Genomic DNA, 42,940 nt, shown 5'->3' on the forward strand with positions numbered 1-42,940 from the left:
CCCGGAAGCTAAGGCCACCTGCGCCGATGGTACTGCACTCGACAGGGTGTGGGAGAGTAGGACACCGCCGGAACATCTTTTGCGGAAGGCCCCCAACTTCGGTTGGGGGCCTTCTTGCGTTCGCGCACAAGTCGTTTCGAGATCTCCTGTCCGGGTATCGCCGGAAACAGTTCGACAGGAGTGAGGATCTCGATGAGCACCACAGCCGGCAGAGGCTCCCAGGCGGAGCGAATCGCCCAGCACCCCACGTTCGAGCGCTTTGCGCGCGCCGGATTCGTCATGAGTGGAATCGTCCACCTGATCATCGGCTATCTGGCGCTACGCCTGGCCCTCGGTGGCGGGGGCACGGCCGATCAATCGGGCGCTATGGCGGAACTCGCCGAAAAACCAGGCGGCCCTTTCATTCTCTGGGTGGCCGTAATCGCTTTCACGCTGCTCGCGCTGTGGCATGTGGTGCAGGTCTTCCTGGGTAAGGCGTCGCAGCCGGATCACCAGGACAAGAAGCACGAGGCGCTACAGCGAGTCAAGGCCGGCGCCAAGGCCGTCATCTACTTCGCCTTCGCGCTCACCGCACTCAGCTTCGCCCGAGGCAGCGGCAAGTCCAGCAGTGGGCAGAGCCAGAGCTGGAGTGCGCGGCTGATGGAGAACACCGGCGGCAAGTTCCTGCTGGTCGTGATCGCCCTGGTGATCATCGGTGTCGGCGGCTACCACATGTACAAGGGCGCGACCAAGAAGTTCGAGGAGGACCTGGAAGGCGGAGTCAGTGAGGTGGTGCGCCGCATGGGCATGACCGCCTACCTGGTGAAGGGGTTCGCCATCGGTGTGGTCGGCGTTCTGCTGATCATCGCGACGTTCCAGTCCAAGCCGGATCAGGTGGCGGGCCTCGACGGCGCGCTCAAGACGCTCGGTGCGCAGCCCTTCGGTGTGGTGCTGCTGATCATCGTCGGTCTCGGCATCATCATCTACGGCTTCTACAACTTCGTGCAGGCGCGTTTCGCCAAGATGTAGCGTGAGCGCCCATGGCGACCACCATGATCGGTAAGCACGTCAACGCGCCGAGGCCGGATGTCTATCGGCTGCTGGTGAATGCGGAAGCGGTCCAGACCTGGCAGGTCCCGACCGGAATATCCAGCGAGGTCCACGAATTCGACCCTCGCGAGGGCGGCCGCTTCCGCATCACCCTCACCTACGACGACCCGACCGGCACCGGCAAGACCACCGCCCACAGCGACACTCACCACGGACGTTTCGTCACCCTCGTCCCCGATGAGCAGGTGGTGCAGATCGTCGAATTCGAATCCGACGACCCCGCCCTCAGCGGCGAGATGATCATCGCGGTAACCCTTACCGACGCCCCGGACGGCGGCACCGACATCACCGCCCTCCACGAAAACCTCCCCGCCGGCGTCGACCCCGAACAGAACGAAATCGGCTGGCGACTCTCCCTCGCCAAACTCGCCGCCCTGGCCGAGACCGGGCGAATCCCCTAGCGACCCAGGGCAGATTCAGCCTCCGACAACGTGTTCGGGCTGAATGTGCAGGATCACCCGCTCGACGCCGCGCCGTTCCGCATAGGGGTAGGTGTCGTGTTCCAGGTATTTGCGCGCCAGCTGGTCGAGGAACTTCTTGTGCGGGTCCGCCTCGATCTCGACCACTCGGCCGCGTACCTCCAGATAGCGGTAAGGGTCGTCCGGATCGAGGATGGAGACCGAGACCCGCGGGTCGCGGCGGATGTTGCGATACTTCTGCCGGTCGGTCCCGGTGGAGATGAGCAGTTGCCCGGCGGCGGCGTCGAACCACACCGGGTGCGTCTGCGGCTCGCCGTGGGGGCCGAGCGAGGCCAGCTGCGCGAAGCTCTTCTTCGCCAGCAGATCGAGGTGGCTGTCGGGGATCTCGGTGCGCGGGGCCCCGGCAGCGGTGAGCCTGTTGATGCTGTCGATATCGGTGGCAGCGTCGCGGATGCTTTCCGCCATTGTCGCTCCTTCAACCGCGCGCGGCGCGGCTTGTCGATGGTCGTCGCGGATGGGCGGAGTCTCGCACGGACCACCGACAGAGTGCGGCGGCTCGTGGTGCGAGCCGCCGCGTTCGTCCGGTCAGCGCCGGGCGAATACCGTGTCGTGACAAGCGGATACGAGTTCGACGAGCTCGGCGCCCGCCTGCTCGCCGAGGACGGCGAAGGCGGGGTCGATCATCTCGTTGGTCATGGCTTCCGCGCGCTCCCAGCGCCGCAGCACCTCCGGGGTGGTCTCCTCGAAGGGACCTTCCCAGCCGAAGAACGCGGCCTGGTTGGGGCCGTCGTTGAACGGTGAGCCCTTGATCAGGACCGCCTGCAACGGCGTCAGACCGCTGGCGAGCACCGCCATCAGGTGTACTCCGCCGCGCAGCTCACGCAGTGTGTGCGCGAGGTGCAGCACGCGGGCGGGCGCGTCGTCGGCCAGTGGCATCGCCCGCCAACCGGCGAAGAGGGCGGCGCCGGCCGAATCGGCCGCCGTCACCACGGCTTCCATCAGTTCGGCCAGGCGCGGCGCGGACTCGAAATCCGCCAGCTTGCGGCGCCCGAAATCCTGGCAGGCGCCGAGGTATCCTTCGGCGGCCTTGGCGGCGGGCACCGCCGCCGAGGACTCCCAGCCGGTGCGGATCGTGCTCAGCGGCAGGAACCCGAACGCCGAACGCACCACGTCGGCGTCCACTTCCCCGAGCACGCCGCCGCGGCCGCGCACGTAGCCGCCCAGAAATCCCTCCACTCCGGTGCTCGCCGCGAATTCCTTGGCCTCCCGGGAGAACATGAAGCTCCCGCCGACCCGCTGGATCTGCTCACTGACCGCGGCCGCAACCGACATTTCGCATCCTTCCGACGAACAACCCTGTCTTCGCAGACTATTCACCGGGGCGCGGCGCCCGTCCAGCGCCTCCGCTCAGTCGCGCTGCGGCACCGCGCAGCCGTCGGGCCCGCAGGCCTCGGCCTCGCCGAGCACCTCGATCTCGGGTGCGTGATCGCCCCACGCGCGTTCGAGCGCCTGGGCGAACACCTCGGGCTGCTGTGCGCCGGACACGCCGTACTTGCGGTCGATGACGAAGAACGGCACCCCGCGCGCGCCGAGCCGGCCGGCTTCGGCCTCGTCGGCCCGCACCGCGTCGGCGTAGGCGTCGGGGTCGGCGAGCACGGCGCGGACTTCGGCCTCGTCGAAGCCGGCCCCGGCCGCGACCTGCACGAGCCGCTCGGTATCGCCGAACAGCGGCCGCTCGTCGGCGAAGTTCGCCGCGTAGAGCGCGTCCAGCAGCGCTTCCTGGCGACCCTGCGCCAGGGCGAAGTGCAGCAGCCGGTGCATGTCGAAGCTGCTGCCGAAATCACGTCCCTCGATGCGGTAGGTCAGTCCCATCGCCTCGGCCTGCGCGCCGATCCCGCGTTCGTTGGCGGCGGCCTGGGCCTCGCTGATGCCGTACTTCTCGGCGATGTGCGGAATCACCGCGTCGCTGTGGCCGTGGTCGAGGGTGGGGTCCAGTTCGAAGGACCGGTGCACCACCTCGACGGCGTCCCGGTGCGCGAAGCCCGCCAGCGCCTCTTCGAAGCGCCGCTTGCCCAGGTAGCAGAAGGGGCAGTTGATATCGGTCCAGATCTCGACCTGTACGGCCATGACACCTCGTTCCGTCGTCCGCGGCGGCGGAGGGTTCCGTCCACCACGGGTAACAACCCCGCGACCTGCACGGATGTTCCCGTCAGCGTTCGATCCGGGCCTGATCGGCCGCCGCGCGACCGGCGTCCCAGCCGGCGGCGCTGGGGATGGTGGTGCGTTTCGGGCTGACCGCGGGAAACAGGGTGTCGAAGGCTTTGTCGATCCGGGCCTGGTGCGAGGCCAGCACCGGCAGGAGGCGCTCGCGGTCGGCCGCGTCGGCGATCGTGGCCTCGGTGGCCGCGGCCAGGCGCTCACCGATACGAGTGGCGTAGGCGAGCAGGAACGACTTGCGGTAGGACCGGCTGCGCGAGTGCTCGTCGCCGATGGCCGGATCGCCCGTGGCGATCATGGTCCGGGTGGCCTGCACCAGCAGCGAGGTGACCAGGATCTCGACGGCGTCGAGGTCGTCCTCATCGCCGACGATGGTGGTGAACCCCCAGGTCGAGGCGAAGATGGCGCGGCAGCGATTGGCGCGGGTCACGACCTCGACCAGCAGGGCTTTGGCGTCGGTGTAGGGGGTGTCGAGCCAGAGCCGGCGGGCGCCGGGCAGGTCGGGCGCGGGTCCGGCGGCCTCGATCAGGACGCGATCGAGGGCGTATTTGGTCATCAGTTCCTGCGCCTTGGCGGACAGGCTTTCCGCTTCCTCGGGAAAAGACGTCGATTCGGCCTTGGCCAGCAGCCCACGTACCCGGGTGAGCGCCTTCTCGTCGGCGTGATGTGTGCTGCCCGTGCCGCGCGCGGTGCCGGGCAGCGGCCGGATGAGTTCCAGCTTCGGCAACTGCACCAGCAGGCCGAGCGCCTGGATCACCGTCGTCGCGGCCTCGACCGGTGTGAGCAGGTGTCGATCCGCCCACTGGCCCAGGTGCGGCCGGGTCGCCGACCACCACATTCGCATGCCCGCGAGCTGTTCCCGCCACATGTCATCGATCGTCTCGGGCGTATAGGCCGCCATATAGGTGGCGAGCACGTCGCGCAGGTAGGCGACCGCGAACTCGTCGACCCGGCGGCGCGCGGCCTGCTCGATGTCACCCGGCAGCCAGCCGTTCGCGAGCACCTGCGCGATGATGCGCTGGGCGGCCAGGTCCGCACCCTGCTCCAGCTGCGGCGTCAGTGGATCGCCCAGTCCGGCAGCACAGCGCCCGGCCACCCCGGCGTCGCCCTGCGCAGTCGCCAGTGCGGCGGCCGCCAGCGCGTTCGCGACTTGCTCCGGCGTCTCCGTACCCTGGGCCGCCCACAGATCGGCATCACCCTGCCGCGCCCGCCGTTTGGCCGCCCGGTGGGCGCGATTGGGTTTCTTCCCCACGGTGGCGGCTCCTTTCCGGTGACTCGCGGTGTCTGTACGGTACGGCCACCGGCAAATCCCGTTGGTGACGGTCTGCCGATTCGTCGGCGGCCGCGCACTATGGGACCGGGCCCGGTCCTGCGCTAGCGGACGGTGTCGTCGGCGCGCGGGGTGATAGTCGAGGCGGGCGCCAGATTCCAGCGTTCCAGCTGTTTGCGGATCTGTTCGGCCGCATCGATATTGAGCGGGCCGCTGGTCCACAGGGCGTAGGGCAGGTTCAGGAAACGGCCCTCGGTGACGGCGCGCAGCTGGTTGATCCCGGGCTTGGTGCGCAGCAGTTCCACCTTCTGGGCGAAGGTCTGTTCGGGGTAGTCGACGAACATGATGGCGTCCGGGTCCGCGGCCGCGAGGCGCTCCCAGGAGACCTTGGTCCAGGTGTCGTACACGTCGTCGAGGACGTTGCGGCCGCCCGCGGCCTCCAGGATCGCCTGCGGCGCACCGAATTTGCCGCTGGAATAGATGGTGTCGCTGGCGCTGTCGAAGAGGAAGATGTTCGGGCGGCGCGCGGGCTGGGGCGCGGACCTCAGCGCGGCCAGGCGCTGGTCCAGATCAGCGGTGAGTTCGGCGGCCCGGTCGGCGCGGCCGGTGATCGCGCCGAGGTTGGTCAGGTCGGTGCGCAGCGCCGTCCACGGCTCCACGATGCCGCGCGCGCCCTCGCCGGACTGGCGGCAGCTTTCGGTGAGGACGTAGGCGGCGACCCCGTCCTGCCGCAGCGAGGCGGGGGTGAGGTTCTTGGCCTCGTCGTAGCCGTAGTTCCAGCCCGCGACCATCACGTCGGGGCGCTGGGCGAGCACGGTCTCCCGTGCGGGATATTGCGGTGCAACGGATTTCAAGCTGTCCACGGCCGGGCCGTAGTGCCGGCGCAGGGTGTCGGCGTCGCGCTGGACGCTGGAGACCGCGACCACCTGATCCTGCGCGCCCAGCGCGAGCGCCATCGAGACCAGGTTGCCGTCGTTGACGAACATCCGCTGCGCGGGCGCCGGGAACTGCACGTCGGCGTCGCAGTTGCGGAGCGTCAGGGTCCCGGCGGCGGGCTCGGTGTCGCTACAGGCGGCCAGTGCGGCGGTCAGCGCGGCCACGGCCAGCACTCGGACAGTGGTTTTCATCGGTATCGCCTTTCGCGAGCGCGTCACACGGACGCCGGGGGAGTGAGCAGAAGATGGGATTCGCCGGTGTCCGGGTGCTGGACCCGCAGCGCGCGAACCCCGAAAACGGTCTCCAGGACGTCCGGGCGCAGTGCCTGCGCGGGCACGTCGAGAGGGTGTGCGCTGCCGTTGTGCAACACCAGGATTCGATCGCAATAGCGGTCGGCCAGCGAGATCTCGTGCAGGGCCATGATGACCGTGCGGTTCAGAGTCCGCGCCAGTGCGAGCAATTCGAGCTGATGCGTGATGTCGAGGTGGTTGGTCGGCTCGTCCAGCAGCAGGACGGGGGTGTCCTGCACCAGCGCGCGGGCCAGCAGCACGCGCTGGCGTTCCCCACCGGAGAGCCGGCGCACCGGCCGATCCGCGAATCCGGCCAGATCGACCGCGGCCAGGGCTTCGTCGATGGCCTGCTGTTCGCGCGGCGACCCCGCGCCCCACGGGGGAAGATACGGAGTGCGGCCCAGCGCGACGACCTCCCCGGCGCGCAGGTCCGCGGGCGGACGCTCGTCCTGGGCGACCAGAGCCACGATCCGGGCGCGGCGGCGCGGCGAAAGATCGTGCAGCACGTGGCCGTTCACGACGATCTGCCCGTGCGCGGGCCGCTGCACCCCGGCGAGCACGCGCAGCAGGGTGGACTTGCCGCTGCCGTTCGGGCCGACGATCCCGACGACCTCGCCCGCGTCGATCTCGAAGGTGGCGCCGGAGACGATGCGCCGCTTGCCGGCGGCACAGGTCACCGCACGGGCCGCGACGGTGGCTCCGCTGTCCGCCTGGGAGAGCGCCTCCGGATCGGTCACGCTGTGACCTGCCCGGAGCGAGCTGGCCCGGGATTGCCCGGCGGAGAACGGTGACCGCGGTTCATGACTCTCCGAAGTGGTAGCGGCGGCGGCCGAGCAGCAGCAGGAATGCCGGCGCGCCGATGAGCCCGGTCAGTACCCCGACCGGGATCTCGGTCGGGCGGCCGATCGCACGCGTCGCGGCGTCGGCGACCACCAGGAACAGCGCCCCGCACAGCGCGCTGGCCGGCAGGAGGTTGCGATGACGCGGACCGACGACGAGACGCGCCGCGTGCGGAATGACCAGCCCGACGAACCCGATCCCGCCGGAGACCGCGACGAGCACACCCACCAGCACCGCGAGCAGCACGAACAGCGCGATCCGCAACTGCTTGACCGGAACGCCGATGGCGGCGGCGGTGTCGGCCCCGAAGGCCAGCGCGTCCAGCCAGCCGCTGAGCGCGCAGAGCGCCGCACCGCTGAGCGCCACCACCGCGAGCGGCAGGCCGAGCTTCGTCCAGTCCGCGCCCGCGAGACTGCCCAGCAGCCAGAACAGCACCGACTGCGCGGCCGCGGGATCCTTGCTGCGAAAGACCAGGTAGCTGCTGAACGCGGCGAACGCGGACGCGAGCACGGTCCCGGTCAGAACCAGTCGCATCGGCGTCAACCCGCCCTGGGCGACCGCGATGACGAAAACCATGGCCGCCGCGGCGAACGCGCCCGCCAGCGCGCCCGCCGACAGCGCCCAGATTCCGGCGCCCGCGAACAGTCCGGAGGTGATGACCGCCGCCGCCCCGACGCCCGCGCCCGAGGACACCCCGAGCAGATAGGGATCGGCCAGCGGGTTCCGGACCAGCGTCTGCATGGCCGCCCCGGCCAGCGCCAAGCCCGCGCCGACCACCGCGGCCAGCACGGTGCGCGGTACCCGCAACTGCCAGACGATGGTGTCCAGGCCCAGATCCGGGGTGACGCCGCCGAACAACCGGTGCCGCAGCACGTCGACGACCGCGGAGACCGGCAGCGTCTCGGCGCCGAACCCGGTGGCCAGGATCATCGCGCACACCAGCAGCGCCGCGAGCGCCGGCAGGGCGACCGCGCTTCGGACACGGACCATCAGGCGCGCGTCCACGCGGGTAGTGCTTCCTCAGCAGGCAAGTCGCGGCCTTTCCGGAGTTCGTCCCGGCGAGGGAGGTCTGACTCTCGCCCGCTGGGGCGATCACAGTGGCGCGACCGTTCCGGGTTCTCACCGGATTCCCGCACTCGCCGGAAATGACGGTGTGAACCATACCGGTCTGTTCCGTTCGTCCACTGTGCCGGTCTCGGCAACGCTGTGACCAGGCATGCAGCGAAGTCCTTCGCTTAGCGAAGGTTTATCTCGGGGCAGACCGGTAAGTCCGATGGCGGACCATCCATTTCGCAGACACAGTGGAGTGATGTCGCTGTTGGACGATCGGCACCCGTCCACCGTCACCGACTACGACGACGCGCGACGCCGGGCCCGCTGGCGGGACACCCGCCTCGGCGCCGACTGGACGACGCTGCGCCGCACCAGGGTGACGCTGGTCAGGCTCTCAGTTGTGCTCATCGCGGTACTCGTCGCGTTCGCCCAGTACTGGACCCACGATGTCGCGCCGGAGCGAGCCCGCCTGGCCCGCACCGAACCGGCGATCCTGCCCGTCGCCACCCCCGGCGAACAGCAGAACTGGGACACCGTCGTGGTCGACCTCGTCGGGCTCGGCAACCTCAACGCGAGCGACACCGCCGAAGCGCTGCCGTCGCTGTCCCGGCTCGGCGTGGTGTGGGCGATCAAATACGACAATCGCGGTATCGACACCAAGGTCATCGCGGACCTCATCGTCCGCGCCGCCCTGATGTCGGGGGTGGAGAACGTCGTCCTGGTCGGGCACAGCATGGGCGGAGTGATCGCGCTCGAGGTGGCCCGCCACATCCACACCGAAAGCGATCGCCGGCTGGTCGGCGTGCTCCTGGACTGCACACCCGTCGACCTGAACGCCGTCCGCGAGGAAAGCCGGGGCCGCGGCGAGGACATGGTGCGCTGGATGGGCTGGCTACCCGGCGCCCGCGAAAGCCGCGCCCTGCGGTTCATCGTCGAGATGTATGCCCGGCGCGGCGAATTCGTCGACCGCGGTCTCTACGGCGACCCGGGAATCCGGATGCCCGAACTCCGGGACGCCGCCGAACGGGTGCTGCACGACAAGATCTTCAACCCCGACGCCGCCAGCAACGGGCTGATCGAGTCGCAGTTCCTGGCGATCGTCGCGGGCGGCGCGGGCAACGACCTGCGCGCCCTCGCCCGCCCCGTCCCCGGCAAACTCCGCCCCGCCGTCGTCTTTCTCCGCCCGCGCGAGGCCGGGCGCGACCGGGTCGTCGACGTCGAGTACTCCCACCAGGTCCTGATCGACCTCGCCGGCGGCGTCGACGGCACACTGCTGGTGGCCTTCCCCCGCGACACCGGCCACGCCAACCCGATCCAGCGCCCGACCGAATACAACCGGGTCATCACCGACCAGGTGCTGCCGTTCCTCCAGCGGTTCCAGCAGCAGATCCGCCAGCCCGCGACCGTGGCCGCGCCCGGTTAGTGAAAGCGCCTGTCCTACTTGAGCAGTGCCTCGGTCAGCCCGCAGACCTTCCAGTCACCGCTTTCCTGCACCAGTTTGTAGGTGAAGGTCTGGGCGGTGGTCTTGCCGGCGACCTTCACGCTGATCTCGGTGGTGAAGCTGCCGCTGCTCGCGCCGCTGGCGACGTCGACGCTCTTCAGCGTGCTCTTCGCATCGATGTTGGGCGCCTTGGTGGGCACGACGCCGGTGGTCTTCACACTGTCCAGCTTGGCCAGATCGGATTTGCAGACCAGGCTCTTCTTGTCGCCGGTGCCGTTGACCCACGCCTCGGCGACCTCGCGCGGCGTCTTGGACGAGCCGCCGATACCGCCGTCTTCGCCGGAGAACAGGAAGAACGCCCCCACGATCACGATGATGACCAGCACCGCGCCGCCGCCGAGGAGCAGCGGCAGCGTCTTGTTGCCGCCGTTGCGGGGCGGCGGCGGGTACTGCTGGCCGTAGGGCGGCTGCCCGGGGCCGGGCGGGCGACCGTATTGCTGAGGCGCGCCGTATTGCTGAGGCGCGCCGTAGGGTTGCTGGCCGCCGTAGGGTGGTTGACCGCCGTAGGGCTGGCCGCCGTAGGGCTGCTGCGGCTGCTGCCACCCGCCCGGCTGGTTGTACGGATTGGGTGGTTGTGGTGCGTTCATGCGAGTCCCGCGAATCCAATCTTGGCTGAAATACGGACATAGGCCCCCCGGGGCCATCGCGATTCAACCATGATCGGCCCGGAACGGTCACCGCGCGCCGACAGGATTTACCGGGAGTTGAGCCGCTCCTTCACCGGGAGCGGCCTCGGGTCAACAGCTTTCAGCGCACCCGCGTGCCCAGCAGATGCCGCACCCCGGCCACGAACAACTGCAACCCGAAATCGAAACGCGCGGTGGGGTCCGCGTTCTCGTCCAGCGGCGTCGCCCCCTCCGGCAGCGCGCCCACCGAATCCATCTGCATCCGCGACTGCTCGTCGACGGTGTGCCCGAGCACGTAGTACAGCAGCGTGAAGGCGGTGAGCTCGGCTTCCTCGCGGGGCATGCCCGCGCGAATCGCGGCGCTGACGAAGCGTTCCCGGCCCTTGCTGGTGGTCAGGCGGGAGGCGTAGGTGGCCGAGACGAGTTCGGCGCCGTCGCGGTAGGCGAGCAGGCAGTCGCGCAGGCGGTGCGCCAATTCGCTGACCTGGCCGGACCATTCGTCGGCCCGGATCGGATCTTCCATCGGCGCGAGGATCTTGTCGGCGACGGCGCCGAGCAGGGCCTGCTTGTTGGGGAAGTGCCAGTACAGCGCGCCGGGCTGCACCTGCAGCGAGCCGGCGAGGCGGCGCATCGTGAGGTCGGCCAGGCCGTACTGGTCCAGGATGGCGATCGCTCCGTCGACCACGTCCGCCCGATGCAGTTGCACGCCGATTCCCTTCACACGTGTTTTGACTCACTCTCGAACCTACCCTAGCCTGAACACCGTTCAAGTTGCACGGGGACCTCGTGCACAGCCTGTCGAAGGGACTTCGTGACGTGACCCAGGCACCCGTAGATACCGGTTCACCCACCCTGCCGACTTCGTCGGCTGCCACACCGGGAATTCTGTCGATCGCCCGCGAGCAGGTGCTCGAGCGCGGTGTCGGCCTGACGCAGGAGCAGACCCTCGAGGTGCTCCGCCTCGGCGACGATCAGCTGGAAGACCTGCTCGCCCTGGCGCACGAGGTGCGCATGAAGTGGTGTGGCCCGGAGGTCGAGGTCGAGGGCATCATCTCGCTCAAGACCGGCGGCTGCCCCGAGGACTGCCACTTCTGCTCGCAGTCGGGCCTGTTCCAGTCGCCCGTGCGCGCCGCCTGGCTCGACATCCCGAGCCTGGTCGAGGCGGCCAAGCAGACCGCCAAGTCCGGCGCCACCGAATTCTGCATCGTCGCCGCCGTGCGCGGGCCGGACGCGCGCCTGATGGCGCAGGTCGCCGCCGGTGTGGAGGCCATCCGCAACGAGGTCGACATCCAGGTCGCATGCTCGCTGGGCATGCTCACCCAGGAGCAGGTCGACCAGCTCGCCGCCATGGGCGTGCACCGCTACAACCACAACCTCGAGACCGCCAAGTCGCACTTCCCGAAGGTCGTCACCACGCACTCCTACGAGGAGCGCTGGGACACGCTGCGCATGGTGCGCGAGGCGGGCATGGAGGTGTGCTCGGGCGGCATCCTCGGCATGGGCGAATCGCTCGAACAGCGCGCCGAGTTCGCCGCGCAGCTGGCCGAGCTCGAGCCCGACGAGGTGCCGCTGAACTTCCTCAACCCGCGCCCCGGCACCCCCTTCGGCGACCTCGAGGTGCTGCCCGCCTCCGACGCGCTGCGCGCCGTCGCCGCGTTCCGGCTCGCGCTGCCGCGCACCATGCTGCGTTTCGCCGGCGGCCGCGAGATCACCCTCGGCGACCTCGGCGCCAAGCAGGGCATCCTCGGCGGCATCAACGCCGTCATCGTCGGCAACTACCTGACCACCCTGGGCCGTCCGGCCGAGGCGGACCTGGATCTGCTCGGCGAATTGAAGATGCCGATCAAGGCGCTCAACGAAACGTTGTGAGCCAGCGTCTGCTTGCCGGACATGATGGGTAATGTCTTGAAGGTGGTTCCTCAAAGCATGGACGAGCGCTACAACCCGTTCACCGGGAAGCGGATCGTGCCCGGCCTCGACGACGCGGTTCCGCCCGCCGCCGCGCTCGGGCTGGAGCCGCCGCGCTTCTGCGAGCAGTGCGGGCGCCGGATGGTCGTGCAGGTGAGCCCGGACGGCTGGTGGGCCAAGTGCTCCCGGCACGGCGTGCTCGATTCGACGAGTCTGGAACGCCGCTAGTGCCGGCCCCCGGCGGCGGAGTGGTGTACGGCCCGGTCGCCTTCGGCGTCCGGCGTGAGGTGCGCGCGGCGCTGCTGGTCGGCGCCGCGCTCGTGGTACTCGGCATCGCCGGCGGCGTGGCGTGGGGTTTTCTCGCGCCCGCCGAGCATCTGCTGGTCACCCAGCCGGGGCGCGGCGCCCCGCTGACCGGCGAGAGCACGCATCAGTTCGACGCGGTCGCGATCTTCGTCTGCCTGGGTTTCGTGGCGGGCGTGCTGTCCGCGGTGGCCGTGTGGAAGTGGCGGGCCGTGCGCGGGCCGATCCTGCAGCTCGGGCTGCTGGTCGGCTCGCTGGTGAGCGCGTTCGCCATGCGGTGGTTCGGGGAAACCGTTGCGGAGTGGCGGTTCCCGCGGCCGGACGATCCGGCGGTCAACACCGTCATCGCGCTGGCGCCCGAGGTCGGCAGTTCGCTCGCGCTGGTGGTGCAGCCGATGATGGCTTCGCTGGTGCTGATGTTCCTGGCCGCGTTCAGCGCCACCGAGGATCTGGGCACCGGGTTCGCCGGGCCGTTCGGCACCCAGCGGCCGGTGGTGAGTTTCCCGCCCGGCGGCGATTTCCCGACGTCCTACGCGCACGAGCCGGTGTCGCACAACGCCGACGGCTCGGTGACCTACGCCGACGGCACCATCGAATACCCCAACGGCACGAGCAGGTATCAGGGCGACGCCCAGTCACGATCTCCACACTGACTGTTGTCCGAACCGTTGCTCCCGCGACGGCACAGGCGTACCAGAACGCCCTAACATTGGGTTATACGCACTGCGTTCGAGGAGGAACGAGTCGTGGCGTTCATCGGTAGCGGCCCGGTTGTCGAGGAACTCGACGCCAAATTCTGGAGGCTCACCGAGCCGGTGGTCTACCAGGGCGACAGCCAGGTCTTCACCGTGCCCGCGGGCTTCCGCACCGATTTCGCGTCCGTGCCCCGCGCCCTGGTCTGGCTGATCCCGCGCTACGGCGCCTACACCCGCGCCGCCATCCTGCACGACTACCTGATCCACTCCGACGAGGTGAGCACCGCCGACGCCGACGGTCTCTTCCGGCGCGCCCTGCGCGAACTCGGCGTCTCACTGCCGCGCCGCTGGATGATGTGGGCCGCGGTGCGCGTGGCGAATGGCCTGGCGGGCGCGACAATCGGCGATCTCGGGCGCTTCCTGCTCGTCGCGGTGCCCTCCGTGGTGTTCCTCGCGATCCCGGTGATCGTGGTGACCCTGTTCCTGTGGATCTTCTGGCTGGTGGAGTTGGTGTTCTGGGCCGTCGCGCGGGTGAGCCGTCGCACCGCGGCCCCGCCGCCGAAGCCGCAGATGAAGACGGCCTGAGCGCCGCCCGCCGGAAATTCGGTGGCCCCGCCGCCACTGGCGCTCTACCGTGAGCAGGCCCGATACGCAGAAAGGGGGCTCCGACATGAAGCGTCCGACCACGACACCTGCCGAGCGCCCCGACCTCGTCGCGTGGCGTCTGCGGCACGAGCTCCGGCGTTCCAGCGCCGCGCAGCCGATCACCAGCAAGCGGCAGTATCGCCGTAATCGCAAGCACCGCAAGCGCGAGAACGACTGATCCGTCTTCTCGTGCGCCGAAGTCGTCTCGGCGCAGCGGTTTTCGCCGCGATGTGTCCGGACCGGAACCCGCTCTTGCCGTCCTGACCTGCCTGTTCGATCTTTCTCGCGTCCTGGCGCGGGCGCGCCGTCCCTAACGTTCTCGGTGTCCGGCGACAATCCGAACGAGGGGTCTCGACCATGCCTTGGAAGTCTCTACTGGTGGCCGTGGTGCTGACCGGCACCGGCCTCGCCACCCTCAGTGCGATACCGGAACCTGTTGTTCTGCAACACATCAGCGATCCGGTCGGCGGGCTGCCGCTGCCCTGCCATCTCGAACCGCTGAAACTCGAGCCGAGTTCACCGAAGGAGCCCACGGCGCTCCCGTCCATGCCGTGCGTCGCCGGCGTCGAGTGACGTGTGCGCCGCTACGGTGGGCGAGAAATCAGGAGGGGTAGATGAATTCGATCCGGGGGACCGGGCGGCTCCAGCCGTCACCGCGCACGATCTTCGCGCAGCGGTTCGGGGAACTGTTCGACGCGGCGGGCAATCCGACCCTGCGGCGCGTGGCGGCGGCGGCCGAGGCGCGGATGCGCGCCGCCCGGGCGGCGGGGAACAAGGGCGGGGTATCGATCCAGCGTATCAGCGATTGGAAAGCCGGGCGGAACGTCCCCGCGAAGTTCGAAACCCTGCTTCCCGTGGCGCTTACGTTGATCGATGAGGCCCGGAAGTCGAATACGCCGGTCCCGCCCGCGCTGCTTTCTGTGCAGGAGTGGCAGCGCCTGTGGACCGCCGCCATCGAATGGGATCCGGCCTCGGCGGCCACCGAATGCCCGTACCTCGGCCTGACCGCCTACGGCCCCGCCGACGCCGAGCTCTTCTTCGGCCGCTCCCGGCCGACCGCCGAGTTCGTCGAATTGATCCGCGGCACAGTCGGTCCCGAGGGGCAGGGCGGAGTCGTCATGCTGGTGGGCGCCTCGGGTGCGGGAAAGTCCTCCCTGCTCGCGGCTGGCGTCATCCCGGAACTGGCGCAACCTGAACAAGATTGGGCGATCGCGACGCTGACACCGGGCCCCGACCCGATGCGCGCGCTGATCACGGCGGTCTCCGCGGAGGGGACGGAGACCGCCGTCGGGGACGCGCCGGCGCAGTGGGGGCGAGGCCACCGCCGTCTGCTCGTGATCGATCAGTTCGAAGAACTGTTCACCCTGTGCGCCGACGAGGACCAGCGCTCCCAGTTCCTCACGGCCCTGGAAGATCTCGCCATCCGCCGCGACGGCGCACTCACCGCCGTCGTCGTCGCGGTGCGCGCCGACTTCTACGCCCGCTGCGTCGACTTCCCGGTCCTCGAGGACGCCCTCAAACACCGCAGCTATCTGCTCGGCCCCATGCGCCTGGACGAGCTGGCCGAGGCCATCACCCGCCCCGCCGAATCGGCCGGCTACAAACTGGAATCCGGGCTCGAAGAGCTGGTGATCAGTGAGCTGTGCGGACTCGGCAGTCGCGGCGCCCGCCGAGCCTACGAGCCCGGTGCTCTGCCGCTGGTCTCGCACGTCATGGAAGCCGTCTGGCAGCGGCGCGACGGCATGCGCCTCACCATCGACGGCTACGAACAAGCCGGGGGCGTCCTGGGTTCGGTGGCTGCCACCGCCGAAAAGGCCTGGGGCGAGCTCTCCGAGTTCCAGCAGGCGGTGGGGAAGCAGGTTCTGCTCGGGCTGGTCGCGGTCGGCGACGATTCCCGCGACACTCGCCGCAAGGTCGGCCGCGCGGACCTGGTGCGCCAAACCGTCGAAGCCACCGAGGCGGCCCTGGATGTTCTCGCCCGCACCCGGCTGATCACCCTCGACACCGAATCCGCCTATCTGACACACGAAATCGTCCTGGACGCGTGGCCGCGTCTGCGTTCGTGGATCGATGAGGACCGGGTGGGATACCTGGAAAGGCAACGGCTGCACGCCGATGCCGCGGATTGGATCGCCAACGACCGCGATCCTTCGCTGCTGTATCGCGGTGCCCGGCTGGTCACCATGCGGGAGCACGCCGGAAACGGCGCGGTCGGGGTCGCGGCCGAGGAGTTCCTCGCCGCTTCGGGGGCCGCGCGGCGACGAGCCGAGCAGCGGTCGCTGGTGCTGCGCTCGGCGCTGGCGCTGCTGACGGTGGTGGCGGTGGTCTTGGCCGCGGCGGCGTTCGTCCAGAACGGCAGGGCCACCCAGCAGCGCGACAACGCTGTCTTCGCGGCTCTGGTCGCGAAGGCGGACCGGCTGCGCGATCGGGACCCGTCGCTGTCGGCGCAGCTGACGCTGATCGCGCATCGGCTGCGTCCGGCAGACGCCGAGATTCGTGCGCGCCTGCTCGACACTCAGACGCTACCGCTGGCGAAATCGCTGCCCGCGCATACGGAGTCGGTCACGGCCCTGGCATTTCGCCCGGACCGGCGGGTGCTGGCGACAGCGGGCCAGGATCGGACGATTCGGCTCTGGGACATGACGAACCCGGACCGGCCCCGCGCGTCCGGAGTGATCCCGCTGGACATCGGGGTGGACGTCGACGGCCTCTACTTCAGCCCGGATGGACGTTTTCTCGCCGCCGGGGGCTGGTTCGCGCAGGCCAGGCTGTGGGATGTGCACGATCCGGACCGGCCCGTCGCGCTCGCCGGGCCGCTGTCACCGGGCGCAGTACTGGGCTTCGACGCCGATAGCCGGACGATGGTGACCGCGAAGTTCGGAAGCGGTTACACCCTCTGGGATTTGACCGAACCGACGAAGCCGCGGCCGCGTCCGATGGTGATCCCGGGCGAGGTGGATGCCAACACCTCCCTCGATGTGTCGCCCGATCGGAAACGGGTCGCGGTGGTGAACAGGGATCTTGCCGTGGAGATCTGGGACACCTCCGATCCGGACGCGGCCCGCCGGCTCGGCACGATTCGAGACGACGCGTCCTGGGCAGGATTCAGCCCGGATGGCCGAATCCTGGCGGTGGCAGGGAAGCAGGTACCTTCGATCCAACTGTGGGATATGTCGAAAGGTGCGCTGCCGCAGCCGATCGGGCAGCCGATCCTGGTGGGGACGGGGGAGTTGTTCGCGTACGCCCGAGCGATCGCGTTCAGCCCCGACAGCCGCCGTCTGGCCGTCGAACACGGCGTCTCCGCCTCGGGCAAACTGACAGTGCTGTCGCTCGCCGACCCGGCCCATCCGATGGTGACGGCCTCCTGGCCTGCCACGGGTCTGGGCGGTTCGATCGATTTCGGTCCGGATGAGCGCCTCTATGTCGCCGGGCAGGACGGATCGGTCCACACGTGGTCGCTACCTGCCGCGCCGGAAGGCACCCCCTATGTCGGCGGTTTCGACTTCGACGCGGCGGGCCGCCGTTTGTTCCTCCGCGACTCGACGGGCCCCGTCGAGGTCTGGGACACCACCGACCCGGCCGCCCGACGTCGAGTCGCGACAGCCGAACTCCCGGGAATCTACGGGCCGCCCATTGTCAGCCCAGACGGGAGGAAAGTCCTGTTCCAGCTGTCGGGCGGTGGGGCGAGAATGGTCGAGGTTTCCGACTCGGCCGAGATCCGGGCCTTGGGCGATCTGCCCGACCTTTCCGAGTTCGAGAATGCCGTGTTCAGCTCGGATTCCACGCGGCTGTTCAGCGTGCAGCGGCACCCGTCAGGGTCGCCTGCCGAGCATGTGCTCGAGACCTGGGATCTTTCGGGCGGTTCCGCACCCCGCCGGCTCGGCGAAGCGGCTCGGATCTCCGAACTGCCAGGTCTGAACTCCTTTCCACGGACTGAGCTGGCCCGGGTACCACGCCGCGACCTCGTGGTGATGGCCGGCGCGAGCGGCTATCTGGGTCTGTGGGACACCAGCGATCCGGCGGCGCTGCGCGAGGTCGGCCGAATTCCCGCCGGCCTGCCGAGCGCACGGATCACTTTCGTGGTCAGCCCCGATGGGCGCAGCGTGGCCACCGCTGCCGACGGGCAAACGATCCGGGTCTGGGACATCTCCGATCCCGGTGCCGCTGCCGAGCTCGCAAAGCCACTGCGCGGCCACGCCGCGCTGGTGCGGTCGCTCGCCTTCAGCCCGGATGGTACGTCGCTGGCGTCCGTGGGCCAGGATTCGGAGCTGCGCCTGTGGGACTTCACCGACAGATCCGCGCCCGAACCTATCGAGTATCCGCTGGCCTCAGCAGTCGTGACGGATGAGACCTCGGTCGCGTTCGCTCCGCAGGGCGGCTACCTCGTGACCGGCTACCGGGGGATCCGGTGGTGGAATCTCGACGAGCAACAGGTCGCCGACCGGCTCTGCGCCGACACCAGCCCGATCACCGAAGCCCAGTGGCGAGAGCACGTCGCGGAACTGCCGTATCGGCCGCCTTGCGGCCGAGCCGTTGATCAGGAGGGTCGATGAGTTCGACGCGGGGCACCGGGCGACTACGGCCATCGCCGCGCACCGTCTTCTCCCAGCGATTCGCCGCGCTGTTCGAGGCTGCCGGCAATCCGACCCTGCGGCGGGTCGCGGTCGCGGCCGAAGCGCGGATGCGAGCCGCACGGGCGGCGGGGCAGAAGGGGACCGTATCGATTCAGCGCATCAGTGACTGGAAGGCGGGGCGCAATGTCCCCGCCAAGTTCGAAACCTTTCTGCCCGTAGTGCTTACGCTCATCGATGAGGCACGGAAGTCCAGTGTGCCCGTGGCGCCAGCGCTGCTGGACGCCCGGGAATGGCAGCGGCTGTGGACAGCGTCCAACGAGTGGGACCCGGATTCGGGTGCGGCAGAAGGGATCTGCCCTTACCTGGGGCTGGCCGCGTATGGGCACGACGACGCCGATGTCTTCTTCGGTCGTGCCCGGGTCACTCAGGAACTCGTCGATCTGGTCCAGGGTTCCGTGAGTGGGGCAGGCGGCATGGTCGTCGTGGTCGGCGCGTCCGGCGCCGGCAAATCCTCGCTGCTGGCCGCCGGTCTGATTCCCGCACTTGCGGATCCGGCCGAGGAGTGGGCGATCGCCACGATGACGCCGGGCACGGACCCGGTGCGAGCGCTGCTGAAGGCGGTGGGGGCGGAATCGGCCTCCGCGCTCGAGCCGGTGAGTGCGCTGGATGATTGGGGGCCGAGCCGACGGTTGCTGGTTGTCGACCAGTTCGAAGAGCTGTTCACGATGTGCTCGGATCCGCAGCGCCGCAGGGAGTTCCTCGACGCGCTGGCGCACCTGTCGATCCGGGACGAAACCGAGCCCGCCGCAGTCGTTCTCGCTTTGCGCGCGGATTTCTACGCGCGTTGCCTCGACATCCCAGTCATGGCCGACGCGCTGAAGCATCGCAGCTTCCTGCTCGGGCCCATGCTGCTCGACGAGTTGGCCGAGGCGATCAGCAAGCCCGCGGAGCTGGCCGGGTACCGGTTGGAATCCGGTCTGGAAGAACTGATCATCACGGAACTGTGTGGTCTCGGTGGGGAACGGCAAGGCTATGACCCGGGAGCCCTACCGCTCGTCTCGCACGTGATGGAAGCGGTGTGGCAGCGGCGGGACGGCACCCGGCTCACGATCGACGGCTATCGAGACGCCGGCGGCGTGATGGGATCGGTGGCGGCGACCGCGGAGAAGGCGTGGAGCGAGCTCACCGAATTCCAGCAGGCCATCGGCAAACAGGTCCTGCTGGGGCTGGTGACTGTCGGCGAGGACGCCCGCGATACCCGCCGCAAGGTGAGCCGGGACGAATTGATCAGCCGCACAGTCGAAGCGGCCGAGACCGCGCTCGACGCACTCGCACGCACCCGGCTCGTCACCCTCGATTCGGATTCGGCCTACCTGACCCACGAGATCGTTCTCGACGCGTGGCCACGATTGCGCGGGTGGATCGATGAAGACCGGGTCGGATACCTGGAACGCCAGCGGTTGCAGACCGATGCGACGGACTGGATTGCCAGCGGGCGTGATTCATCGCTGCTGTACCGCGGCGCCCGGCTGACCACCATGCAGGAGCATGCCGACAACGGCAGCGTCGGGCCGGTCGTCGAAGACTTTCTGGCGGCCTCGCAGACTGCTCGCCGGCGCGCCGAGCGGCGGTCGACACTGCTGCGGTCGTCGCTGGCATTGTTGACGGTCCTCGCCCTCGCCCTCGCCGGCGTGGCGTTCGTGCAGAACGGCAATGTCGAGAAGCAGCGGGACAATGCGATTTTCAACGCGGTGCTCGCCGAGTCCGACCGCTTGGAGACCATCGATCCTTCCCTGTCCGCCCAACTGGTTCTCGTCGCCGACAAACTGCGACCTGGGGATCCCGAAGTCGATGCGCGGCTGGCGAATACACAGAACATGGCCTTGGCCAGCCCGTTGGCCGGTCATTCCGGATTCATCGATGACGCCACCTACTCACCGGATGGCCGACTGGTCGCCACCGCCGGGCACGATGGCACGGTGCGGCTCTGGGATGTGTCGGATCGGCGTAATCCCTTTGCCGTGGGCAAGCCGCTGACCGGACACGCCGAAATGGTGCAGGACGTCGCGTTCAGCTCTGACGGCACCATTCTCGCGTCGGCGGGATCCGACGATACCGTGCGGTTGTGGGATGTACGGGATCCAGCCGCAGTTCGGCCTCTTGGCACGCCACTGCCCACCGGCTACCCGGTTGTCGTCGCGTTCGCGCATGACAGTTCGATGCTCGCTACATCCAACGCCGCTGGTGGAGTCACCTACTGGGACACCACGAATCCGGCCCATCCCGTTGTGGTCGGCACCCCGATTCTCGCGCGTCCGAGCGCCGGTTCTCCGCACAGTGTCGCGTTCAGCCCGGATCTCCGGACTATCGTCACCGCCGCCGAGTACGCGGTGACCGTATGGTCCGTCGGTGATCCGCGACTCGCGGCGCTACCGCGCGGCCAGCTGGCCGACGGGGCAGCCTCCGTCGCCTTCGCCGGTGACGGTAGGACAGTGCTGACCGCGGCGGACACCATCCAACGCTGGGATATACAGGACCCCGGTGCGCCGAAGCCCATCGGCCGAGCGCTGGAACTCGGAATGGGTACGGTCGGCGAGGAGATGGTCGTCAGCCGCGATGGCCGGCTACTCGCCGCTGAATCCGATCGCGGCGTGATGGCCCTGATGAATATCTCGGACTCTGACAACGTGCGCCCACAGGGCGGAGTGCTGGCGGGCACCGCCGGTTTGATCACCGCGGTCGAGATCGCTCCGGACGGTGAATCCCTGGTGACCGGCGGACAGGACGGGCTGCTGCGGATCTGGTCACTTCCGGCCACCGGGCTGCCGGGCACTCCCCGCTGGTCGTCTCCGCCGATGATCGACGCCGCCGGTGCGGTGATGGTCGCACTATCCGAAGAGGCGCTCGAAGTGTGGCGGGTCTCCGATCCGAACGCCGCCCATCGAATCGGCTACGCCGCCCTCGGTTCCACACGCTTCGTGCAGGCGGCCTCGAGCCCGAACGGCCGGACCGTGGTCGTCGGCAAGTCGGCAGGACCCACCGATATCTGGGACATCTCGGACTCCGCGAGCCCTCGCAAAATCGGCGAGCTTCCCAAGGAACGAACGGGAGCGCTGACAACCGCGCTGTTCAGTCCCGATTCGAAGTACCTCGTCACCGGCGGCTGGAAAGGCACCCCGGAGAGTTTTCGCGGGCGGGAAATCGTTCAGCTGTGGGATGTGTCGGATCCTGAGCATCCGCAGCCGGTAGGCGGCGCGCTGTCGGAAGCAGCCGACTACGTTTTCGATCTGGCATTCGACCCGACCGGCAGGTTCCTCGTGACCGGACGCATGCGCGAATCGGTGGTGATATGGGACCTTTCCCGGCCGGACCAGCCCGTGCGGCGAGGTCGGATATCTGCCGGACAAGCGGAATCAGGTCTGGACCTGGTGTGGTCCCCGAACGGCGAAACCCTCGTCACCGCTACCGACGATCAATCTCTCCGGGTCTGGGACGTCAGCGATCCGGACGATCCCAAGGCGGTGGGGGACCCTTTGGCAGGGCACACAGCGATGATCACCTCGATGTCCTTCAGCGCTGACGGCCGCACACTGGTGACCGGAAGTATCGCCTCGGTGCGAATCTGGGACTTCTCGAATCCTGACGCCCCCAGGTCGCTGCGCCACCCGGCGGTCGCCTATCCAGGAGGGAAAGCATCGACGCCGGCGGAATATCATCCCGACGGTAAACACCTGTTCGGTATCGGCGCCGGAGGCGAGGCGCAGCGGTGGACCCTGGATCCCCAGGAATCGAAATCTCGCATCTGCGACGTCACCCGAGCCGTCTTGACGCCGCAGATCTGGAAAGTCCACCTGCCGCAGCTGCCCTATGCGCCACCCTGTGAATAGGGCAGCCCAGGTCGATCAGCTGCCGAAGACCTCGTCGAGCGTTTCCGCGGTGATCAGCCGCGCCGCCCAGAGTTCCAGGTGCCCGGTGTCCGCGATGCGAATGGTGCTCTCGAGGGAGACCGGCAGTGTGCCGAACTTCAGAGCCAACTGTTTTAGCAGGATACGAGCCTGCCCACGCGCTTCGCCCTCGGCGCGCAGCTGTTCACCGGTAGTCATGAGGACCTCCTTCGCGCGCGGGCCGAGCTGGTCGATGAGTGGTGCGAGAGCAGGCACGCTGGTCTCGCCGACAGTAAGAATGTACGTGATCGGGGCTTCGAGCTCATCGCTGCCGAGCAACTCTCGCAGGTGTTCGGCGAGGGGAAGGAGATCGACGTCCAGGTGGTGGTTGCCCGGGACGATCTTCAGGAGGCTGAGCAACACGAAGGCCGGTTCCGTCAGTTTCCGCGCGGACAGTTCGGCGATGTCCACGGTGGTGAGGTCGTCGAGGAGGAAACCGAATCTGGGCAGGTAGTCGGCGAGGGCTACCCGGGTGTCGTGGTCGACATCGAGAAGGTCGGACAGCTGGGTAGGCGTATTCCAGTGGCGACCATCCGGGCTGGCGTGCACGACGACGGGTATCACCAACGGCAAGGTTTCGCTGTCCGGGTGCTGGCCGAGGTATCGGTCCCAGATCCGGTCGACGTAGCCGGACATCCGTTTGGCCATCATCCGGTCGGGCCGGCTCTGGTGCTCGATCAGACAGTAGATGTAGGCCTCGTGGTCTTCCAGCCGCGTGCGGAACAGGGCGTCGCTGTAGCGCGAGTGCAGTTGCTGAGAGACGAAACTGCACGGCTGGAGTTCGAGCGCATTCCAATCCAGGCGTGCCGCTACCGCTTTCGGCAGGATGGCGCGCAGTTCTCCGGCGGCGTCGGCGGGACGCGACATGACCTGACGGAAGTAGGCGTCGTGGGGGTTGGTCGGCGGGGTGGCCATGATCGCGCAAGGTACCCCTGAAAAAGCGGCGACACACCAGGTTTCGGCGCAGCCAGGAAGTTGCTGCCGGGCGAGTCGAGGGTCAGCCGGGTGGGCGGAGGGCGGCGAATTCGTCGGTGACGCGGATCTCGGAGTCGGTGTAGCGGTAGAGGGCGGCGGGGCGGCCGCCGGCGCGGCCGGGGGCGGCGGTGGCGCCGGTGGGGGTGATCACCTTGCGGCGGGTGAGGACGCGCTGGAGGTTGGTGGTGTCGACGTCGTAACCGAGTGCGGCGCAGTAGATTTCGCGCAGGGTGGACATGGTGAAACGCTCGGGGGCCAGGCCGAAGGCGATGTTGGTGTAGGAGAGTTTGGCGGCCAGGCGGGTGCGGGCGTGTGAGACGACGGTGCCGTGGTCGAAGGACATCGCGGGCAGGGCGGAGACGGGGTGCCAGGCGGTGTCCGGGGGCAGGCGCGGGTCGGCGGTGAGCGGGACGAGTCCGAGGTAGGCGGAGGCGATGCGGCGGGGGCCGGGCACGCGGTGCGGGTCGCTGAAGACCCACACCTGTTCCAGGTGGGCCAGCTCGCGCACGTCGACCTTCTCCGCGAGTTGGCGGGCGGCGGAGGTGTCGAGATCCTCGTCGTCGCGCAGGCGGCCGCCGGGCAGTGACCAGGTGCCCTTCTGTGGGTCCAGCGCGCGCTCCCAGAGTAAGACCGAAAGTTCGTGCTTTTGGTCGGGCGGCCACCTTCTCGGCGGGGCCTCGATGCCTGGACCTGCGGCGATGCTCGCGGGGACGGGGCGAACCTGGAACACCGCGGTGAGCGTTTCGTGGATGGTGCTACTATGGGCCACGTTTTCGATTGTAAGTCGAAAACCTGGTTTGGTGCGAATCGGCAAGGAGGCCGACCGCGCGACACAAGGGCGAGCCCGTCGATGGTGACGCGGTTGCCGCAGGAAGGGAGCCATCATGGCGAGCACGGGTGCGTTCACGGCGCCTCCGCTGATGGGGCAGGTGTTCGACGGGCCGTCGGGCTACACCGGCGTCGACGGCACACCGGAGTGGGCGCGGGAGGTGAAGCGTCTGGCCCGCGAGCGCAACGCCACGATCCTGGCGCACAACTACCAGCTGCCCGAGATCCAGGACGTCGCCGACCACGTGGGCGACTCGCTGGCACTGTCCCGCATCGCGGCCGAGGCGCCGGAAGACACGATCGTGTTCTGTGGCGTGCACTTCATGGCCGAGACGGCCAAGATCCTCAGCCCGGCCAAGACCGTGCTGATCCCGGACCAGCGCGCCGGCTGTTCGCTGGCCGACTCCATCTCCGCCGCGGAACTGCGCGCCTGGAAGGCCGAGTTCCCGAACGCGATGGTGGTGTCCTATGTGAACACCACCGCCGAGGTCAAGGCGCTCACCGACATCTGCTGCACCTCGTCCAACGCGGTCGACGTGGTCGCCTCCATCGACCCGGAGCGCGAGGTGCTGTTCCTGCCGGACCAGTTCCTGGGCGCGCACGTCAAGCGTGTGACCGGCCGCGAGAACATGCACATCTGGGCCGGTGAATGCCACGTGCACGCGGGCATCAACGGTGAGGAGCTCACCGAGCAGGCGCGCACGCACCCGGACGCCGAGCTGTTCGTGCACCCCGAATGTGGTTGCGCCACTTCGGCGTTGTACCTGGCGGGGGAGGGGTCCTTCCCGGCCGACCGGGTGCACATCCTGTCCACCGGCGGCATGATCGACGCGGCCAAGCAGGCCAAGTCGAGCCAGGTCCTGGTGGCCACCGAGGTCGGCATGCTGCACCAGCTGCGTAAAGCCGCGCCCGGCATCGACTTCCAGGCCGTCAACGACCGCGCCTCCTGCCCCTACATGAAGATGATCACCCCGGCCGCGCTGCTGCGCTGCCTGGTGGAGGGCGCCGACGAGGTGCACGTCGATCCGGAAATGGCCGCGCTGGGCCGGAATTCGGTGCAGCGGATGATCGAGATCGGCAACCCCGGCGGGGGCGAGTAGCACTGCTCCCGTCCTGGACGGGATTGGCTGGAAGGCAGGGGTCGATGACCTCGGTATCAATCGGCTGGGAAGCCGAAGCCGATCTGGTGGTGATCGGCGGCGGCGTCGCCGGTCTCACCGCGGCGCGCACCGCCTCACTGCGGGGTCTGCGGGTGCTCATCCTCAGCAAGGGCGGGCCCACCGACACCGCCACCCAGTACGCGCAGGGCGGCATCGCCGTGGTTGCCCCGCAGGAGGATTCGGTGGAATCCCACGTGCGCGACACGGTGGAGGCGGGCGCCGGTCTGGTCGACCTGGACGCCACCCGCTCCATCGTCGAAGGCGGGCAGGAGGCGGTGGCCGCGCTGACCGATCTCGGCGCGGTCTTCGATCTCGGCCGGGACGGCGAGATCTCGCGCACGCGAGAGGGCGGGCACAGCACCCGGCGCATCATCCACGCCGGCGGCGACGCCACCGGGGCGGAGGTGCAGCGGGCGTTGAACGCGGCCGGACTGCCGGTGCTGTTCGGCGCGGCGGCGTGCGATGTCGTGACCGGGCCGACCGGTGTGCGCGGCGTGCTCGCGGTGTCGGAGCAGGGCTTCGGTGTCGTGCACGCCCCCGCGGTGCTGCTCGCCACCGGCGGCCTCGGCCAGTTGTACGCGCTCAGCACCAACCCGCCGGGCGCGACCGCCGACGGCATCGCGCTGGCGTTGCGGGCCGGCGCGGCGGTGGCCGATCTGGAGTTCGTGCAATTCCATCCGACCGTGCTCTACACCCCGGGCGGGCTCGGCCGGCGGCCGCTGATCAGCGAGGCGGTGCGCGGTGAGGGCGCGACCCTGGTCGATTCCGAAGGTAATTCGGTGACGGCGGGGGTGCACGCGCGCGGTGATCTCGCGCCGCGCGATGTGGTGTCCCGCGCCATCGCCGCGCGCATGCGGGCTCTGGGCACCGACCATGTCTTCCTCGACGGTCGCGCCATCGACGGTTTCGCGCAGCGCTTTCCGACGATCACCGCGTCCTGCCTGGCGGCGGGCATCGATCCACGCGCCCAGCTGATCCCGGTCGCCCCGGCCGCGCACTATCAGTGCGGCGGCATCGTCACCGACACGCACGGCCGCACCGGCGTGCCCGGGCTCTACGCCGCCGGGGAGGCGGCGCGCACCGGCTTGCACGGCGCAAACCGGTTGGCCTCCAACAGTCTGCTGGAGGGCCTGGTGGTGGGTGAGCGCGTCGGGATCGCCGCCTCCGAGCGCCTCGAGGCGAAACGCGGTGTCGACGATATGCATTCGTACGCGATGCCCCGGGTCGATCGCGCGGCGCTGCAACAGGTGATGACCAGCCACGCCGCCGTCGTGCGCGATCACGACGGATTGGCCGACGCGTCCAAGCGCCTGGAGCGGGCGGTGCTGCGCAATATGTCGAGCCGGGTCGCCAACGGCAACCGGCCCTCGGTGCACACCGACCCGAAGGAACTTGCGGCCCAGCGCATTGCCGAACTCGAGGACGGCGCGCTCACCCTCACCGCCCGCGTGCTCCTGCTCGCCGCCGCGGCCCGCACCGAAAGCCGGGGCTGCCACACCAGATCCGATCATCCGGAGCCGGTGGAGGCGCTGCGCCACAGCATCCCGATCAGCCTGGACCCCGACGGCCACCCGGACCTCGAGGCCCCTATCGTGCCCGCCGGGCTGGCCCTGATCCGCCCGTGACCGCCGCACCGTCGACAAGGAGTGAGCTGATGGCTCTCGACCCCGCCCTGAACCGCGACGAAGTCCTCGCGCTGATCCGCACCGCGCTGGACGAGGACCTGCGCTACGGCCCCGACGTCACCACCATGGCCACCGTGCCGGCCGATGCCGTGGTCAAGGCCGCCGTGGCGACCCGGCAGCCGGGCACACTCGCCGGACTCGACGTCGGCCTGCTCGTCCTCGACGAGGTGATCGGGGCCGGGAATTACGAAGTCACCGAACGGGTTCCGGACGGAACCCGGATCGAGCCGGGGCAGTCCGTGCTCGGTCTGGTCGCGCCCACCCGCGGCCTGCTCACCGCCGAGCGCACCATGCTCAACCTGGTCTGCCATCTGTCCGGCATCGCCACCGCCACCGCGGCGTGGGTCGACGCGGTCGAGGGCACCGGCTGCAAGATCCGCGACAGTCGCAAGACCTTGCCGGGAATGCGCGCGCTGCAGAAGTACGCGGTCCGGGTCGGCGGTGGCGTCAACCATCGCATGGGGCTCGGCGACGAAGCGCTGATCAAGGACAACCACGTGGTCGCCGCGGGCTCGGTCACCGCCGCGCTGCGCGCGGTCCGCGAACTGGCCCCCGACATCGCCTGCGAAGTCGAGGTGGACAGCCTGCAGCAGCTGGACGCGGTGCTCGCCGAGAACGTGGAACTCGTTCTGCTGGACAACTTTCCGCTGTGGCAGACGCAGGCCGCCGTGCAACGCCGCAATGCCGTCGCGCCCGGGACGAAACTCGAATCCTCCGGCGGGCTCACCCTCGACTCCGCCGCCGACTACGCCGGCACCGGCGTCGACTACCTCGCCGTGGGCGCCCTGACCCACTCGGTGCGGGTGCTGGACCTCGGCCTGGACATGTAGCTAGTCGTCGACGTCCACCCCGTAGACCCGGGCCAGCGCGGCGAGATCGGTGGGGTAGCCCTGCCCCACCGCACGCAGGCGCCAGTTGTCGTTGCGCAGATACAGTTCCGCCAGCACCAGCGTGCGTTCCTCGGTGGCCGCGTCCAACGTCGCGCGGGCGACCACGGACGCGTCGGCTCCCGGCGCGATCTCCAGTTCGAGGGCGCCGACATCGCCGAAGGTGACACCGGCGCCGTCCAGCGACGCGGCCAGCACGATCCGGCGGCAGTGTCCCGGCAATCCGTCCAGCCGCACGGCCATGGACTGTTCCGCGGGTCCGTCGATGGTCAATCGCGCGCCGGGCGACTCGGGTTGGTTGTAGAAGACGAAGTCGCTGTCACTCGCGACCGATTCGTCGCCGTCGACCAGGAACGCGACCAGATCGACTGCCCACTCGCCGTGCTGTACCCACGATGCCCGGATGGTCCAGGTCGTCCCGTGTTCGGCGACCGGCAGGTCGATCACTTGACCTCGGGCGAGCGAAACCGGGTCCGGAATCGCCGGGACCGGCGTCGGCGCGGATTCGAGCGGGGCCACCGCCTCCAGCAATCCGTTGCCGTGGATCGGAATCCCCATCTCGGCGGCCTTTTCGCAACGCCGGTCGAGAGTGCCGCCGGGCAGGGCCAGCACATCGGTGACCCCGGCGGACATGTTCACCGCCGCCGAGCCGCCGAGTTCGACAATACGTGCGCGCGCGTTTGCGGCCTGATCGTGCGTACCGCCGACGACCAGCACCCGCCGCCCCGCGAGCGGTCCGGTGCGCGGCACCGGTCGGCTCGCCGCGCGCACCTGAGTCGCCGCGACCGGTGCCTGCTCGCCTTTGCGCCTGCCGGGCGCGACACTGTCGAGCATTCGCAGGAAGCTGTCCTCGGACACGACGGGGGTGCCGACCTCGGCGGCCTTGCGCGCCTTGCCCGTCGGCCCGTCGGGCCTATTGGTGACCAGCAGGCTTGTGCGGCCGCTCACCGCGCCGGTGACTTCGAGCCCGGCCGCCTCGGCGCGCGAAATCAACTCGGGACGATCGGTCGCTGTGTCGCCGGTGAACGCGACCTTCATGCCCTGCACCAGGACGCCGCCGGGTTCGCACCGGCCCGGATACACGAACACGCAGGGCGGCTTCGGGCCGGTGCGCCCGGCCGGCAGGCCCCGCGCGCTCTGATAGGTTTCCTTCGGCGGGCAGTCCAACAGGGGCGGCGCGACGCCGAGCCGCGCGGCGTCGGCGACGAGTGCACGCAGCACACCGGCCAGCACCCGGGTGTCGTCCAGCGCGTCGTGGGCTTTGGCGCGCGGCACACCGTAGTAGGTGGCGAGGGTGTCGAGTGTGCAGTTCGGCGTGGGTGGCGCGACCCGCCGCGCGAGGGCAAGGGTGCAGAGCCGACGGCTCACCGGAAGCTCGAGGCCGCTCCGGCCGAACTCGTTGGCCAGGAATCCGTAGTCGAATTGCGCGTTGTGCGCGACCATCACCCGCCCGGCCAGCAGCCCCGACAGTGCTTCGTGGACATGCTCGAATCGCGGTGAGCCGCGCAGGATCTCGGCGGTCAGCCCGTGGATGTGCACCGGCCCGGGATCGCATCCCGGATCCAGGAGCGTGTGGAACTCACTGGCCACCCGGCCGTCCGCGTCCAAGGTCAGTGCGGCCACCGACAGGACTCGATGCTCGGCGGCCCGGAGCCCGGACGTCTCCACGTCGACGATGGTGTAGGCGCTGAAACCCGCCTCGAAGGTTTCCGGAAGCGCAGTCGTATTTGCTCGCACGGCCAGGTGATCGGCGGGGAGTCGGCGAATGTTGCAGCAACTCCAACAGGTGTCAATTCCGTCCGACCGGTCGGTAAATCATTCGGGCGCAACGCTGTTCGTGCCGGACGGGTTTCATGCGGTGAGTTCGCGCTCCAGCGGAGTGCGGAAGCGGGGGATGGCGCGAACGTCACCGAACCACCCGGTGGTGCGGACGACTTCGGCTTCGATGAGAGCGTGCGCGTCGGAGCCGACGTCTTCCAGGAGACGGTAGACGATTTCGCCGTCTTTGCGCTGAGCCCACCCGCCGGCGATGCGACCGTCGAGCCAGATGGTCGGGCCGATGTTGCCGTTGCGGTCGAACAGGGCGGGGGCGTGCGGGCCGAGGTACCAGTCGCGGGACTGCCAGCCCATGGGGGTGGGGTCGAGGGCGGGCAGGAAAGCGGCCCAGGGCGTGGGGGCGGGGACCGGGTCGAGATCGTCGGCCAGCATGATGCCGGTGCCGCCGTCGAGGTCGACTTCGGCGATGTCCAACTGGGCCAGTGTCTTTCGCACGTCACCGAGGTTCCAGCCGGTCCACCACTTGAGATCGGTGACGGGGGCGGGGCCGAAAGTGTGCAGCCACTTGCGGACCAGTTCGGCGCGGGCGAGCTCGATCGGCAGCTCGGGAACGCCCGCGGGCAGCCAGGATTCGATCGGCGCCCAGGTGTATTGGCTGCTGGCCCAGCTGCCGTTGGGGCGGCCGCGCACGATCCGGCCCTCCGCGCCGAGGGTCACCAGCACCCAGGTGGTGATGTTGGTCGGCTTGGAGTACGACTTCTCCGGGGTGAGGTGCACCTGGGTGCGCAGGCGGGGCACCGCCTTGCCGAGTTGTGCGCCGGTGGCCGCGCCGGCGGCGAGCACCGCCCGGTGGGTCTCCTCCTCGACCTCGGCGAGCCAGGCGCCGACATCGCCGTCGATGGCGCCGGCCTCCGCGAGGTACTTGCCGTAGGTGCGGCGCTGCTTGTGGGCGAGTGCGTCGGCGCACGAAGCCTGCAGGGCGGGAACGAGTTCCGTGGGTGCGACGAACATCGTGCGGCGCATGGCGAGCATGCGCAGCAGGGAGCGCTCCTCGTAGAGCGCCCGTTCCACGTCGGCGGGCGTCAGCTCGAAGCTCCGCGCGCCGGCCGACAAGTACACCGTGGCCGGGTCGGTGGCGTGCAGCACCACCATGGACCGGGCGATCGCGGCCACCTCGTTGCTCCGGTGCGCGTAGGCCAGTCGGTGCCGTACGCCCAGCCGGGCCCGCCGCTGCGCGGTATCAATCGAACGCATAGGCGAAACAGTAGCGGTTACAGTCCGAACCGTGCCGGGTCGAGGCGCAGTGTCTGGCAGGCCTCGCGCACCGCCGCCACCTCGGCCGCGTCGAAATTGCCGTCCGCGTTGCCGATCATGATGCCGATCTGCACGACCGCCTCCGCCTCGGTCGGCTTGCCCGCGGCCTTGGCGATCTGCTGCAGCACGTGCGCGCGCCCGAAGGCCGGGTCGGCGGTGATGCGCTGGCAGTTGTCGTCGAACAGCGCGCGCAGATCGTCGGCGGGGAAGTTCTGCAGCACCGGATCGCTGCCCAGCAACCCGGCCACCCGCATCCGCTCGTTCTGGTCGATGCTTCCGTCGGCCGCGGACACGAGCGCGCACATGCCCATGGCGGCGTCACGGAACGAACCGCCGCGCAAATCGTTCTTCTTGGCCAGCAACTGCTTGCGCCACTGCGGCGCCTTATCCACCACATCCATCAGCCGGCTGAACGTGTGCGCATTGGAAATGATCTTGTTCAAGAAGGCCATGGCAGCAGCTCCCCGGTTGGTCGACGTCCGCACGCTAGCAGACCGCGGCCGAGTTGTGCGTGCCCGCAATCGAATTGGGACCCGCCGCCGTTCCCGGCCGGGTTTTACGGTGATGACCTGGCATTATTCGGGGCATGCGACATGCGATCGGCTTGCTGCTGGCGGCGGCCCTGCTCGGGTTCGGGCCGGTCGCGCCGAGCGCGGCGCAACCCGCGTGCCCGGTGCGCGTCGAGATCGTCCCGGTCGGTGTGACGGTGGACGGCGAGCACGCGACCGGGCGGGTCTATCAGCCGTATCGCTGTGCGCCCGGTGACCTGGCGCCGCGCGATCTGGTGGTGGCGGTGCACGGGCACGGTGGTTCGGCGGCGGACTTCGCGGACTATCTGAGTTCGATCGCCCGCCGGACGGCGACGCCGTTGCTGGCCATGGATCTGCGCAACGCCACCGGTGCGTGGAAGACCGGCGAATGGAATCTGTGGGCGGGCTGGCGCGACGTCGTGGCCGCCACCGAGTGGTATCGCACGCGGTATCGGATCGAGCGCACCGTGCTGTGGGGGTGGAGTCAGGGCGGCATCACCAGCGGGCTGGCCATCGCGCACGGACCGCGCGGCCTGTTCGACTACTGGGTCGACAATTACGGTCCCGCAGACGATTTCACGATGTGGCTGGACGCGCCGAAGATCGCACCGCACCTGCGCCGCCAGATCGAGCGCGACGCGGGCGGCTGCTCACCGATCGTTTGCCCGCAGGCCTACTACGAGCGTTCACCGGCATTGCTGGCCGAGCGCCTGGACGTGCGGCGGGCCTTCCTGGTGCACGGGACCGCGGATGCCGTGATCCCGTTCGGGGCCAGTACCGAACTGCGCGACGCGCTGCGGCGGGCGGGCACGCCGGTCTCGATGTACACCGTGGTGTCCGGCCGGGATCTCGACGGGCGGGTGGCGCCGGGCGATCACAGCATCGGCCCGGCGTTCTTCGAAGGCGGCTGTGTCGTGGAACGGCTGCTGACCACGACCGAACCGGTGTCCGGCCCGGACCAGGACTACGTCATCGATATCGCCCAGGGCGTGCACAGCGCCCCCGTGGCACCACCCGACGCCAAATGCGCCGCGTGAGGAACAGTTCCCCGGCCACCGGGGTTGTCAGGTTCGACCGACCGACCGACGAAGCGAGGTAGCAGTGCCGAAGCCGACCGACCCGTCCTACCACTGGGCGGGCGCAGAACTGGATCTGGACGCCTACCTCGCGCGCATCGGATTCGACGGTGACCGCGCGCCCACCGTGCACACCCTGCACCGGCTGGTCGAACGGCACACCACCTCGATCCCGTTCGAGAACCTGGAGATCATCCTGGGGCGCGGCATCCCGCTCGACCTGGAGACCCTGCAGGACAAGCTGATCCGCCGGCGGCGCGGCGGCTACTGCTACGAGAACGTAATACTGTTCGCGGCGGCGCTGGAACGCCTCGGCTTCGGGTTCACGGGGCTCAGCGGCCGGGTCACGATGGGAGCCGAGGGGCTACGCCCGGCCACGCACGCGCTGCTGCGGGTCACCACCGCCGAGGACGATCGAGTCTGGCTCGTCGACGTCGGCTTCGGCGCCGGGCCGCTGCGCGCGCTCGAACTGATCGACAGCCCCGCCGAATTCAGCGCCGGGCACTGGCGATTCCGCCTGGAACGCACCCGCGGCGAACTGGGTGACGAACTGTGGGTGCTGCACCAGTTCGGGCGGGACGGCTGGGTGGATCGGTACACCTTCACCCTCGATCCGCAGTACCGCATCGACTACCGGGTGGGCAATCATTTCGTCTCGACCTCCCCGAACTCGCCGTTCACCGCGCGGCCGTTCGTTCAGCGCTTCCACCCCGACGCGCACCACGTGATCGACGGCACCACCCTGATCACCGAACGCCCGGACGGCAGCAGCGAGGTGCGGGAGCTGGAACCCGCCGAACTGACCGAGGTGCTCGCCGAGGTGTTCGACATCGAGTTGGACGCGGCCGACGCCGCGCTGCTGTCCGAGGCCCGTTGGCGGCGCTGAACTCTCGCGTCGCGCTTGACCAGCGTCGTCGAAACCGGCGGTTACAGTCGCGAGGGTGCGCACTCACAAGATCACCGTCTGGTCCGCGGCCCTGGCGCTCGCGCTAGCCGGGTGCAGTTCCGCGCCCGACCAGCCCGACACGGTCGCCGGTCAGCTCGTCGATGCCCTCAACAGTGACGACGTCGCCGCGGCCGCCGCGCTCACCGACGATCCGGCCAAGGCCGCCGCGACGCTGAACCAGCTCTACGACGGTCTCGGCAAAGAGGTGAAATACCAGGTCGAATCGGTCGAGGAGAACGCTTTCACGTTGCGCGCGACCTGGACGTTCGGCAAGAACGAGTGGACGTACACCACCAAGGGCACCGCCTCGGACAACGACGGCTGGAAGATCGCCTGGGATCCGGCGACCCTCGCACCTGGCCTGACCGCCGGTCCGCTGAGCTACTCCAGCGTCGCGGCCAAGCCTGCCCGGGTGCTCGACTCCACCGGCGGTGACCTGATGACCCAGCAGATCGTCACGGTCGTCGGGGTCGCCCCGGGCGCCGACACGGCGGCGATCGCGGCGGCGCTCGCGCCGACGAACTCGGGCATCACCGCGGCCTCGCTGGATTCCGAACTGGCCGCCGCGCAAGGCAAACCGATCACCGCGATCACCCTGCGGTCGGCCGACATCGACCCGATTCGCGCCGTGCTCGCCGCGGCCCGCGGCGTGTCGCTCTCCGATCAGACTCGGCTGCTGACGGTCGACAAGGCCCAGGCCGCGCCCACCCTGGCCGGACTGGCCGAGCTGTGGCAGCAGGACGCCGAGGCCGCCCAGGGCTGGGCGGTGCGCGCCAAGACGCCCACCGGCACCGAACGCCTTGCCGGTCCCGACGCGAAACCCACTCCGGACCTGCGCACCACCCTGGACATCGATCTGCAGAACGCCGCCGAGGACGCGCTGCGGCCGTTGCCCACCCCGGCCGCGATCGTCGCGTTGCAGCCGTCCACCGGCAACGTGCTGGCCGTGGCGCAGAACGCGGCGGGGGACGGGCAGGGCCCGATCGCGCTCACCGGCCTCTACCCGCCGGGCTCCACCTTCAAGACGGTCACGGTCTCCGCCGCGCTGCAGGCGGGCGACGTCACGCCCGATTCGGTGCTGCCCTGCCCCGGCTCGGCAAACATCGAGGGTCGCCGCATTCCCAACGACGAGAACTTCGACCTCGGCCAGGTGCCGCTGCACACCGCCTTCGCCCGGTCCTGCAACACCACCATGGGGGCGCTCGGGGTGAAACTGGGGCCGAACGGCCTCACCGACGCGGCCGCCGAGCTCGGCCTCGGTGTGGATTACGTCACACCCGGACTGACCACCGTGACCGGAAAGGTGCCGCCCGCGGCCTCGCCCGCGCAGCGCGTGGAAGCCGGCATCGGCCAGGGTGAGGTGACGGCGTCGCCGTTCGGCATGGCGCTGGTGGCGGCCTCGATCGCGCGCGGCTCGGTGCCCAATCCCGTTCTGGTCCAAGGCAAGCCGGGTGTGGCAGACAAGACCCCGCCGGCCCTGCCCGGGCCGATCCCGGACCAGATCAAAGCGATGATGCGCGAAACCGTCGCCGCCGGAACCGCCACCCAGCTGCGCGATATCCGAGGTCTGCTGGGCAAAACGGGCACCGCCGAGTACGGCGACAACACCCATGCGCACGGCTGGTTCGTCGGCATCGACGGCGATCTCGCCTTCGCCGTGTTCGTCGCCGACGCGGACAGTTCGGGCCCGGCGGTCGACGCCGCGGGCCGGATGTTGCGCGCGCGAGGTTAGGTCCACCTGCGGCGACGGGATTCGGCCCGATCTGGGCGGAATTTATTCCTATCCTGAGGCGGAGCAATCATCGGGCTCCCGCTACACTCGTCGGCGGAACGCATGCCTGGTCAATATGCGGCATGTCACGATTTCGAGAAGGTTCGGAGTAGGCGCCATCGATACCGGTCAGTTGATCGCGGAGCATTACCGCCTGGTCGAGCGGATTGGTAGCGGCGGCACAGGCGTGGTTTGGCGTGCCGTCGACGAACGCCTCCAGCGCTCGGTGGCGGTCAAGCAGATCCACATCAAGCCGAGCCTGCCCGAGGCCGAGCGGGATGTGGTGCGCCAGCGTGCCTTCCGCGAAGCCCGCAACGCCGCCAGGTTCCAGCACCCCAACGCCATCGTGGTGTTCGACATCACCGAGCACAACGGCGATCCGTGCCTGGTCATGGAATACATGAAGTCCAACAGCCTGGCCGCGGTCATCGCCGCGCAGGGCCCGCTGCCGTTGCAGCAGGTGGCCCGCGTCGGCGAGCAGGTCGCCTCGGCGCTGATCGCCGCGCACCAGGCCGGCATCGTGCACCGCGACGTGAAGCCGGGCAACGTGCTGCTCGACGACCACGGCACGGTGAAGATCACCGACTTCGGCATCTCCCGCGCCGCCGGCGACGCCACGCTCACCGAGACCGGCCTGATCTGCGGCACCGCCGCCTATCTCGCGCCGGAGATGGCGCGCGGCGCCGACCCGACGCCCGCCTCCGACGTCTTCGCCCTGGGCGCCACGCTGTTCCACGCGCTCGAGGCCGAACCGCCCTACGGCGCCAACGCCAATCCGCTAGCAGTGCTCTACGCGGCCGCCAACGGCCAGGTCAGCGAACCGCGCAACGCGGGCCCCGCGACCGATCTGCTGCTCGATCTGCTCAGCCCCGACCCGCGCGACCGGCCGACCATGCGCGAGGCGTACGACGAACTGGCCGCGCTCGCCGACAACGGGTCGAACCAGGCGCCCGCCGGATTCGTCCCCGCCAGTGAGGCTTACGCGCGCCGCCAGGTGGGCGCGGACGACACCGCCGCGACCCGATCGCTGCGCCCCGCCGGTCCGCCGCCCCCGCACCGGACCGAACGGCACGCGCGTCCGCTGCCGCCGCCTCCGCGCAACAGCCACCCCGACACCGCGGCGCACCCGCGGACGGCGGCCCATCAGCGCCCCGCCCCGCGCGGCAAGTCCGGCGCGAAGCGGCGCGCGGTCCTGATCGGCGCGGCCATCGGCGCCGTCATCGCGGTGATCGGCATCTCCTTCAGCGCGTTCAACTCCTCGGACGGGAACACGCCCTCGGCGCAGGCGAAGTCGCCGACCACCAGCACCCGCGCGGGCACCACGTCCGCGGCGGTGCCGGAGGCCGGCAAGACGCCGAGCTCGGGCAAGGTCGACATCGTGGCCGCCGGAGCCATGCTGGAGAACTTCTACGACAATCCGGGCGGCTCCTGGTCGCTGCTGACCCCGGCCGCGCAGAAGCTCTACGGCGGCGAGCAGGCCTTCAGGCAGTACTGGAGCAGCCGAGTCGTGCAGTCCTTCGCGGATATCAAGGGTGAGGGCTCCAACTACCCGGACGGCTCGGTGGACATGCGGATCGCGCGCGTCACCGTGAACGGGGAGACCAGCCCGGTGGTCGTGCACGTCGTCTCGAGCGGCGGTCGGCTGCTCATCGACGGGGAGACCCGCACCGACGTCTGATTCTCGAAATACCCGTCGGCGGTTACTGTTCCGGCATGGGTATGCGGGAACTGCTGGCGTCGGAGCGCCTGGAACTGGTCACGCTGCTACGCACGCTGACCGAGGCGGAGTGGGAATCGCCCTCGTTGTGTGCGGGCTGGCGCGTGCGTGACGTGGTCGGGCATCTGCTGTGGGACGACATCGGGCCGCTGACCTACGGAGCGGTCCTGGCCCGCAACGGATTCTCCGTCGACAAGGTGAACGGGTATCTGGTGCGCAAGGCGCGCGCGCTCACAACCGAGCAACTGGTGGACAAACTCGAGGCGGGCAGTGCGCTCTCGCGCTACAGCCCCGTCCTGGCGCTCGCCGACACGCTGGTGCACCAGCAGGACATCCGGCGCCCGCTGGGCCGCCCCCGCACCATCCCGGCGGAACGGCTGACACTGGTGCTCGACAATCCGGATCCGTTCGCGTTCCCCTGGAAACGCACCCACGGCTTGCGGTTCGTCGCCACCGATCTGGACTGGGCGCGGGGCCGCGGCCCGGAGGTCCGGGGACCGGGCGAGGCCTTGGTCCTGGCCGTCGGCGGGCGCCCGGTCGTCCTCGGCGAACTCGACGGCGACGGCGTGGCCGAACTGCGCCGCCGCTGTTCCTGACGCGTCAGGAACCCATCGCGAAGCGCAGCAGCGCCTGCTTGTCGCCCTGCTTGATCTTGCCCTTGCGGTTCAGCACTTCCAGCTGCCAGGTGTTGCCGTTGCGGAAGGTGCGGGCCACGGCGTTGGCGTTGTCGGTGCCCAGCAGCGACGGCCAGATGTCGGCGACCTGCTGGCTGCTGCCGCCGCTGGCGTCGTAGACCTTGAACGAGATGTTGTTGGCCTTCTCGAAGGAGGTGCCCTTCTTGAAGGCCGCCGCGACGAAGATGATCGCGTCGATGCCGCCGGGCACATCGGAGAAGGTCACGTGCACGGTCTCGTCGTCGCCCGCGGCCGCGCCGGTCTGCTCGTCGCCGGAGTGCTGCACGGCGCCGTTGCCCAGCGGGTCGAGTGAATCCAGGCCCGCGAAACGCACCGGCTCGCTGCCCTGCATGAGGATGGCGATCAAGTCCAGGTCGACGCCGCGCTTGCGCTTGGCCAGACCCAGGATGCCGCCGCTGCTGCCGGCGGAGGGATCCCAGCTCACTCCGACACTGAGTTTGGTGATTCCGGCGAGATCCGCAGCGCCGTCTTCTTTCTTGAGCGTGATCATGCGTTCAGACTAGCGGGATTTCGGAAACCGAAAAGAGCGTGCTGTTTTCATTACCGCCCGTTCACCTGCGCGCCGAACACCGGTCCAGCGCTGGCGAATCACCGAACCGCGCGCCGCCGCGGCCGATGTTCGTGTGTCGGAGGCGATCTCCGCCGACAATGGAGCCATGGCACCGAATGCTGCGCTGGAACCGCTCAATGTCCTGGCCGGAGAGTGGGAGCTCGACAGCCCCCAGTTTCCCGGCCCCAAAGGTCACACCTCCATCACCTGGCTCGAGGAGGGCGGCTATCTGATGCTCCGCGACACCGTGCCCGAGCCGGGCCCCAGCGGCACCTGGATCATCGGCGTCGACGAGGACGATCTGGTGCTCACGGTGCTGCACCACGATGTGCGCGGCGTCTCACGCGTCTATCGGATGACGTTCGACGCCGCCGGCTCCTGGCGGGTCTGGCGCGAGGCGCCCGGTTTCCATCAGCGCTTCCACGCGGTCGTGCAGCCGGATGGCAAGCAGATCCAGGGCACGTGGGAGAAGTCCGAGGACGGCGTGGAGTGGGAACACGACTTCGATCTGGTCTACACCCGGGTCGGCTGAGAGCCTGAGACGCAGGTCACAGCCGCGGTGCCACCCGTGGTGCCGCGGCTGACCGGTGCGGATATCCGGTGGTGCGGCCCATTAGGCTGGTGGGCGACCGAGAAAGTTTCCCGAGCCACCGGACAGGACAGCACACCGATATGACATCCCGCATCGAGCTCGCCCGCGTCGATCTGCGCGGTCGCACTCCTTCCGCTGCCGAGCTGCGCACCGCGCTGCCGCGCGGAGGAGTCGACGTCGACTCGGTGCTGCATCATGTGCGGCCGGTGGTGGAGGCGATCCGCGACCGGGGTGTCGAGGCGGCACAGGAGTACAGCCAGAAGTTCGACGGCGTGGCCCCCGCGTCGGTGCGGGTCCCGGCCGCCGAGCTGGAGCGGGCGCTCACCGAGCTGGATCCGGCCGTGCGCACCGCGCTGGAAGTCGCGATCGAGCGCACCCGCAAGGTGCACGCCGATCAGCGCCGCGCCGACAAGACCACGCAGGTGGTGCCCGGCGGCACCGTCACCGAGCGCTGGGTGCCGGTCGAGCGGGTCGGGCTGTATGTGCCGGGTGGCAATGCCGTCTACCCGTCGAGCGTCGTCATGAATGTGGTGCCCGCGCAGGCCGCCGGGGTCGAATCCCTGGTCGTCGCCTCGCCGCCGCAGGCCCAGTTCGGCGGGCTGCCGCACCCGACCATCCTCGCCGCGGCGCGGCTGCTCGGCGTCGAGGAGGTGTGGGCGGTCGGCGGTGCGCAGGCCGTCGCGCTGCTGTCCTACGGCGGCGTCGACACCGACGGCGCGCAGCTCGAGCCGGTCGACATGATCACCGGCCCCGGCAATATCTATGTCACCGCCGCCAAGCGGCTCTGCCGCGGGCTGGTCGGCATCGATGCCGAAGCGGGCCCCACCGAGATCGCGATCCTCGCCGACGCCACCGCCGACCCGGTGCACGTCGCGGCCGATCTGATCAGCCAGGCCGAGCACGACGTGCTCGCCGCCAGCGTGCTGGTCACCGACAGCGCCGCCCTGGCCGACGCGGTCGACGCCGCGCTGACGGCACAGCTCGCGGTGGTCAAGCACGCCGAGCGGGTGCGCGAGGCGCTGTCCGGCAAGCAGTCCGGCACGGTGCTCGTCGACGACATCACCCAGGGCCTGCGCGTGGTCGACGCCTACGCCGCCGAGCACCTGGAGATCCAGACCGCCGACGCCGCGGCCGTCGCGGCGCGCGTGCGCTCCGCGGGCGCGATCTTCGTCGGCGCGTACGCGCCGGTCAGCCTGGGCGATTACTGCGCGGGCTCCAATCACGTGCTCCCGACCGCCGGCTGCGCCCGGCACTCCTCGGGCCTGAGCGTGCAGACCTTCCTGCGCGGCATCCACGTCGTCGAGTACACCGAGGCGGCGCTGCGCGATGTCGCCGGGCACGTGGTCGCGCTGGCCGAGGCCGAAGATCTGCCCGCCCACGGCCAAGCCGTCACGGCGCGTTTCGAGGCGCTGTCATGAGCGCGGGCATCGTCGCGCCCGGCTCCGCCGCGAGCCTGGCGGATCTACCGCTGCGCGCCAACCTGCGCGGCAAGAAGCCTTACGGCGCACCGCAATTGACCGTCCCCGTGCAGCTCAACACCAACGAGAACCCGCACCCGCCGAGCCGGGCCCTGGTCGACGACGTCGCCGAAGCCGTGCGCGCGGCCGCCGCCGACCTGCACCGCTACCCCGACCGCGACGCGGTCGCGCTGCGCGCGGATCTGGCCGCCTACCTCACCCGGCAGACGGAGGTCACGCTCGACGTCGCGAACGTGTGGGCGGCCAACGGCTCCAACGAGATCCTGCAGCAGCTGCTGCAAGCCTTCGGCGGGCCCGGCCGCAGCGCACTCGGGTTCGTGCCGTCGTATTCGATGCACCCGATCATCTCGGAGAGCATCGACACCGAATGGGTCGAGGCCGAGCGCAGCGCCGACTTCTCGCTCGACGTCGACTACGCGGTCGCCCAGATCGCCGAGCGCCGGCCCGACGTGGTCTTCGTGACCAGCCCCAACAATCCGACCGGGCACAGCATCCCGCTCGCCGATCTCGAGCGCCTCCTCGAGGCCGCACCGGGCATCGTGGTGGTGGACGAGGCCTACGCCGAGTTCTCCGACGTGCCGAGCGCGATCACCCTCATCGATCGCTACCCGGCCAAGATCGTGGTCACGCGCACGATGTCGAAGGCCTTCGCCTTCGCGGGCGGGCGCCTGGGCTACCTGGCCGCGGCACCCGCGGTGATCGACGCGTTGTTGCTGGTCCGGCTGCCGTATCACCTGTCGGTTGTCACCCAGGCCGCCGCGCGTGCCGCACTGCGGCACGCCGACGAAACCCTGGGCAGCGTCGCCGAACTCGCCGCTCAGCGCGACCGGGTCGCGGCGGCCCTGCGCGAACTGGGCTACGAGGTGGTGCCGAGCGACGCCAACTTCATCCTGTTCGGCCGCTTCGCCGACGCCCCCCGCGCCTGGCAGCGCTTCCTCGACGAAGGCGTGCTCATCCGCGATGTCGGCATCCCCGGCTACCTGCGCACCACCATCGGGCTGGCCGCCGAGAACGACGAACTGTTGCGCGTCAGCGCGAAGCTGGTATCCGAGGAGTTGACCGCGCCATGACCACGGAAGCGAGAATGGACCGAATCGCACGGGTGGAACGCACCACCCGGGAATCCAGCATCGTCGTCGAGTTGAACCTCGACGGCAGCGGCAAGACCGACATCTCCACCGGCGTGCCGTTCTACGACCACATGCTCACCGCGTTCGGCCAGCACGGCAGCTTCGATCTGACCGTGCAGGCCAAGGGTGATATCGAGATCGAGGCGCACCACACCGTCGAGGACACCGCGATCGTCATCGGGCAGGCACTCGCGCAGGCCCTCGGCGACAAGAAGGGCATCCGCCGCTTCGGTGATTCCTACATCCCGATGGACGAGACGCTGGCCCAGGCGGTCGTGGACGTCTCCGGGCGGCCCTACTGCGTGCACACGGGGGAGCCCGAGCACATGCTGCACGCGATCATCCCGAGTCTCGGTGCGGGAGCGTCGTATTCGACGGTGATCAACCGGCACGTCTTCGAGTCGATCGCGTTGAACGCGCGGATCGCGCTGCACGTGCGCGTGCTCTACGGCCGCGATCAGCACCACATCACCGAGGCCGAGTTCAAGGCGGTGGCGCGGGCGTTGCGCGCGGCCGTGGAATACGACCCGCGGGTGAGCGGCGTCCCGTCCACCAAGGGGACGCTGTGAAGTCGGTCGCGCTGCTGGATTACGGCTCCGGCAATCTGCACTCCGCCGAGCGCGCACTGGTCCGCGCGGGCGCGCGGGTCGAGGTCACCCATGATCCGGAAATCGCTTTGGCCGCTGATGGTTTGGTGGTTCCCGGGGTCGGCGCGTTCGAGGCGTGCATGGCCGGCCTGCGCGCGGTGCGCGGTGAACGCATCATCGGTCAGCGGCTGGCCGGCGGTCGGCCGGTGCTCGGCATCTGCGTCGGAATGCAGATCCTGTTCGAGCGCGGCGTCGAGTTCGGTGTGGAGACGGAGGGGTGTGCCGAGTGGCCGGGGGTCGTGGAGCGGTTGTCGGCTCCGGTGCTGCCGCACATGGGCTGGAACACGGTGTCGGCGCCCGCCGGCAGTGTGCTGTTCGAGGGCATGGACGCCGGTACCCGGTTCTACTTCGTGCACAGCTACGCCGCGCAGACCTGGGATCTCCCGGCGAGCGAGCACTTCGCCGCACCGAAACTGACCTGGGCCGAGCACGGGGTGCCGTTCCTCGCCGCGGTCGAGAACGGTCCGTTGTCGGCGACGCAGTTCCATCCGGAGAAATCCGGTGATGCGGGCGCGCAGTTGCTCCGGAACTGGATCAATTCTCTGTAAAATCGCTCTGGCCAGGCGATTTGACAATTTTCTCTCGGCTACGTAACTTTATTCGAGTCAGAGCGACACGGACACCGACCCGGAGCCTAACGGCCTGGGAAACGAGGTAGGACGAGGAGCGCCTGACCATCCGGTTGGTTCGCAAAGTCCGATTTTGTTATCGCGGCTGGATCAGCTAAGCTTTGAACCCTGCCTCACAGAAGCCCCCGAGTTAATCGCGGTCGGATGTGTGTGCGTGTGTTCTTTGAGAACTCAATAGTGTGTCGATGAATGTCAGTGCCAATAATTTATTGGTGCCAGCCATTTCATACCCCCCGGTTGGGAT

39 protein-coding genes and 1 riboswitch are annotated in these 42,940 nt (G+C 69.3%); of the genes, 24 read left to right on the plus strand and 15 right to left on the minus strand.

What is annotated here, in order from left to right; translation table 11 throughout:
- Positions 1 to 279: 279 nt before the first annotated feature.
- Together AB0I43_RS40435 and AB0I43_RS40440 are read left to right on the plus strand one after the other, a co-directional pair.
- Positions 280 to 1,008 (plus strand): DUF1206 domain-containing protein, encoded by a 729-nt coding sequence (locus tag AB0I43_RS40435; RefSeq protein ID WP_356981393.1) that lies wholly within the window; start codon positions 280 to 282, stop codon positions 1,006 to 1,008.
- Between the two features lie 11 nt (positions 1,009 to 1,019).
- On the plus strand, positions 1,020 to 1,490 hold the full coding sequence (locus AB0I43_RS40440; protein WP_357434213.1) for an SRPBCC domain-containing protein: 471 nt from the start codon (positions 1,020 to 1,022) through the stop codon (positions 1,488 to 1,490).
- Between the two features lie 15 nt (positions 1,491 to 1,505).
- Here AB0I43_RS40440 and AB0I43_RS40445 read toward each other — a convergent pair whose 3' ends face one another.
- The 7 genes from AB0I43_RS40445 to AB0I43_RS40475 all read right to left on the minus strand — a co-directional run bounded on the left by AB0I43_RS40445 (position 1,506) and on the right by AB0I43_RS40475 (position 8,051).
- Positions 1,506 to 1,973, minus strand: coding sequence for a PPOX class F420-dependent oxidoreductase (locus AB0I43_RS40445; protein ID WP_356981395.1), 468 nt, complete (start codon positions 1,971 to 1,973; stop codon positions 1,506 to 1,508).
- 120 nt (positions 1,974 to 2,093) lie between these two features.
- Positions 2,094 to 2,840, minus strand: a complete 747-nt coding sequence (locus AB0I43_RS40450; protein ID WP_356981396.1) for a hypothetical protein — start codon at positions 2,838 to 2,840, stop codon at positions 2,094 to 2,096.
- A 75-nt stretch (positions 2,841 to 2,915) separates the two neighbouring features.
- A complete protein-coding gene (locus AB0I43_RS40455; protein WP_357434215.1) occupies positions 2,916 to 3,635 on the minus strand; it encodes a DsbA family oxidoreductase in 720 nt (239 codons plus the stop codon).
- Between the two features lie 82 nt (positions 3,636 to 3,717).
- On the minus strand, positions 3,718 to 4,977 hold the full coding sequence (locus tag AB0I43_RS40460; protein ID WP_357434217.1) for a DUF2786 domain-containing protein: 1,260 nt from the start codon (positions 4,975 to 4,977) through the stop codon (positions 3,718 to 3,720).
- Between the two features lie 122 nt (positions 4,978 to 5,099).
- Positions 5,100 to 6,122 carry an ABC transporter substrate-binding protein gene (locus AB0I43_RS40465; RefSeq protein ID WP_357434219.1) on the minus strand — a complete coding sequence of 341 codons (1,023 nt, stop codon included), beginning with the start codon at positions 6,120 to 6,122 and terminating at the stop codon, positions 5,100 to 5,102.
- A gap of 23 nt (positions 6,123 to 6,145) precedes the next feature.
- Positions 6,146 to 6,958, minus strand: coding sequence for an ABC transporter ATP-binding protein (locus AB0I43_RS40470; RefSeq protein ID WP_357434222.1), 813 nt, complete (start codon positions 6,956 to 6,958; stop codon positions 6,146 to 6,148).
- 61 nt (positions 6,959 to 7,019) lie between these two features.
- Complete coding sequence (locus AB0I43_RS40475) at positions 7,020 to 8,051, minus strand: iron ABC transporter permease (RefSeq protein WP_357434263.1); 1,032 nt, start codon at positions 8,049 to 8,051, stop codon at positions 7,020 to 7,022.
- Positions 8,052 to 8,105: 54 nt separating this feature from the next.
- A riboswitch (cobalamin riboswitch) is annotated at positions 8,106 to 8,239 on the minus strand.
- Positions 8,240 to 8,370: 131 nt separating this feature from the next.
- On the opposite strand from AB0I43_RS40475, the gene AB0I43_RS40480 reads away from it, so the two are divergent.
- Positions 8,371 to 9,537, plus strand: a complete 1,167-nt coding sequence (locus tag AB0I43_RS40480; protein WP_357434224.1) for an alpha/beta hydrolase — start codon at positions 8,371 to 8,373, stop codon at positions 9,535 to 9,537.
- A gap of 14 nt (positions 9,538 to 9,551) precedes the next feature.
- Here AB0I43_RS40480 and AB0I43_RS40485 read toward each other — a convergent pair whose 3' ends face one another.
- On the minus strand, positions 9,552 to 10,202 hold the full coding sequence (locus AB0I43_RS40485) for a hypothetical protein (protein WP_357434226.1): 651 nt from the start codon (positions 10,200 to 10,202) through the stop codon (positions 9,552 to 9,554).
- Between the two features lie 160 nt (positions 10,203 to 10,362).
- Complete coding sequence (locus tag AB0I43_RS40490; RefSeq protein WP_356981403.1) at positions 10,363 to 10,947, minus strand: TetR/AcrR family transcriptional regulator C-terminal domain-containing protein; 585 nt, start codon at positions 10,945 to 10,947, stop codon at positions 10,363 to 10,365.
- Between the two features lie 146 nt (positions 10,948 to 11,093).
- On the opposite strand from AB0I43_RS40490, the gene bioB reads away from it, so the two are divergent.
- The 8 genes from bioB to AB0I43_RS40530 all read left to right on the plus strand — a co-directional run bounded on the left by bioB (position 11,094) and on the right by AB0I43_RS40530 (position 22,253).
- Positions 11,094 to 12,110, plus strand: a complete 1,017-nt coding sequence (gene bioB / locus AB0I43_RS40495; RefSeq protein WP_357434265.1) for a biotin synthase BioB — start codon at positions 11,094 to 11,096, stop codon at positions 12,108 to 12,110.
- Positions 12,111 to 12,167: 57 nt separating this feature from the next.
- Positions 12,168 to 12,377, plus strand: coding sequence for a hypothetical protein (locus tag AB0I43_RS40500; protein ID WP_357434267.1), 210 nt, complete (start codon positions 12,168 to 12,170; stop codon positions 12,375 to 12,377).
- Positions 12,377 to 13,105: a DUF2567 domain-containing protein gene (locus tag AB0I43_RS40505; protein WP_356981405.1), complete on the plus strand. Its 729-nt coding sequence runs from the start codon at positions 12,377 to 12,379 to the stop codon at positions 13,103 to 13,105. Before AB0I43_RS40500 ends, AB0I43_RS40505 begins: the two co-directional genes overlap by 1 nt.
- Positions 13,106 to 13,198: 93 nt before the next feature.
- Positions 13,199 to 13,732, plus strand: a complete 534-nt coding sequence (locus AB0I43_RS40510; protein WP_357434228.1) for a DUF1353 domain-containing protein — start codon at positions 13,199 to 13,201, stop codon at positions 13,730 to 13,732.
- An 85-nt stretch (positions 13,733 to 13,817) separates the two neighbouring features.
- Positions 13,818 to 13,970 (plus strand): hypothetical protein, encoded by a 153-nt coding sequence (locus tag AB0I43_RS40515; RefSeq protein ID WP_357434230.1) that lies wholly within the window; start codon positions 13,818 to 13,820, stop codon positions 13,968 to 13,970.
- Positions 13,971 to 14,149: 179 nt separating this feature from the next.
- Positions 14,150 to 14,365, plus strand: coding sequence for a hypothetical protein (locus AB0I43_RS40520; protein ID WP_357434231.1), 216 nt, complete (start codon positions 14,150 to 14,152; stop codon positions 14,363 to 14,365).
- Positions 14,366 to 14,406: 41 nt separating this feature from the next.
- Complete coding sequence (locus AB0I43_RS40525; RefSeq protein WP_357434233.1) at positions 14,407 to 18,345, plus strand: hypothetical protein; 3,939 nt, start codon at positions 14,407 to 14,409, stop codon at positions 18,343 to 18,345.
- Between the two features lie 128 nt (positions 18,346 to 18,473).
- Positions 18,474 to 22,253, plus strand: coding sequence for a hypothetical protein (locus AB0I43_RS40530; protein WP_357434235.1), 3,780 nt, complete (start codon positions 18,474 to 18,476; stop codon positions 22,251 to 22,253).
- A 15-nt stretch (positions 22,254 to 22,268) separates the two neighbouring features.
- On the opposite strand, the gene AB0I43_RS40535 is transcribed toward AB0I43_RS40530, so the two are convergent.
- A complete protein-coding gene (locus tag AB0I43_RS40535; protein ID WP_357434237.1) occupies positions 22,269 to 23,225 on the minus strand; it encodes an Rpn family recombination-promoting nuclease/putative transposase in 957 nt (318 codons plus the stop codon).
- Positions 23,226 to 23,307: 82 nt separating this feature from the next.
- Positions 23,308 to 24,054, minus strand: a complete 747-nt coding sequence (locus AB0I43_RS40540; protein WP_357434239.1) for an NUDIX domain-containing protein — start codon at positions 24,052 to 24,054, stop codon at positions 23,308 to 23,310.
- A 115-nt stretch (positions 24,055 to 24,169) separates the two neighbouring features.
- Here AB0I43_RS40540 and nadA point away from each other — a divergent pair, with 115 nt between their 5' ends.
- Genes nadA through nadC form a run of 3 tightly spaced genes read left to right on the plus strand, consistent with a single transcriptional unit; the run spans position 24,170 to position 27,788 of the window.
- Positions 24,170 to 25,213: a quinolinate synthase NadA gene (gene nadA, locus AB0I43_RS40545; protein ID WP_357434241.1), complete on the plus strand. Its 1,044-nt coding sequence runs from the start codon at positions 24,170 to 24,172 to the stop codon at positions 25,211 to 25,213.
- 44 nt (positions 25,214 to 25,257) lie between these two features.
- A complete protein-coding gene (locus AB0I43_RS40550) occupies positions 25,258 to 26,898 on the plus strand; it encodes an L-aspartate oxidase (RefSeq protein ID WP_357434243.1) in 1,641 nt (546 codons plus the stop codon).
- A 29-nt stretch (positions 26,899 to 26,927) separates the two neighbouring features.
- Positions 26,928 to 27,788, plus strand: a complete 861-nt coding sequence (nadC, locus tag AB0I43_RS40555; protein ID WP_357434245.1) for a carboxylating nicotinate-nucleotide diphosphorylase — start codon at positions 26,928 to 26,930, stop codon at positions 27,786 to 27,788.
- Here the strand turns inward: nadC and AB0I43_RS40560 are convergent, their stop codons facing one another.
- The 3 genes from AB0I43_RS40560 to AB0I43_RS40570 form a co-directional block, all read right to left on the minus strand.
- Positions 27,789 to 29,582, minus strand: a complete 1,794-nt coding sequence (locus tag AB0I43_RS40560) for a TerD family protein (RefSeq protein WP_357434247.1) — start codon at positions 29,580 to 29,582, stop codon at positions 27,789 to 27,791.
- 114 nt (positions 29,583 to 29,696) lie between these two features.
- Positions 29,697 to 30,875: a winged helix DNA-binding domain-containing protein gene (locus AB0I43_RS40565; RefSeq protein WP_357434249.1), complete on the minus strand. Its 1,179-nt coding sequence runs from the start codon at positions 30,873 to 30,875 to the stop codon at positions 29,697 to 29,699.
- Positions 30,876 to 30,892: 17 nt separating this feature from the next.
- Positions 30,893 to 31,387, minus strand: a complete 495-nt coding sequence (locus AB0I43_RS40570) for a tellurite resistance TerB family protein (protein WP_356981431.1) — start codon at positions 31,385 to 31,387, stop codon at positions 30,893 to 30,895.
- A gap of 134 nt (positions 31,388 to 31,521) precedes the next feature.
- Between AB0I43_RS40570 and AB0I43_RS40575 the strand changes: the two genes are divergently transcribed.
- The 5 genes from AB0I43_RS40575 to AB0I43_RS40595 all read left to right on the plus strand — a co-directional run bounded on the left by AB0I43_RS40575 (position 31,522) and on the right by AB0I43_RS40595 (position 37,571).
- On the plus strand, positions 31,522 to 32,502 hold the full coding sequence (locus tag AB0I43_RS40575; RefSeq protein ID WP_357434251.1) for a prolyl oligopeptidase family serine peptidase: 981 nt from the start codon (positions 31,522 to 31,524) through the stop codon (positions 32,500 to 32,502).
- A 64-nt stretch (positions 32,503 to 32,566) separates the two neighbouring features.
- Complete coding sequence (locus AB0I43_RS40580) at positions 32,567 to 33,427, plus strand: arylamine N-acetyltransferase (protein WP_357434253.1); 861 nt, start codon at positions 32,567 to 32,569, stop codon at positions 33,425 to 33,427.
- A gap of 55 nt (positions 33,428 to 33,482) precedes the next feature.
- Positions 33,483 to 35,219 (plus strand): penicillin-binding transpeptidase domain-containing protein, encoded by a 1,737-nt coding sequence (locus tag AB0I43_RS40585; RefSeq protein ID WP_357434255.1) that lies wholly within the window; start codon positions 33,483 to 33,485, stop codon positions 35,217 to 35,219.
- Positions 35,220 to 35,334: 115 nt separating this feature from the next.
- Complete coding sequence (locus AB0I43_RS40590) at positions 35,335 to 36,936, plus strand: protein kinase (RefSeq protein ID WP_357434257.1); 1,602 nt, start codon at positions 35,335 to 35,337, stop codon at positions 36,934 to 36,936.
- A 35-nt stretch (positions 36,937 to 36,971) separates the two neighbouring features.
- Positions 36,972 to 37,571, plus strand: coding sequence for a maleylpyruvate isomerase family mycothiol-dependent enzyme (locus AB0I43_RS40595; RefSeq protein WP_356981422.1), 600 nt, complete (start codon positions 36,972 to 36,974; stop codon positions 37,569 to 37,571).
- A 4-nt stretch (positions 37,572 to 37,575) separates the two neighbouring features.
- Here the strand turns inward: AB0I43_RS40595 and AB0I43_RS40600 are convergent, their stop codons facing one another.
- Positions 37,576 to 38,160 (minus strand): TerD family protein, encoded by a 585-nt coding sequence (locus tag AB0I43_RS40600; RefSeq protein WP_356981423.1) that lies wholly within the window; start codon positions 38,158 to 38,160, stop codon positions 37,576 to 37,578.
- Between the two features lie 166 nt (positions 38,161 to 38,326).
- Here AB0I43_RS40600 and AB0I43_RS40605 point away from each other — a divergent pair, with 166 nt between their 5' ends.
- The 5 genes from AB0I43_RS40605 (at position 38,327) to hisH (ending at position 42,615) form a co-directional block, all read left to right on the plus strand.
- Positions 38,327 to 38,752: a hypothetical protein gene (locus AB0I43_RS40605; RefSeq protein ID WP_356981424.1), complete on the plus strand. Its 426-nt coding sequence runs from the start codon at positions 38,327 to 38,329 to the stop codon at positions 38,750 to 38,752.
- A 140-nt stretch (positions 38,753 to 38,892) separates the two neighbouring features.
- Positions 38,893 to 40,230: a histidinol dehydrogenase gene (gene hisD, locus AB0I43_RS40610; RefSeq protein WP_357434259.1), complete on the plus strand. Its 1,338-nt coding sequence runs from the start codon at positions 38,893 to 38,895 to the stop codon at positions 40,228 to 40,230.
- Positions 40,227 to 41,360, plus strand: a complete 1,134-nt coding sequence (locus AB0I43_RS40615) for a histidinol-phosphate transaminase (RefSeq protein WP_357434261.1) — start codon at positions 40,227 to 40,229, stop codon at positions 41,358 to 41,360. Before hisD ends, AB0I43_RS40615 begins: the two co-directional genes overlap by 4 nt.
- Positions 41,357 to 41,989, plus strand: coding sequence for an imidazoleglycerol-phosphate dehydratase HisB (gene hisB / locus AB0I43_RS40620; protein WP_356981427.1), 633 nt, complete (start codon positions 41,357 to 41,359; stop codon positions 41,987 to 41,989). The genes AB0I43_RS40615 and hisB overlap by 4 nt, the downstream gene beginning before the upstream one ends.
- Positions 41,986 to 42,615 carry an imidazole glycerol phosphate synthase subunit HisH gene (gene hisH / locus AB0I43_RS40625; protein ID WP_356981428.1) on the plus strand — a complete coding sequence of 210 codons (630 nt, stop codon included), beginning with the start codon at positions 41,986 to 41,988 and terminating at the stop codon, positions 42,613 to 42,615. The genes hisB and hisH overlap by 4 nt, the downstream gene beginning before the upstream one ends.
- Positions 42,616 to 42,940 lie beyond the last annotated feature (325 nt).

It is taken from the genome of Nocardia sp. NPDC050435 (genome assembly GCF_040655395.1).
Taxonomy (GTDB): domain Bacteria; phylum Actinomycetota; class Actinomycetes; order Mycobacteriales; family Mycobacteriaceae; genus Nocardia.

What these genes read in the sequence shown, in the direction of transcription:
- AB0I43_RS40530 (WP_357434235.1), top strand. Translation starts at nt 18,474, where the DNA reads ATGCGAGCCGCACGGGCGGCGGGGCAGAAGGGGACCGTATCGATTCAG.
- AB0I43_RS40595 (WP_356981422.1), top strand. Translation starts at nt 36,972, where the DNA reads ATGGGTATGCGGGAACTGCTGGCGTCGGAGCGCCTGGAACTGGTCACG.
- nadA (WP_357434241.1), top strand. Translation starts at nt 24,170, where the DNA reads ATGGCGAGCACGGGTGCGTTCACGGCGCCTCCGCTGATGGGGCAGGTG.
- nadC (WP_357434245.1), top strand. Translation starts at nt 26,928, where the DNA reads ATGGCTCTCGACCCCGCCCTGAACCGCGACGAAGTCCTCGCGCTGATC.
- AB0I43_RS40600 (WP_356981423.1), bottom strand. Translation starts at nt 38,160, where the DNA reads ATGATCACGCTCAAGAAAGAAGACGGCGCTGCGGATCTCGCCGGAATC.
- AB0I43_RS40525 (WP_357434233.1), top strand. Translation starts at nt 14,407, where the DNA reads ATGAATTCGATCCGGGGGACCGGGCGGCTCCAGCCGTCACCGCGCACG.
- hisB (WP_356981427.1), top strand. Translation starts at nt 41,357, where the DNA reads ATGACCACGGAAGCGAGAATGGACCGAATCGCACGGGTGGAACGCACC.
- AB0I43_RS40550 (WP_357434243.1), top strand. Translation starts at nt 25,258, where the DNA reads ATGACCTCGGTATCAATCGGCTGGGAAGCCGAAGCCGATCTGGTGGTG.
- AB0I43_RS40515 (WP_357434230.1), top strand. Translation starts at nt 13,818, where the DNA reads ATGAAGCGTCCGACCACGACACCTGCCGAGCGCCCCGACCTCGTCGCG.
- AB0I43_RS40605 (WP_356981424.1), top strand. Translation starts at nt 38,327, where the DNA reads ATGGCACCGAATGCTGCGCTGGAACCGCTCAATGTCCTGGCCGGAGAG.
- hisD (WP_357434259.1), top strand. Translation starts at nt 38,893, where the DNA reads ATGACATCCCGCATCGAGCTCGCCCGCGTCGATCTGCGCGGTCGCACT.
- AB0I43_RS40590 (WP_357434257.1), top strand. Translation starts at nt 35,335, where the DNA reads ATGCGGCATGTCACGATTTCGAGAAGGTTCGGAGTAGGCGCCATCGAT.
- AB0I43_RS40570 (WP_356981431.1), bottom strand. Translation starts at nt 31,387, where the DNA reads ATGGCCTTCTTGAACAAGATCATTTCCAATGCGCACACGTTCAGCCGG.
- AB0I43_RS40435 (WP_356981393.1), top strand. Translation starts at nt 280, where the DNA reads ATGAGTGGAATCGTCCACCTGATCATCGGCTATCTGGCGCTACGCCTG.
- AB0I43_RS40500 (WP_357434267.1), top strand. Translation starts at nt 12,168, where the DNA reads ATGGACGAGCGCTACAACCCGTTCACCGGGAAGCGGATCGTGCCCGGC.
- AB0I43_RS40565 (WP_357434249.1), bottom strand. Translation starts at nt 30,875, where the DNA reads ATGCGTTCGATTGATACCGCGCAGCGGCGGGCCCGGCTGGGCGTACGG.
- AB0I43_RS40575 (WP_357434251.1), top strand. Translation starts at nt 31,522, where the DNA reads ATGCGACATGCGATCGGCTTGCTGCTGGCGGCGGCCCTGCTCGGGTTC.
- AB0I43_RS40535 (WP_357434237.1), bottom strand. Translation starts at nt 23,225, where the DNA reads ATGGCCACCCCGCCGACCAACCCCCACGACGCCTACTTCCGTCAGGTC.
- AB0I43_RS40480 (WP_357434224.1), top strand. Translation starts at nt 8,371, where the DNA reads ATGTCGCTGTTGGACGATCGGCACCCGTCCACCGTCACCGACTACGAC.
- AB0I43_RS40615 (WP_357434261.1), top strand. Translation starts at nt 40,227, where the DNA reads ATGAGCGCGGGCATCGTCGCGCCCGGCTCCGCCGCGAGCCTGGCGGAT.
- AB0I43_RS40465 (WP_357434219.1), bottom strand. Translation starts at nt 6,122, where the DNA reads ATGAAAACCACTGTCCGAGTGCTGGCCGTGGCCGCGCTGACCGCCGCA.
- AB0I43_RS40520 (WP_357434231.1), top strand. Translation starts at nt 14,150, where the DNA reads ATGCCTTGGAAGTCTCTACTGGTGGCCGTGGTGCTGACCGGCACCGGC.
- AB0I43_RS40440 (WP_357434213.1), top strand. Translation starts at nt 1,020, where the DNA reads ATGGCGACCACCATGATCGGTAAGCACGTCAACGCGCCGAGGCCGGAT.
- AB0I43_RS40445 (WP_356981395.1), bottom strand. Translation starts at nt 1,973, where the DNA reads ATGGCGGAAAGCATCCGCGACGCTGCCACCGATATCGACAGCATCAAC.
- AB0I43_RS40450 (WP_356981396.1), bottom strand. Translation starts at nt 2,840, where the DNA reads ATGTCGGTTGCGGCCGCGGTCAGTGAGCAGATCCAGCGGGTCGGCGGG.
- AB0I43_RS40485 (WP_357434226.1), bottom strand. Translation starts at nt 10,202, where the DNA reads ATGAACGCACCACAACCACCCAATCCGTACAACCAGCCGGGCGGGTGG.
- AB0I43_RS40455 (WP_357434215.1), bottom strand. Translation starts at nt 3,635, where the DNA reads ATGGCCGTACAGGTCGAGATCTGGACCGATATCAACTGCCCCTTCTGC.
- AB0I43_RS40475 (WP_357434263.1), bottom strand. Translation starts at nt 8,051, where the DNA reads ATGGTCCGTGTCCGAAGCGCGGTCGCCCTGCCGGCGCTCGCGGCGCTG.